This window comes from Chloroflexus sp. MS-CIW-1, from assembly GCF_030444705.1.
Classification (GTDB): Bacteria; Chloroflexota; Chloroflexia; order Chloroflexales; family Chloroflexaceae; genus Chloroflexus.
In genome coordinates this window covers 3,065,761-3,123,431 of the sequence record NZ_JAUBWR010000001.1, presented here as the reverse complement: position 1 = coordinate 3,123,431, position 57,671 = coordinate 3,065,761, and the positions used below count along the sequence as shown (strand labels likewise).

At 53.7% G+C, this 57,671-nt stretch carries 39 protein-coding genes, 2 pseudogenes and 1 CRISPR repeat array (2 of these 42 only partly in view); of the genes and pseudogenes, 23 read left to right on the top strand and 18 right to left on the bottom strand.

Features of this window, described 5'->3' with window-relative positions:
* Positions 1-1,017: the 5' portion of an FGGY family carbohydrate kinase gene (locus QTO31_RS12425; RefSeq protein WP_301429317.1), read on the bottom strand. 468 nt of this gene lie to the left of the window's left edge; the window shows 1,017 of its 1,485 coding nt (coding positions 1-1,017); it begins with the start codon at positions 1,015-1,017; its stop codon lies beyond the left edge, outside the window.
* 392 nt (positions 1,018-1,409) lie between these two features.
* Positions 1,410-1,793, bottom strand: a complete 384-nt coding sequence (locus QTO31_RS12420) for a hypothetical protein (protein ID WP_301429316.1) — start codon at positions 1,791-1,793, stop codon at positions 1,410-1,412.
* A gap of 96 nt (positions 1,794-1,889) precedes the next feature.
* Between QTO31_RS12420 and QTO31_RS12415 the strand changes: the two genes are divergently transcribed.
* Positions 1,890-2,684: a DUF4058 family protein gene (locus QTO31_RS12415; RefSeq protein WP_301429315.1), complete on the top strand. Its 795-nt coding sequence runs from the start codon at positions 1,890-1,892 to the stop codon at positions 2,682-2,684.
* A 579-nt stretch (positions 2,685-3,263) separates the two neighbouring features.
* Complete coding sequence (locus QTO31_RS12410) at positions 3,264-5,123, top strand: hypothetical protein (RefSeq protein WP_301429314.1); 1,860 nt, start codon at positions 3,264-3,266, stop codon at positions 5,121-5,123.
* Positions 5,124-5,773: 650 nt separating this feature from the next.
* Here QTO31_RS12410 and QTO31_RS12405 read toward each other — a convergent pair.
* The 4 genes from QTO31_RS12405 to QTO31_RS12390 all read right to left on the bottom strand — a co-directional run bounded on the left by QTO31_RS12405 (position 5,774) and on the right by QTO31_RS12390 (position 9,786).
* Positions 5,774-7,075, bottom strand: coding sequence for a hemolysin family protein (locus QTO31_RS12405; RefSeq protein ID WP_301429313.1), 1,302 nt, complete (start codon positions 7,073-7,075; stop codon positions 5,774-5,776).
* Between the two features lie 199 nt (positions 7,076-7,274).
* Positions 7,275-8,027 carry a triose-phosphate isomerase gene (gene tpiA / locus QTO31_RS12400; RefSeq protein ID WP_031459823.1) on the bottom strand — a complete coding sequence of 251 codons (753 nt, stop codon included), beginning with the start codon at positions 8,025-8,027 and terminating at the stop codon, positions 7,275-7,277.
* 12 nt (positions 8,028-8,039) lie between these two features.
* The gene (locus tag QTO31_RS12395) at positions 8,040-8,711 is read right to left on the bottom strand and encodes a peptidase M50 (RefSeq protein ID WP_301429312.1); all 672 of its coding nucleotides are present in this window, start codon (positions 8,709-8,711) and stop codon (positions 8,040-8,042) included.
* 283 nt (positions 8,712-8,994) lie between these two features.
* Positions 8,995-9,786 carry a hypothetical protein gene (locus tag QTO31_RS12390; RefSeq protein WP_301429311.1) on the bottom strand — a complete coding sequence of 264 codons (792 nt, stop codon included), beginning with the start codon at positions 9,784-9,786 and terminating at the stop codon, positions 8,995-8,997.
* A 671-nt stretch (positions 9,787-10,457) separates the two neighbouring features.
* On the opposite strand from QTO31_RS12390, the gene cas6 reads away from it, so the two are divergent.
* The 10 genes and pseudogenes from cas6 to cas2 all read left to right on the top strand — a co-directional run.
* The gene (gene cas6, locus QTO31_RS12385; protein WP_301429309.1) at positions 10,458-11,447 is read left to right on the top strand and encodes a CRISPR system precrRNA processing endoribonuclease RAMP protein Cas6; all 990 of its coding nucleotides are present in this window, start codon (positions 10,458-10,460) and stop codon (positions 11,445-11,447) included.
* 181 nt (positions 11,448-11,628) lie between these two features.
* Positions 11,629-12,657 (top strand): helix-turn-helix transcriptional regulator, encoded by a 1,029-nt coding sequence (locus QTO31_RS12380; RefSeq protein ID WP_301429307.1) that lies wholly within the window; start codon positions 11,629-11,631, stop codon positions 12,655-12,657.
* On the top strand, positions 12,654-13,379 hold the full coding sequence (locus tag QTO31_RS12375; RefSeq protein WP_301429305.1) for a hypothetical protein: 726 nt from the start codon (positions 12,654-12,656) through the stop codon (positions 13,377-13,379). Before QTO31_RS12380 ends, QTO31_RS12375 begins: the two co-directional genes overlap by 4 nt.
* Before the next feature lie 273 nt (positions 13,380-13,652).
* Positions 13,653-14,291: a ribonuclease HI family protein gene (locus QTO31_RS12370; protein WP_301429303.1), complete on the top strand. Its 639-nt coding sequence runs from the start codon at positions 13,653-13,655 to the stop codon at positions 14,289-14,291.
* Between the two features lie 221 nt (positions 14,292-14,512).
* Positions 14,513-15,826 carry a reverse transcriptase domain-containing protein gene (locus QTO31_RS12365; protein WP_301429302.1) on the top strand — a complete coding sequence of 438 codons (1,314 nt, stop codon included), beginning with the start codon at positions 14,513-14,515 and terminating at the stop codon, positions 15,824-15,826.
* 75 nt (positions 15,827-15,901) lie between these two features.
* Positions 15,902-16,897 carry a CRISPR-associated endonuclease Cas1 gene (gene cas1, locus QTO31_RS12360; protein WP_301429301.1) on the top strand — a complete coding sequence of 332 codons (996 nt, stop codon included), beginning with the start codon at positions 15,902-15,904 and terminating at the stop codon, positions 16,895-16,897.
* Positions 16,894-16,977, top strand: a pseudogene (locus QTO31_RS12355) (CRISPR-associated endonuclease Cas2); the annotation flags it as partial. The gene cas1 and the pseudogene QTO31_RS12355, both read left to right, overlap by 4 nt.
* A gap of 49 nt (positions 16,978-17,026) precedes the next feature.
* Complete coding sequence (locus tag QTO31_RS12350; RefSeq protein ID WP_301429300.1) at positions 17,027-17,671, top strand: IS607 family transposase; 645 nt, start codon at positions 17,027-17,029, stop codon at positions 17,669-17,671.
* Entirely contained in the window at positions 17,662-19,002 is a 1,341-nt protein-coding gene (locus tag QTO31_RS12345) for an RNA-guided endonuclease InsQ/TnpB family protein (protein WP_301429299.1), read from the top strand. Before QTO31_RS12350 ends, QTO31_RS12345 begins: the two co-directional genes overlap by 10 nt.
* Positions 19,003-19,007: 5 nt before the next feature.
* Positions 19,008-19,205: pseudogene (cas2, locus tag QTO31_RS12340) on the top strand (CRISPR-associated endonuclease Cas2); the annotation flags it as partial.
* Here cas2 and QTO31_RS12335 read toward each other — a convergent pair.
* The 8 genes from QTO31_RS12335 to QTO31_RS12300 form a co-directional block, all read right to left on the bottom strand.
* A complete protein-coding gene (locus QTO31_RS12335) occupies positions 19,206-21,239 on the bottom strand; it encodes a helix-turn-helix transcriptional regulator (protein WP_301429298.1) in 2,034 nt (677 codons plus the stop codon).
* 162 nt (positions 21,240-21,401) lie between these two features.
* Positions 21,402-23,338: a CRISPR direct-repeat array (repeat unit 37 nt; unit sequence GTAAGAAGGAATGCCCCGCTATGAAGGGGTTTGAAAC).
* A gap of 135 nt (positions 23,339-23,473) precedes the next feature.
* Positions 23,474-24,259 carry a 5'/3'-nucleotidase SurE gene (gene surE, locus QTO31_RS12330; protein WP_301429297.1) on the bottom strand — a complete coding sequence of 262 codons (786 nt, stop codon included), beginning with the start codon at positions 24,257-24,259 and terminating at the stop codon, positions 23,474-23,476.
* A gap of 497 nt (positions 24,260-24,756) precedes the next feature.
* Positions 24,757-26,238 (bottom strand): chlorophyllide a reductase subunit Z, encoded by a 1,482-nt coding sequence (gene bchZ, locus QTO31_RS12325; protein WP_301429295.1) that lies wholly within the window; start codon positions 26,236-26,238, stop codon positions 24,757-24,759.
* The gene (bchY, locus tag QTO31_RS12320; RefSeq protein ID WP_301429293.1) at positions 26,235-27,551 is read right to left on the bottom strand and encodes a chlorophyllide a reductase subunit Y; all 1,317 of its coding nucleotides are present in this window, start codon (positions 27,549-27,551) and stop codon (positions 26,235-26,237) included. Before bchY ends, bchZ begins: the two co-directional genes overlap by 4 nt.
* 133 nt (positions 27,552-27,684) lie before the next feature.
* A complete protein-coding gene (locus tag QTO31_RS12315) occupies positions 27,685-28,836 on the bottom strand; it encodes a tyrosine-type recombinase/integrase (RefSeq protein WP_301429292.1) in 1,152 nt (383 codons plus the stop codon).
* 24 nt (positions 28,837-28,860) lie between these two features.
* Positions 28,861-29,790, bottom strand: coding sequence for an undecaprenyl-diphosphate phosphatase (locus QTO31_RS12310; protein ID WP_301429291.1), 930 nt, complete (start codon positions 29,788-29,790; stop codon positions 28,861-28,863).
* A 61-nt stretch (positions 29,791-29,851) separates the two neighbouring features.
* Positions 29,852-31,180, bottom strand: coding sequence for an aspartate aminotransferase family protein (locus tag QTO31_RS12305; RefSeq protein ID WP_301429290.1), 1,329 nt, complete (start codon positions 31,178-31,180; stop codon positions 29,852-29,854).
* Positions 31,181-31,182: 2 nt separating this feature from the next.
* Positions 31,183-31,917, bottom strand: a complete 735-nt coding sequence (locus QTO31_RS12300) for a metallophosphoesterase family protein (RefSeq protein WP_301429288.1) — start codon at positions 31,915-31,917, stop codon at positions 31,183-31,185.
* 77 nt (positions 31,918-31,994) lie between these two features.
* Between QTO31_RS12300 and QTO31_RS12295 the strand changes: the two genes are divergently transcribed.
* Positions 31,995-32,858, top strand: coding sequence for a hypothetical protein (locus QTO31_RS12295; RefSeq protein ID WP_301429285.1), 864 nt, complete (start codon positions 31,995-31,997; stop codon positions 32,856-32,858).
* Between the two features lie 221 nt (positions 32,859-33,079).
* Here QTO31_RS12295 and QTO31_RS12290 read toward each other — a convergent pair whose 3' ends face one another.
* The 4 genes from QTO31_RS12290 to QTO31_RS12275 are packed head-to-tail and all read right to left on the bottom strand — an operon-like array spanning position 33,080 to position 40,426.
* Entirely contained in the window at positions 33,080-34,252 is a 1,173-nt protein-coding gene (locus QTO31_RS12290) for a response regulator (protein ID WP_301429284.1), read from the bottom strand.
* Positions 34,253-36,424, bottom strand: coding sequence for a response regulator (locus QTO31_RS12285; RefSeq protein WP_301429283.1), 2,172 nt, complete (start codon positions 36,422-36,424; stop codon positions 34,253-34,255). It abuts the gene before it with no gap.
* Positions 36,408-36,803, bottom strand: a complete 396-nt coding sequence (locus QTO31_RS12280) for a response regulator (protein WP_031460777.1) — start codon at positions 36,801-36,803, stop codon at positions 36,408-36,410. Before QTO31_RS12280 ends, QTO31_RS12285 begins: the two co-directional genes overlap by 17 nt.
* Positions 36,800-40,426 carry a PAS domain S-box protein gene (locus QTO31_RS12275; protein ID WP_301429282.1) on the bottom strand — a complete coding sequence of 1,209 codons (3,627 nt, stop codon included), beginning with the start codon at positions 40,424-40,426 and terminating at the stop codon, positions 36,800-36,802. The genes QTO31_RS12280 and QTO31_RS12275 overlap by 4 nt, the downstream gene beginning before the upstream one ends.
* Positions 40,427-41,891: 1,465 nt before the next feature.
* On the opposite strand from QTO31_RS12275, the gene QTO31_RS12270 reads away from it, so the two are divergent.
* The 10 genes from QTO31_RS12270 to QTO31_RS12225 all read left to right on the top strand — a co-directional run.
* Entirely contained in the window at positions 41,892-43,517 is a 1,626-nt protein-coding gene (locus QTO31_RS12270) for a hypothetical protein (RefSeq protein WP_031461300.1), read from the top strand.
* A gap of 9 nt (positions 43,518-43,526) precedes the next feature.
* On the top strand, positions 43,527-43,946 hold the full coding sequence (locus tag QTO31_RS12265) for a hypothetical protein (protein WP_031461299.1): 420 nt from the start codon (positions 43,527-43,529) through the stop codon (positions 43,944-43,946).
* A 76-nt stretch (positions 43,947-44,022) separates the two neighbouring features.
* Entirely contained in the window at positions 44,023-45,588 is a 1,566-nt protein-coding gene (locus QTO31_RS12260) for an ATP-dependent acyl-CoA ligase (RefSeq protein WP_411278401.1), read from the top strand.
* A 536-nt stretch (positions 45,589-46,124) separates the two neighbouring features.
* A complete protein-coding gene (locus QTO31_RS12255; RefSeq protein WP_301429280.1) occupies positions 46,125-47,726 on the top strand; it encodes an ArnT family glycosyltransferase in 1,602 nt (533 codons plus the stop codon).
* A gap of 157 nt (positions 47,727-47,883) precedes the next feature.
* On the top strand, positions 47,884-52,209 hold the full coding sequence (locus QTO31_RS12250; protein ID WP_301429279.1) for a hypothetical protein: 4,326 nt from the start codon (positions 47,884-47,886) through the stop codon (positions 52,207-52,209).
* Between the two features lie 319 nt (positions 52,210-52,528).
* Entirely contained in the window at positions 52,529-53,806 is a 1,278-nt protein-coding gene (locus tag QTO31_RS12245) for a LamG domain-containing protein (RefSeq protein WP_301429278.1), read from the top strand.
* Between the two features lie 12 nt (positions 53,807-53,818).
* Positions 53,819-54,142 carry a hypothetical protein gene (locus QTO31_RS12240; RefSeq protein ID WP_301429277.1) on the top strand — a complete coding sequence of 108 codons (324 nt, stop codon included), beginning with the start codon at positions 53,819-53,821 and terminating at the stop codon, positions 54,140-54,142.
* Positions 54,135-54,839, top strand: a complete 705-nt coding sequence (locus QTO31_RS12235) for an SDR family NAD(P)-dependent oxidoreductase (protein WP_301429276.1) — start codon at positions 54,135-54,137, stop codon at positions 54,837-54,839. Before QTO31_RS12240 ends, QTO31_RS12235 begins: the two co-directional genes overlap by 8 nt.
* A gap of 26 nt (positions 54,840-54,865) precedes the next feature.
* A complete protein-coding gene (locus tag QTO31_RS12230) occupies positions 54,866-56,212 on the top strand; it encodes an ANL family adenylate-forming protein (protein WP_301429275.1) in 1,347 nt (448 codons plus the stop codon).
* A 28-nt stretch (positions 56,213-56,240) separates the two neighbouring features.
* A protein-coding gene (locus tag QTO31_RS12225) for a polysaccharide deacetylase family protein (RefSeq protein WP_301429274.1) crosses the window boundary here: on the top strand, positions 56,241-57,671 show its 5' portion. Its footprint extends 75 nt past the window's final position; the window shows 1,431 of its 1,506 coding nt (coding positions 1-1,431); its start codon is at positions 56,241-56,243; its stop codon lies beyond the right edge, outside the window.

The following is a 57,671-nucleotide window of genomic DNA, read 5'->3' as shown; positions in this document are numbered from 1 at the left end:
AAACACGACACCACCGCTATCGGTGACAGCAGCAGCGTAGCGGTCGAGATCGGTTGCACGCCGTACCAACCCAATTTCACGCAACCAGTTCGCTGCGGCGCCGGTGGTTGTCATGTCTGCTTCAAGCGCATAAGTGGTGATTCCATCGATCTCCCAGGCAAGGTATGTTTTACAGATACCCTGCGGCGGTGGTGAAGTACCAACAACAACATTGACAAACGATGCCGTTCCGTGCGTTGCTACCGCCTGTCCCGGTGCCCGACAATCATAGCCGAATAGCGCTGCCTGCTGATCGGTCATCATTGCCAGCACCGGTACTGTAGCACCATCAATCAGCAAGTCGCCAAAATGATGAATCGTTGGTCGGGCAACCGGCAATGCCGTGCGCGGTATATTCAGTGCTGTGATCCACTCATCCCACAAAGCCTTTAGTCGTGGATCGTACACCGTCATTGCCTGTAAGAGGGAATGATCAAGTGCGTGCTCGGTTGGCCGACCAAGGGCCTGGATAATCCAGCCTGCTGCCAGCGACACCCGCAAAACACCACGTTCGGCTGCCCGGCGGAAGGCTGGATCGTGGCGCATACGCCAGGCCATGTGCATTGCACCGGCATACGCACCGGGGAATTGACCGAGACGCTCTCGTCGTTGGGATCCCAGTGGTGTATTATCCAGTTCGGCAACCAGAGGGGCGGTGCGTAAGTCTTGCCAGGTTATCGCATTGCCGATTGGTCGTCCGGTGACTGCGTGCCAGGCAAAGACAGTATCGCGCTGTGAGGTGATGCCACAGGCGAGGAGTTCATGACCTCGCACTCCGGCTCGGCTTAAGGCTTGCTGAATCGCCTCAGCAACACTGCGCGCAATCGCTGATGGCCGTTGTTCAACCCACCCCGGCTGTGGGCACACGCGCCCAACCGGTCGGTAGCCGTACCCACGCACTTGACCGTCGGGATCATAGATCACCGCTCGACTGCCACTGCCACCTTGATCGATAGCCAGAAGGTAACGCTTGATCACACGATATCCTCATTTTTTACGAACGCTGGCGTACATTATAGCAAGAAATACCCACAAGACGTTTTCCAGTAGTGGAGGCAACATATTCAGTGTCCGCGCTGCGAAGTGCGCCTCACCCTCACCTTCCCCTGGGACGTTTCAACGTTTTCGCCCTACCCGGCAATGGGTATAGAGGTGAGAGAGATTCCTACGCTGTTCGCTGTCTGTGACGGCGCGCAGCTTTTCGTCCCAAGGTGGTCAGTGGCTACTCCCGTTGATTCGCCGATGAAGCGCTTCATCGCATAGCAGGTGCGGGTTCACCCACCCCCGCAAGCGGGGGGCAAGAGGGGTGATGGGGCGCTGATCTACCACCCGATGGGTTCCGGCACAATGCGGGCCAGAGGCCCGTGCACCTAGGTCATGACGTTCGTTAATGTCACTCTGTTTGTGAACTGTTCGGTCATCAAATGCAACCCGAAACTGAGAACACTGATCTGCCATCCGATGGGTTCCGGCACAATGCGGGCCAGAGGCCCGCGTACCCAGATTGTTCTGTTTGTGAACTGTTCGGTCATCAAATGCAACCCGAAACTGAGAACACTGATCTGCCATCCGATGGGTTCCGGCACAATGCGGGCCAGAGGCCCGCGCACCCAGATTGTGCTATTTGTGAACTGTTCGGTCATCAAATGCAACCCGAAACTGAGAACACTGATCTGCCATCCGATGGGTTCCGGCACAATGCGGGTCAGAGGCCCGCGTACCCAGATTGTTCTGTTTGTGAACCGTTCGGTCATCAAATGCAACCCGAAACTGAGAACACTGAAAAGCCCTGGCTCAGTGTGGTATCATTACTTTCAACGCCACCAGTAGCAGCGCAAGGAGAAGCCGGTATGCCTAGCCCTTTCCCTGGAATGGATCCGTATCTCGAGCAGCACTCCCTCTGGCCGGACGTGCACCAGAGCCTGATTACATACAGTAGAGATGCTCTGCAAGCACACCTGCGGCCACGCTATCACGCTCGGATTGGCGAGCGGCTATACGTCATTCCGCCACAACGTCCTATCTATCCTGATGTGACTGTTACCCGCCGACAGCCGGTTAGCACCCCACCCAAGACCAGCCACCGTTCAGTTCTGACTGCTGACCGGCCGGTCATGATCGTTGCGCCGGCAGACCCGGTGCGTGAGCCATTCATTGAAATTCTTGATCTTACCCAGGGTGGGCGAGTGGTGACGGTGATCGAAGTGCTTAGCCCGGCCAACAAAACGCCTGGTGACACGCACGATATCTATCGGCGAAAGCAAGAAGAAGTGCTTGCCAGCGACGTTCATTTGGTCGAGATCGATCTGTTGCGTCAGGGGGTGCATACGGTTGCCGTTCCAGCTCTCTATCTCACCCCGTACCAGCCCTGGCACTCCATCGTGTGTGTCAGTCGGGCTACCAATCGGGAACAGTTTGAAGTGTATATGTGCACCATGCGTCAACGACTCCCACGGATCGCCATTCCGCTGCAAGCACCCGATCCGGATGTGGTGTTAGACCTACAGGCAGTCTTTGAGCGCTGCTACGAGTATGGCGCGTATGACGATCTGATAGATTATCGTGCACATCCTGAAATCAAGTTGTCGCCTGAAGATGCAGCTTGGGTGGATGAGCATCTCCGCCAGCAGGGTCTGCGCCCCTGAGCACGATCAGCGTTGATAGGTGCTCTGTCGATGCTGGAGCCCCCTCATCGTTCCCCCTTCCCCCAGCATCTCTTCCGCATCCACACGGGGATCTTAGGGCAAGTTGGGAACCCACAGCTCCCAATCAATGTGGTAACGGGTTATAGGTTGTCGGGAAACTCCATCTATCGCCCCTGAGAAGGCTTCACTTATGAGTGAGAACGACAGAGTGGCGATGATTGCACAACATATTCATGCTCAATCTAAATATCTATAATTCACTAACCGCACGTAGTAACCTCGCGACATGATAGCGATATATTCTCCACGAAAATAAAATATTCTTTACACGCAACGGTTTACTATTTTTATAGGGCGGTTTGGTTGGTTGCAAAATTTTTAACTGTTTTCTAATAATTTTATATTTTTAAAGTTTGCATAAATTTTCACAAAAATATTTCTGCAAAACGAAAGATTTATCTATTACATATCACCTTGTTTTTATAAAATTTTAATGCTATTATCAGATGGGTACAGGAACTTTGCCGATTATAATGTCGTCTACAGGGTATATAACAACACTAACACAAGGAGGCGTCTATGTGCCGGCCAAGAGTTGTTTGGAGTTTGATTGCCCTGATTGGAGCATTGCTGCTCAGTGGTACAGCACCCCTGGCTGCCGCTCCTTTCTCTGGTCGCACCAGTTTTGTCGATCCACGCTTTGCGACAGTCTGGAGCCGTACCGACAGTGAGTCAGTCCGAGGTGGACGCACCTGGTATTGGGGGCCAGGGCCGTGGTTTGACTACGGCGAATTTTACCGGGAAAGCCCTAACTCAATACGTACCGTTCAATATTTCGACAAGGCGCGGATGGAGATTAACAATCCAAGTGACGGTATCGTCACCAACGGTCTACTGGTCAAGGAGTTGATCAGTGGTCGCATGCAGATTGGCGATTCTCCCTTCGACGTTCTGAATCGTGATGGTTCTGATGTTCCGGTGGCCGGTAATCCACGGGTTGCCAATACCATCGCTCCCGGTTATCGTGACTTTGTCGGTATTGCGACCGTCGATAACGGTTACCGTGATCCATCTCGCCTCAACCAGCGTGTCAATACCACAATTGCGCGGGGTGGGAATATCGGTATCCGTGACGATCTGGCGCGTCCTGAAACAACGATTGTGCAATACAATAGCGTGACCGGTCACAACATTCCGCGTGTCTTCTGGGATTTTATGAATGCTCGTGGTCGCGTGGTCGAAAATGGGCGGGTGGTTACGGCGCCGATTGTGGATTGGCTGTTTGCCATGGGTTATCCCATCACCGATCCCTATTGGGTACGGGCAGTTGTTGGCGACACTGAGCGCGATGTCCTGGTGCAACTCTTTGAGCGACGGGTGTTGACCTACACGCCGGATAATCCGCCCGGCTATCAGGTCGAGATGGGAAACGTTGGTCAACATTACTTCCAGTGGCGGTATCCCCATTTGGGTGCGCCGTGGGTTGCACCTGATCTGGCGACCCCATTGATCTATGCCTCGAATATCGATACCGGTAGTCATTGGGAACTATACCGGGCGACGTTTAACGGTGGTGGTCAACGTTTGACGTTCAACAACGGTGAAACTGTCGCTTTCTCGTGGCGGCGAAGCTGGGAACCGACGCAGCATTTTCTGGTCGTGGATTCACGACGGAATAGTCCGCAGTACCGCCAGATTTATCTGCTCAATAACGTGGCTGTTGATGCAGGCGAGAGGGCAAGTGGCGCTACTGTGATCCGTATCAGCTACAGCAATAACGATGGGGCCTTCCCACCACCAGAGAATGACTACGCGACAATTCCGGGCAGCGAGTATAATGCGGTCGTCTCACCCGATGGCAACCTGATGGTGTTTGTCTCTGAGCGCCAGGGTATTCCGCAGCTCTATCTGCGCCGCCTGAATGTCCCGCTACGGGGCTACGCGAGTCCAATTACGAACTATGATCGACCATGCAATGTTGAAACCCCATCGTGGTCGGCAGATGGCCGGAACCTCTTCTGGGTCACCAACTGTACCGGTAACTTCCAGATTTATCGGGCTGACATACAGTTCTACCACATTGATGATCTTTTTGCCTACACTGAACTACGTAGCATTCGTAATCTGAGCAATAACACGGTCAACGACCGGTTTGCCCGCGTGTCACCCGATGGGAAGACGATTGCCTTTGCCAGTGATCGGGACGGGAATTGGGAGATTTACGTGATGAACGCCGATGGCAGCAATGTGCGTCGTCTGACCAATCATCCGGGGGTTGACGAGGCGCCAACCTGGTCGCCAGATGGTCGGCAACTCGCGTTTGCCAGTGACCGTGATGGTGACTTTGAGATATACATTCTCAATGTCGGTGATGGTGTGGTTGTCCAGCAAGTCACCCAAAACACGGCGCAGGATCGCTGGCCACTCTGGGCGCAATGAGGTGCTAGCGCCCTCACCTTTCCCCCAGCCCCCCTTCCTCTTCCACATGGGAAGAGGAAGGGGGAGAGGTTTCAGCCGCTTACGCTACCCTCCTCGCCCGCTTGCATCACCCCTAGGCCCTCGCAAGCGAGTGGGGGTAAATCCGCGCTGCGCGAGCGGGTGTTGCCTGGAAGCGTGGGCCAGCGGCCCGCATTGGGTTCCCTGGATGCGAAGGCCGCTGGCCCGCGTCGGGCAGGAATGCTGGATACGGCGGGCAGGTTTGGAACCCACTCCGACCATAGAGTTACCCTAGGTGCGCGGGCCTCTGGCCCGCGTTACACAGTGCATGTCAAGAGACTGAAGCGGAACTGCGGCAGTGGCTAGGGCGCACGGGCCTCCGGCCCGCGTCGGGCAGGAATGCTGGATACGGCGGGCAGGTTTGGAACCTACCCCGACCATTGTTGCCCTAGGTGCGCGGGCCTCCGGCCCGCGTCGGGCAGTGCATGGCCGGAACCCATCGGATGGCGCATCAGCACCCCATCACCCTACCCTCGCCCTCGCAAGCGGGGTGGGAGGTGAAATCACACCTACCATACCTTACCAGGTAGGGTGAAAACGTTGAAAAGCCCTGGAATCCATTACTGTCTTGTCGGTGATGAGAAGTGGCAACGCTACTCTGTTTTCAGCTCACGTGAAATCAATACCTTGTCGACTCGTAAGCCATCCATATCGACTACCTCAAAGCGCCATCCTCCCCAGTGAGTCACATCACCCGCTCTCGGAATCTGACCGATTAGACTGATCACCAGTCCGGCCAATGTCTCGTAGCGGTAGGTCTCTTCGTCAGGCAGTTCGTCAACTTCAAGCAGGGTACGTACCTCATCAATCGGCAAGGAGCCTTCTACCAGGTAAGAGCCATCTTCACGCCGTACAATCGGCGGAGGGGTTGCATCATCGTATTCATCATCAATTTCGCCAACAATTTCTTCCAAGACATCTTCTAATGTCACAATGCCTTCAATCCCCCCCAATTCACCCACGACGAGCGCCATGTGACGCCGACTGCGCCGAAAGGTGGTCAGCAATGCCGAGGCTCGACTATTTTCAGGAACGTATAGCGGAGGTGACACAGCTTCGCGCACCAGTGCGTGTTCACCTTTCTTCCGATAGAGCAGAAGTAAATCGCGCACGTGGAGAATGCCTACGATCTGATCGGGGGTCTCTTCGTACACCGGAAAGCGCGAGTAACCACTGGCGAGCAATTCATCGATGACTTCGCCGAGGGTACGGTTGGCGGCAACCATTTCCACTTCGTGGCGCGGTGTCATTATATGCCGCACTGCCCGATCACTGAAGCGAAAGACCCGCTCGATAAACTGCTGCTCTTGCAATTCAACTTCGCCCGTTTCTGCTCCTTCACGCACCAGCGCACGAATATCCTCTTCGGTCACTCGATCCTCAGCAACATTCGCCCGCCCTAACATCATCAATATCAAACGGGTTGAAGCGCTCAGCAACGCGATAATTGGCGTACTGATATGGGCGAGCAACAACATTGGTCGCGCCATCAAGGTGGCAATTGTTTCTGCACTTTGCAGCGCAATCCGTTTGGGAACCAATTCGCCTAACACCAGCGACAGATAGGTTACCAGTAACACAACCAGAAGTTGGGCCAGTTGCACAGCATAAGGCGCCAGCCATTCATTACGCGCAATCCAGGGCGTAATCTGAATGGCAAGCGTTGCTCCGGCAAAGACACCATTAAGTGTTCCGATCAGAGTGATCCCGATCTGCACTGCCGCCAGAAAGCGATCAGGGTCTTCTTGCAGTTGCAGGGCAATTGCCGCTCCGCGATGACCTTCTTCAGCGCGTTGTTCGAGACGACCACGTCGTGCTGAAACCATTGCCAGCTCGGTAGCGGCAAACAGACCGTTAGCCAGAGCCAGTGCGATAATGATCAAGAGTTCTTGCATAGGTTTTCTCAGGCGTGCCACCAGCCGCAGGCATTGCCCATTGTATGTTGGCATGATCGGTGGGCAATGTGATGTATGGATACCTTGAGTTGTGTAGAAGAGAGGGTAGATGAGGAGTGGCAAGGCGCAAACACAAATGACGACGGTTACGGTACCGTCGCCTGCTTACCTGTTGTGTACGACTACGTTCAGATTCCATCTATCGATAGTGAATAATACGGAGAAAACTGGCTGCCTGCAATGAAGCGCCACCAACGAGCGCGCCATCAATATCAGGCTGGGCCATCAATTCATCGATATTATCCGGTTTGACACTGCCGCCATATTGAATACGTACTGCCGACGCAATTGCTGCCCCGTATAAGTCGTGCAATGTCGCTCGAATCGCGGCATGCATCGCCTGAGCATCGGCAGGAGTAGCGGTATCGCCGGTGCCAATAGCCCAGATCGGCTCATAGGCAATCACCACGTTAAGCATTTGCTCTGGCGTCACATCAACCAGTGCTGCCCGAACCTGTGCGGTCACAATTGGCTCTGCCTGACCGGCATCACGCTGCGGCTTGCTCTCACCCACACATACGATTGGTTGCAGCCCATGAGCGAGGGCAGCGCGCAGTTTACGGTTTACGAATGCGTCACTCTCGCCGAAGTACTGGCGACGTTCGCTGTGACCAACAATGACGTAGCGACAACCAATATCAACCAGCATCGGCGGCGAGATTTCGCCGGTAAAAGCGCCCTGGGTTTCAGGGTAGAGATTCTGCGCCCCTAATCCCAGCGGGGTGTCGGCTAATAGCGGTGCTACGGCGGCCAGAGCAGTAAATGGTGGACAAACAATTGCCTCGCGATCAGTTAGCTCACCGAGGCCAGCCAGTAATTCACGAACGAGGAGGGTTGCTTCACCAACCGTTTTGTACATCTTCCAATTTCCGGCAATCAGCGGAGTACGCATTGCATCCTCTTCTTAAAATGCCCGCAGGATCGTCTGTAAAACGTTGAACAACACTGTATCACTGATCAAAAAGGTTAGCCCAACCCCAACGGCCACAGTAACGGCAAATACCCGCCAGTCCCAGGCCAGCACCTTTGCGCCATCAAATGGGCCGGCAGGTATCATATTGAACAGGCCAATCCAGGCGTTGAAGCGGAACCCGACATAACAAATGGTGATGAGAAGATTGGTGAATGGTGGACGTAACAAAAAGATAGGGATGAACAGCAAGAGAAACACTATTGCTAGCACCAAATTGGTTACCGGTCCGGCCAGAGCAATGAGACCACTCTGGCGCACTGTTAACAGGCCGCGATGCCAGACTGCACCTGGTGCAGCGATGAAGATACCGAGGAAGCTGATCAAGATCGAGAGGATGAGCCAGCGATCATTGGCAATAAAATGGGCCTGAGCACCATAACCACGGGCCACGATCCGATGGGCCAGCTCGTGGAGAACGAAACCGATCCCGGCAACCACTGCTGCAATGACCAGGTTAATCACAAACTGGCTACTAAGCAGATTCGCCGCGCCGGTCTGCATAATAGCGAAGGCAAGTGTTGTACCTGCCCATGCCTTCAACAGTTCGACATTGTCGTTACGAGGACGGCTGAAAATGTCATCAAACGCAGTAAAGTCGCGCACGGAGTTTCCTAATATCGATGTATTGAACACCTCTCGATATATTATAGCATACCGTTGTTGGTTGCTATGATTCATAGTTGAATGTTGCCCCCCTCATCTGCCCCTAGCCCTTTCTTTTCCCAGCAAGAGAGGAAGGGGAGTATCCCTCACCCTCCCTCAACCTCATTTACTCCTACCAAGGGAGGTTGAGGGGAAGGATAGAGATGACGTGGGGAATGCACTTCGCTCGTGGAGAGATGAGCATCATATTTTGGTGAGTTGAAATGTTCTCCCGCTAGCTTGCTCAACGACGGCGAATAATCTCAACCAACTCCTCGAGCGAAAGTCGCGACGCATGACGCGGCGGCGATTTTGGTGTGCCGCACAGCAGCAGGCGATGGCTGGGGTGCAGGTACCAGTCGGCCTGACTATCGCACTGGCGAAGGGTTTCATACACTGGCGCCAGATCGACGTTCGAGCGACGCTGGGCAGTGACTCCCATATAGCCGCGACGATCACGATAGGCGAAGAGCACGGCCCCATAATTGAATGCGAGTCGCGAAGAGCCACCATCGGTAGTGTGTACCGCGATCCCCAATCCCCACGGCGTTTCAAACTCAAGCCGGTTCTGGAACGCTTGCTCAAAGCGTAATTGCCGAACTTCGTGTTCATACCAGGCATCGAGATTCGCCAGCATCGCCTGGGCAACGTGATGGGGCCGATTGGGATAGAGAGCATTGTACCCGGCAATAAGGTCAGTAATATTAAAGAAGACGTGCCCCGGTCGGTACTCAGCGTGGTCGATCCGTGTGACCTGATCGACCAGACGCCGAAGCGCTTCATCGTCGGGGGCGACAACCCGTCGCACCAGCTCGGCAGCGCTGAGCGTTGGATCAGATGTATGATGGTGATCGAAACGACCACCACCCGTATCAACATGAATCACTCGCGGATCGGAATCTACCGGCTGATCCTGCCAGGTCCGCCCGGCAGGCACAAATTGTAAATCAGCATCTTTGGCCGGACCAAACCGCATTAACAGCCAGATGGCGGTCAGGCAGTCGAGATCAGGCGATAGATGGCCTACAATCGTCAACGGCGTTTCCACTTTGCAAGCGTTTCTAGAGCGTTGCTCACATCTGCTTGACGATAATACAGGTGATGATTTTGCTGTGACACTCGTTGCTTGTTCAAATACCTTCACCCTTAACCCGATGGAGCAACACTACTATTTCTCTAAATGTCAAATCTTGTGCACAATATAGCACGATCAGCGTAGCCGCTCAAGTGGTTTACGGCTCATTATCGCCTTTATAATACACCATTTGTTGCTTTCTTGAATTGTGATGATAAGTACAGATTAGGAGAGCGGGGAGGGAAGGGCCTCCCCTAGCCCCCCCCGCTTACGGGGGGTGGGGGGTAGCCCCTTGAGCACCGTCGAGCCGTCAACCCAGCCCCTCGCTTGCGGGGGGTTGGGGGGTGGCCCCTTGAGTACCGTCGAGCCGTCAAAGCTCCCCCGCTTGCGGGGGGTTGGGGGGTAGCCCCTTGAGCACCGTCGAGCCGTCAACCCAGCTCCTCGCTTGCGGGGGGGGTGAGGGCGGAGGGTTGAATAACGTTCACTTGGCGAACACGAACGAACCCTGAACATGTTAAAAATCCCTATCGCGGATAGTGTAGACACGAACAGTCAAGGCAGATATACTTGACGTGTCTAACCCTGTTTCATGTTTCTTGTCAAATCTCCTCACCGGAAGTCGGGATCATTGTATGGATGAAGAGCAGTTCAATCTTCCGAGGCTGGAAGTCTTGCGTCTAAGGGTTTCATTACGTCTGGCAAGCGAAGCTCGTCTTCCTCCATTTAAGGGAGCGCTAATCCGTGGCGCTTTGGGATACGCCTTACAACGAGTTGGATGTCCTTCGGTATGTTGGGGGCAGAGCAGCAGATGTCCATCCGCGATTCCGTCATGCGCCTACCGTGAATTGTTCGAGCTGGAACTGCCACCTGGAAGGAGGGTGTTACATGATCTGCGAGATGCTCCTCGACCATTTGTGATAGAGCCGCCACACGACCATCGGCGATATTATGCAGCCGGTGATCTCCTTGAAACTGGTATGTTACTGTTTGGGCGTAGCATCAATCTTCTGGCTTACGTGATACTGGCTTTCATCGATGCTGCCCGTGCCGGTCTCGGTCGCTATCAGGTGCCTGCATGCCTTGAACAGGTTGAAGCACTGGCCTATGGACAACCGTTTGGCATCCCAATCTATCGCGATGATAATAGCGTATTTTCAGACCATGTATTACCGATTTTCAATCTATCTGAGTTGTCCTGCCAGGCCGCCAATCTGCCATCACATATACGACTAGTTTTACGGACTCCACTGCGTATCAAGACTGACGGTCGCTTTTTGAAAACGTTTGATCTACCGACACTCGTGCAGGCTATTGCCTGGCGTCTGTATGCGCTGAACTATTGTTACGGTAGTGATCCCTGGAACGTCGACTACCAATCGGCAATTACTGCGGCCCGGCAAGCCATCGTTGCTCAAGACGCAACTTATTGGGTAGATTGGGAACGATCTAGTACACGTCCTGATAAACGGCAGTCAATGACACTCGGCGGATTAATGGGCTCAGTCGTATTGGACAATGTACCATTGGTGGTGCGGAGCCTGCTTCTAGCGGCAAGTGTTGTGCATGCAGGAAAGGCATGTGTCTTCGGGCATGGTCAACTAGAACTTCGCGATGCATCCTGAGGAAAGCGGGTGGCAACTCGCTGTAAGCTGTATCAGTAAGTCATCTGGGACGGGTCTGGATCCCGCTTCTCCTAGTACAGTAGTCATTAGAAACGCCGTCAGATCAGCGATGTAATAGAGTATCAGGCGTATAGAACGCTTACGGGTTGAGAGGAGACCGTGCGTATCGAAGGAGGAAACCTTGGCAGCAGAGAACACCAGGTCACAACAGGGCCGGCGGCGAGGTGGTGGTATACGACGAAGTTCATCAGTGACCTTTCACCGTCGCCTCTGGTTGGTTCGCAGATTAGTGCGTGGGGCAGCTACGGCGCATGAATTGGTTACCGACGCTCAACATACTTTTGGTAAAGAGATATACCCCCATAATGTTACAGCGGCGCTTCACCATGATTTTGATGCCCTACGTGAATTGTTCGATTGCACTATCAAACGGATGCACGATGGCTGTTATGCATTGGTCGATTATGGACACCTTGCGCTCCTCGATCTCAATGACGAGGAATTAGAAACATTGAGCTTCATGGTAACGCTTTTCTCTGCTAACGTTACTCCGAATGCAGTTCAAGTTCAACGGCTTCTCGAGCGGATCATCGCACTCTTGCCGACTGAACGACGAGCCATTTTCAATTCTGCTACGCGGCATCTTCGGCTCGAGGTGCCCGAAACCATCACGCAACCCGACGTAGAACTGCTGAAACGATTGCAACATCACCTTGGTCAGCAGTATATTCGCTTTCGGTATCGCTCTACCCATAGCCCTGCTCACATTGAGGAAGAACATCGTGTTGCCCCCTATCGTCTACTAGTACGTGATGATCATACATATCTCGAAGCCTTCTGTCTAGCCGCACCACACGCCGAGATCATAAACCGTTATGTTACCTATCAAGTCGACCGGATCATTCCGGAATCATTGGTCGTTGAACCTAAGCGCATGCCACCGACGGCCCCACCGCGCAAGACCTGGCAGATTCGCTATCGGCTCACCGCTCAGGTAGCACGTCAGCGTGATATTGCCCTCTGGTTTACTAACAGTTCGGTAACGTTTCTTCCTGATGGCAGTGCTGAGATAACTGCACAAACGACCGATCTCTGGCAGGCTCGCCAGATTTTGTTTTGCTATCGTGAACATTGTCAGGTACTCGAACCGCCAGAGTTGATAGATATGATCCGTACTAGTTTGCAAAAGATGCAGGAGTGTTATCAGTGAATAGGCGAGACTGGCGCGAAATATTCGAGATCATAAACGATCCTGGTACACCGATATTGTTTTTAATCGGTATCATGATCTTTGCTATTCTCGGTAATGGATTATACGACCTACTCGTTGTAACTATTCAAAGAAACTTTGATGACGAAGGTAATTTTACATATGTAATCATTATTGCTACTGCATCACTGCTGTTATTGGCGATTATATTTGTTCTTTGGCTCTGGTTCAATCTGCGATGGAAAAGGCGAAATCGTTTGCCAAACAATATAAAATTAGAACAGACCTATCCGATATTGATCATCTTTGTGAGTGCTAATCCAAAAGCAAGCGAACCAATAGCTATTCAACACCATCTGGCAGACGATAAATTGCAAAAACTATGGCTTATTGCCAGTCCAGAGTCAGAAAATAGAGCAAAGTCGCTTTTCGACTGGGTGAAGCAGCGTACCAATCAACCTATACACGTCTCAATTCTCTTACTGGAAAGCGCCTACGACATTCCACAAGCATATCGCACGATCGTCTCCATCTTCGAGTTAATTGCCGATCAAATTGATCAGGCAATTGTTGACATCACAAGCGGTACGAAGCAGATGAGTGCTGGCGCTGTACTGGCTTGCCGTGAATATGGGGTACCGATGCAATATGTCTTGGGCGAATTGAAAGGTGGCAAAGTCGATGAAAACAGTGCAGGTGAATTGATAAAAGTTCAGGTATAAGACGGGTGGTGGCACCCACCGTAGCGCTAATGATCCAGGGATTGAGTTGCTGTGCTCCGGGTGTACCCTAAGTTTTTGTGGTGATAATCTTCATCACGATACCGGGATCCCAGGTATCGTTGTCGTTTCCTCCCTTCAAAATCCCCTGCCTGTTGTTGTCACTTCGCACATTTGTGAAAACCTCTTCTGGCATACTCAGAGTACGGTGTCTGTTCTATCTTGACCATCAGCACTACGGATGGTCAACGTTTTCCAGAGGAGGAGGGATATGGTATGGTGTCTCGCTTCTTGCATGCTCTTGTGCGTCGGATTGGCCATCTTATCCTTAATCGCCAAACCAGGACGGGTCTGGCTACCCCGTCTCACCTTTCGTCGGCTTATACGGGGTTGTCTGTTTACCACGTTTTTCAGTGCCGCAGTCATCTTCGCACTTCTGTCCTACCTTCTACTCTCGTAACTGAACGGCTCGTTGTTCAGATCGATGGCACCCCTGGCTCTCCGGCTTGTGGCATAGCCGGATTGGGAATTGTAGTGCGCAGTGAGCACGGTGACGTGATCCGAATGTACTGTGAACGTGCTCCGGCACATACTAGTAATGAGGCCGAGTATCAGGCATTAATTGCTGCGCTACAGTTTATCCAGCGTGATTTTCCAGGGCGACGGATACGGTGCTTGACAGATAGCCGGCTTGTGGTCGATCAGCTTAGCGGTATTGCTGCGGTGCGCGATGAAACACTACGTGTTCTCCACCAAAGTGCTCGTGTATTGATCGATCAATGTTCATCTGCATCGTTTGAACTGATCGCTATTCCACGTGATCTCAATCGGTTAGCTGACGCACTCGCCTGGGAGGCGTTGAAAGGGCGACGGGATTTATTGAACCGATTGAGAACAATTACTCCCGAATGGTGATTGCTACCTGAATTAAGGAAAGGCTCATCGGACGTATGCAAGCCTGAAATGTGGCATGGTGCAGTTGTCAGCGTAGGAAGAAAGCCGGCAAACGGAACGGAGCTGCATCTCTCCTGTCATCACCATCGAACATTTGGGCAAGGTCTATCTACTCGGTGGAAGAGTCGGTGCTACACAGCCGACACGATTGGTTGCTGAAGGGATCATCAAGGAGAATAACTATGGCAGTCTTTCCCCGCTATCATGGACCACCGCTTATCGAACAGGTTTGTACAGTTGAAAACTTAACCAACGCATGGCGGCGTGTTCGCTCGAATGTCAAAGTAACTCGGCGTTATCGGAGCGCCGGTATTGATCGAATGACGCTAGATGATTTTGCAGCCGACTGGCCGAATCAAATGGCGCTTCTAGCTGAGGAACTGCGCAATGGAAGCTATCGTCCATTGCCACCGCGTTGGGTAACGATACCCAAAACGAATGGAGGGAAACGGGCAATTGCAATTCTGACCATTCGTGATCGGATTGCTCAGCGAGCGGTTCAACAGGTCTTGAATCCCCTCTTTGAGCCGCTGTTTCTCGACTGTTCGTATGGATGCCGATTGAGTGTTGGTGTACCAGAAGCCATTGAGCATGTTATGCGCTATGTCGAACAAGGTTTGCATTGGGTTGTTGATGGTGATATTAGCGCGTATTTTGACTCTATCGATCATGGCATCCTCTTGGGATTACTACGACAGCGAATTGATGAGCCGGCGATTCTTCAGCTCATTGGGCAATGGTTGGCCGTTGGGTTCTTTCATTCTGAGGTCCCTGATGATGAAACCCCGCCTGCTAGCCCTTTCGAGACTATGCTGCGTCGCAGTGGTGAATTAATTCACGAGATGTTGAAAACGCCACTCGATTCAGTACCGGTCGAGCGAGATGACCTCGATCTCTATAGCCCTGCACTTGTCCAACCTCGTTCTGGTTTATCGGCTGAAATGTTGGCTGCGCTCAGTCTTATGCAACCGGCATTCGCTATCGCCCGACAGTTAGTGCCGCTGGTTCAGCGAATTGGTGTACGACGACTTGCATTGGGCGGAGCACTGGCTGTGGGAACCGTTGCGCTAAGCGAGCTTATCTACCGGCTACAAGCTGTGCATTCGCGACGTGGAACGTTGCAGGGTGGACCACTCTCGCCGTTGCTAGCCAATATCTATCTGCATCCATTTGACATAGCAATGACTGCACACGGAGCACGAATGGTTCGCTTTGTTGATGACTTTGTGGTTATGTGTCCTGATCGTACCACCGCAGAGCGTACCCTCGTTTTGGTCGAACGCCAACTGGCGGCCCTGCGCCTGACTCTCAATTGGCAAAAGACCCGCATTGTCGACTACGCTGATGGAATCGAGTTTCTCGGGCAGGCGTTGGCACCACGACGCAAGCAAGGTTTTTTGGAGGGTATCGGAGATTTTCATACGGCTGAACAGCGTTTACGTGCTCACATCGAACGACTACGCAAACCCAAGTCGTCACCGCCGTCTGAGATGTAATGCACGTTTTCTGTTGTTCCATTGCCATCGTAATGTAGATCGTTGATACGTCCTTGCCACGAGGAGATGTTCACCATGGCCACACTGTACATTCAGGAACAGGGTACAATTGTACGGAAACGAGACAACCAGATTATCATCACTCGCAACAACGACATCTTGCAGGCGATCCCATTAAATAAAGTTGATCGAATCGTCCTTATGGGCCGAGGTGTCCAAATCTCAACCGCTCTCCTTGTCGAGCTGTTACAACGCGGTATTCCTGTTATGCTCACCAATCAGCATGGCAGCCGCCATTATGCAACACTGAGCGCCGGTCCCTCGCGCTTTGGCGCATTGCGTCTGCGACAAAGCCAACTAGTCGTTGATCCAGCCTGGTCGCTTGCGCTGGCAAAAGGGATCATTACCGCAAAATTGACTGCACAACGCATGGTTCTTGCCAGTACAGGTTGGGCGTCTGCTGTTGGGGTGATAACCCAGATCGATCATGCCATTCGTGGCCTGGCCGGTTCGACGACTCTCGATATGGCTCGTGGCTTTGAAGGTGCAGCAGCAGCAGCCTATTTCGGAGCTTGGCGTAGTGCCTTTCAGCAAGGCTGGGGATTTCAAGGTCGTGCCTTTTACCCACCACCCGATCCGATCAATGCCTTGCTCTCATTTGGGTATATCCTCCTACTACACGACGTACTAGCGGCGGTGCAATTTACCGGTCTGGATCCGTATCTGGGGGTTTTTCATGCTATTGAGGCCGGTCGGCCATCATTGGCACTCGACGTAATGGAGGAATTCCGTCCACTCGTTGTTGATCGGATGGTGCTCGATGTCATAACAACCGGTGCGATCACCCGGTCGCAGTTTGAACGTGCCAACACTAAACAACCCAACGCGATGTATCTGACTCCTGATGCTCGTAAACTGGTCGTGAGTCGCTATGAAGCGTTGATGAAGGCACCGGTTCGATTAGCTGATGGTACGCAAACGGCCATGAGACGGGTCGTTCTTCTCCAAACCCAAATGGTTGCCCGTATTGTTCGTGGTGAGCAGGCTTCCTATGAAGGAGTTGTTCGATGAACATGTTCACGATTATCAGCTACGATATTGTGGATGATCACCGTCGTACCAAAGTAATGAAGATGCTCAAGGGATACGGAGCCGGACTCTAGCTTGACTTCTAGTACGCGATAGTGTACAACGGTGCTCATGGAAAACACCATGCGCACAGGGAAAGCCGCACAACTCCTTGGTGTCTCGGTCAAGACGTTGCAGCGTTGGGAACGCGAAGGAAGGCTGATTCCGGTGGCCCGAACGGACAGCAACCGCCGTCTCTCCATTGAGACGCAGATCCGTGCGGTCATCGGTTTGCGGCAGGCGAACCATGCGCCAACCACGCTGGTCGCCTCCTGTCGGGTATCGCGTGCGGCACAGCAGCCGGACCTGGCGAATCAGCGCAACGTGCTGGAAGAGTTCGTGGTGGCGACGGGATTGGCGGGGGTCGAGGGTATCGAGGAAGTGGGCGGCGGGCTGAACGTCACGCGCAAGCGGTTGCTGGCCCGTATGGACGAGATCGGGCGACGGGACGTCACGATGCTGATCCTCGCGCACCGGGACCGCCTCACCCGTTTCGGCGTTGAGTGGTTCGAACATGACGCCAAAACCCATGGCTGCGCAGTGCTGGTGCTCACCCAGGAACGGCTGTCTCCCGAACCGGAAATGGTGCAAGACGTGATGACCATCGTGCACGGTTGTTCGTCTCGGCGATACGGTTTGAGGAACTATCGAAAGAAGTTGAACGAAGCGCTGAAACAGGATGCACATGGCGTCAAACAGGCCCAACCATGCAACTAACCCACAAGATCGCTCTTTGTCCGACTCCTGAGCAAGTGGACTACTTCAAGCGCGCCTGCGGCACGGCCCGGCGCGTCTGGAACTGGGCGCTCAATGAATGGAACAAACAATACGCAGCAGGCGGCAAGCCGAACGCCATGGCGCTCAAAAAGCAGTTCAACGCCATCAAATACACCGACCCACAGTGGCTCGACGAAAACGGACGGCCGTGGTTGCGAGACATTCACCGGGACGCACACGCCCAGCCGTTTGCCCATCTCGCCAAAGCCTGGGAAAGATTCTTCACCGACCTCAAGGCTGGCAAAGAGGCGCACGCACCGCGCTTCAAGAAAAAGGGCCGTTGCCGCGACAGCTTTTACGTAGCCAACGACAAGTTCCGTCTGGACGGCAAGACGATCCGCCTGCCCAAGATCGGCGACGTCACCATGACCGAGGAACTGCGATTCAAAGGAAAGATACTGGGCGCGACGGTCTCGCGCACGGCGGATCGTTGGTTTGTGGCAATACAGGTCGAAGTGCCTGATGCGCAATTCTATCGGCGTCGCACGTCCCATGAGGTCAATGGCATCGACTTGGGCGTTAAGGCTGCCGCAACGATCTCCAACGGCGAAGTCATCGAAGCGCCAAAGCCGCTCAACGCAGCGCTGCGTCGCCTCAAGATTCGCGGTCGGCGTCTCAGCCGCAAGCTGGAAGCCGCCAAAGAGATGGCGGGGTTTGGACGCCATGCCCGCCTGCCCAAAGGAGCGCGCCTGCCGGTCTCGAACAACCGGCAGAAGTCCGCTGCGACATTGGCAAGGCTCTACGCCCGCCTTGCCAATCTCCGAGCGGACTTTACTCATAAGCTCACGACTCGACTCTGCCGCGAAAACCAAGCGTTCGTGATCGAGGATGTAAACGTCAAAGGGATGCTCGCAAACGAGAGACTCTCCCGCGCCATCGCTGACGTTGGCTTTGGTGTGTTCCGCTCGCAGTTGGAATACAAGGCGAAACGCTACGGCACTCATCTCATCATCGCCGATCGCTGGTATCCAAGCAGCCGACTCTGTTCCATCTGTGGCTGGAAGAACGAGGCGCTGACATTGAGCGATCGAGAATGGGTGTGTGCGCAATGTGGCGAGCGCCATGACCGTGACCTCAATGCGGCGCGGAACCTGAAACGGCTGGCAACCGTAACTGCCCTACCCGTGGCGAGTCCGACCAGTAATGGCGGCGCTGCGGCGGGGACCGTCCCCGCCGCAGTCGGGAAAGTCACGCCTGTCAGAGACGACGGTGGTCAACAAGACACGTCGGGGCAGGAAGAGAACCGTGCGCACCTTTGCGCACTTTCTTGATAGCAGTTCGAGTACAGTACAGCGTCTTTGAAGCTGTCCTCGACGCACGTGAGTTTCGCGAGCTTAGCGATCAGCTTCGCCAGCTTATTGATCCAGCCCAGGATAGTATACGCTGTTATCGCCTTGATCGCGTAGCCGCTGAACGAACCATCATTTATGGCATCGGCAACATTACTACTGAACCAACGCACTACATCATCTAGCTACGATTCCTCCATCCAGATGCGTAGTAACTGACCATCGGCAGTTGACGGTGGTGGTGATGGCGCCAGTCGTCCGCCACCGTTGCCGGATGGTGATAATCGTCGTTGTTCTCGCACGGATGGTTGACGAGATAAACCGCTACGTAATAGCCTGGTCAGACAAAGAATGCGATCAATGCGAAAGCAGCGCTCTGCACGTCGGGTTGTGCAGTAGGCATAGAGGAACCAGCGATCACCGTGCTGTTCTATCCGCAATGGTTGAACTAGCCGTTCGCCGGCAGAACGTTGTGGTGCTTGATAATACAACACGAGCGCCTCGCGGCGACGGATAGCCTTATGCAACTGTTGCACCGTATCGGTTAATCGTACCGGAGGAGATACCGGCTCAACCGCTTCTGTGATCCACGAATCTAGGACCGTCGTGAAGAGTGCGGGAGATTGTATACGTAGGTGTAACCCTTCTGAGCAATCGTGTGGATCAAACTCCGACGGGAAAGATGTGAACTGGCATGAAGCCGCCTGATGGAACCTGGAAATCGTCGTAATACCTGCCTGCTCTAATGCGCGCACTATGTCTAGTTCACGTCCAGGTGTTACCAACGCTAGACCGGGTGCAATCTGAGTTATCGGCGAATGGCATGCGCTGGATTGGCGTGCGATGGCGGCATCTATGACTGTGTGGGGATCGTACATCAAGACTGTACGTGTCGTTATATGAACACGGGGCGCGGAATCGGCCGGTAAACAAACCGGTACATCCTGCTCGAACCGGTTTTGCCAAATTCTGACAAAACCGGTAGGACTCTCACCATTGGTCATTGCTCTGCGGATACTGCTTGCATCGATCTGCCAGCGTAGTACCGATTGATCCGCACCGACAAACTTCATCCACGGCTGAACGATGACAAGATCATTGTCGATCATAGCAATGGGGATCGTGATCTGTTGTTGTTGAGCGTCGTAATGCCACGACAGCGCAACCGGCGGGGTTTTGGTTGGAGCGAATACACCCAGCCAGGCAAGCGGACCGGCAACGGCAGCTTGCCACACACGTTGCTGGCTACGATAGGTCCAGGGCGTGCGTCTGATCGGTGCAAGACAGTGGGTTGTACCATCGACGAGCGGGCCAAAAGAGGCATACAAGGTAGCGAATGCGGTATTTGCTGCAATGCCTGACGAGGTTGCTGTCATCCCCCAGCAGAGCAGTCGACGGCGTAACGCTGGCCAATCAAGACCACGTACAGATACTCGCAGGCGAGTCAACCAGCGTTCTGTTCGTGGCTGATGCTCCCAGGCTGTCTGGAGAAGTTTCAGTTTTTGCTCCAACGTCATGCGAAAAAACGATTGAAAAACGGGGCCTGGGACGACGGTAGCATGAGTAGGTTGTAGAAGATGTACATCAATGAGGAGCGGTAGCAGCCACTGCCATAGCTCAGGGTCGTATTGTGGAGCCAGTGCACGCAGCCGTCGTAGAGCTAGACCGGCAAAAAGGCAGCTCTGACGGATCGGGAGCGGATGTTCAGCAGCAGCGATCAGGATGGTGCAGGTTGCAACCAGTGCTGGTGCAATTGCTAATGGTGATACAGGTGGTAACGAAGCAGATGCTCCTGGTGTTGGCAATGGTTTCGGCAACCAGCGTCGTAGTTCAGGCGCCAACACCCATCCGGCCGGATGGTGTGGACGTTGCGGACGTGGCAACAACCACCCTAACAAAACCAGCATTTCACCGATTGTCTGCGGTCGGCGGTCAAAACGCAACGCATGAATTGGACGGATTGGGCCGAGGATTTGTTCGGCAGCCGCAGGCGAAAGGGTGCCACGACGCGATCTCAGGATTTGAAGTGCCTGTTGCGCCTCTGCTGGAAGTAGAAAGTATTGTGATCGCACGGCAGCAGGCCGACAAATCGCCCGTCGTAATGCTGCCAGGCGACTTACCTCATCGGCGTGATGAGAGATATTGACATGATGTGTAGCAGCGATTAAACGCTGAAGCACAACAGGTGCATCTTTGAGGTATTGAGCCCAACGTAACATCGTCTTGCCTTTCAACCGGTGACCTGGTATACTGTCAATGCTGGTACCATCATACACAAAATCATTTAGAATTACCAGCGTGTCCCAGGAAGGAGGTCATTGGTTGTTCTGCATGGAGGGCACCCATCCGCGAAAAACGTTACGTTTATGGTGCGCACCAGGGTAAGAAGGAATGCCCCGCTATGAAGGGATTTGAAACGGGAAGTCATGTCTCTCGGGATTTTGGACAAAGGAGTAAGAAGGAATGCCCCGCTATGAAGGGATTTGAAACGAGGCCATGGAACCCGGAGCGAGAGATAGCGATACCGGTAAGAAGGAATGCCCCGCTATGAAGGGATTTGAAACCACGCCGTATGTCAACCTCTGCGCGCGTCGGGTGCGGGTAAGAAGGAATGCCCCGCTATGAAGGGATTTGAAACGCGGCGCCGAGGGCGATCAGCGCGACGGCGATCAGTCGTAAGAAGGAATGCCCCGCTATGAAGGGATTTGAAACAATGCACTTTATGGGATTGAATCGAAATCCATCAAGTAAGAAGGAATGCCCCGCTATGAAGGGGTTTGAAACCTTTGAAGTAAGGTTTCACAGACGTTATGGACAGCGTGTAAGAAGGAATGCCCCGCTATGAAGGGGTTTGAAACTCAAAGACCCAAGCACATTTCTCAGTTCCGAGTCTTGTAAGAAGGAATGCCCCGCTATGAAGGGGTTTGAAACACGATTGCCGAAATCTTGCCGTTTGGGGGGCAAGTAAGAAGGAATGCCCCGCTATGAAGGGGTTTGAAACAAAGATGGTCCATATCGGGAAGCAAATTGTAGTCGTTAGTAAGAAGGAATGCCCCGCTATGAAGGGGTTTGAAACAGCTATGTGCCGGTTTGGGCATTCCAAACCACTGCCGTAAGAAGGAATGCCCCGCTATGAAGGGGTTTGAAACAACGTTACGTTGTGGCAACCTGACCATTGCCACGCAGGTAAGAAGGAATGCCCCGCTATGAAGGGGTTTGAAACATGATTAGCTCGATGTTCTGCTCCTCGTTGTATGTCGGTAAGAAGGAATGCCCCGCTATGAAGGGGTTTGAAACTCGAATCCGAAGTTAACCAAGCCTCCAGTAGTACGTAGGTAAGAAGGAATGCCCCGCTATGAAGGGGTAGAAGGGCGTACAACGCGGCGAGCGGGAAGCCAATAGTAAGAAGGAATGCCCCGCTATGAAGGGGTTTGAAACATGACGATTTTTCTTCCACAGCGGCATGCGGTCGGAGTAAGAAGGAATGCCCCGCTATGAAGGGGTTTGAAACTCGTAGCCCGTGGCCTGCGGCCGACCCCGGAGAGTGGTAAGAAGGAATGCCCCGCTATGAAGGGGTTTGAAACACCATCAGCAGGAACAGGATGCCGAGGGGGATCAGGAGTAAGAAGGAATGCCCCGCTATGAAGGGGTTTGAAACCCTCTCAATGATTTCCTCTATTACCTCGTCAGAGGTTTTGTAAGAAGGAATGCCCCGCTATGAAGGGGTTTGAAACTTGTTTTCGGCATATGTGCCATATCCCTTAGGAATAGTAAGAAGGAATGCCCCGCTATGAAGGGGTTTGAAACAAAAAGGATTGGCGAGATATCAACCAACACCTGTAGTAGTAAGAAGGAATGCCCCGCTATGAAGGGGTTTGAAACATGGTTTCATATTCGGGAGCATCACCGCCGACCCAGGTAAGAAGGAATGCCCCGCTATGAAGGGGTTTGAAACAAGCAATGCCAACTGCGTAGCCTGCATTTCTAGTAAGAAGGAATGCCCCGCTATGAAGGGGTTTGAAACTTTTGTCTCGAACGATTTTACTGCTGACGGATACACGTAAGAAGGAATGCCCCGCTATGAAGGGGTTTGAAACAAATATTCGGGATTTCCGGTAATGAGAATGGGAACATGTAAGAAGGAATGCCCCGCTATGAAGGGGTTTGAAACTTGGATATAGTAACGCTTGAAGTTGAGCCAGTACGTAAGAAGGAATGCCCCGCTATGAAGGGGTTTGAAACACAGCGAAGTTTACAGCCACAAAACTAATCGCCGCCAGAGTAAGAAGGAATGCCCCGCTATGAAGGGGTTTGACTCCCCCTAGCCCCCCCGCTTGCGGGGGGGTTGGGGGGGTTAGCCCCTTGAGCACCGTCGAGCTGTCAACCTAGCCCCCCGCTTGCAGGGGGGTGGGGGGAGGAGGGTAAGGCGTGGCTTACAGCCGGTCAACAAACCCTACCGATGTAAATCAGGCAAATTGAGCGTCAGTGGACTGTGATCGATCAACGGCCGGAGTGGAGTAACCGAGACATAACCGGCTCGCACAGCGCCGTCGTCGGTGTCGATAGCGAAATCGGGGATTCGTTCACGGACAAACCGAAATGTGATTTGTGCTCGCTCAGCCGGGCCGGTGGGGTTGAGTTCAAGATCAAGATAGTGACCGAAGAAAAACTCCGAGAGTCGGGTTTGGCGAAATCCGCGCAACTCGGTTGGGGAAGCGACATGGGGAACATTGACGTTAAGAACCAGTGGTCCCTGCCCGCGAATCTGTTCGAGCAACGGAAAGAGCCGTTCCGCTGCATAAGCTGCGGTTGCCCACGGCATTGGCGCCGGCCCCAGGTATTGTAAAGAGACAGCCATTGCCGGTAAACCCCATAAGGCGCCAATCATCGCTGCCCCGACGGTACCGCTTAACATCACGTTACTGCCACCGTTCAGCCCTCGATTGATACCGGAAACCACTGCATCAATTGGCGGTAACAGGCCGCTCAACATTGCAATCGTCACGCACCCGACTGGTGATCCGTTATGGGCAAAGGCTAGAATTCCTTCAAGTTCGGCAGGTGGAATGATAGCCCGCAATTCACGGTTGATCTGTGGTGGGAGTGCCATACTCATTGCGCTCTGTTCTTCCGCCGGAGCAACAACGCTCACCTGAGCGCCAGCCGCACGCATGGCTTTCGCGAGCGTCCATAGTCCCGGACTATCAATCCCATCATCGTTGGTAACTAACACGTGCATAACGTTTGACTCCAATAATTGTGTTTTTCTAGCTTGCTGTACGCACTGTGTTGCGCAGAGCGGTTTATAGCTGCACGGCCAACTGCCAGTGTAGGTGGAAACTTGTCCCTGCCTGACGTACAGAGGTAGCGCGGGCAGGGCGGGCCGTGCTCCGCCGTTTCTACAGTTCAGCATATCATGCTGCGCTATGCTGAGCAATTGCTACTATGACCACGTTCCTGGCTGATTTCAGTATCTTGAGGGATTTTCAGCGGTGTTCGTGTCATCGATGCGGATGCTGGCGGCACTACATAAAGGGGTAAGGCGCCGCCTTACCCCTACGACTTACGATTGCTGAATGACCTGGATGATACGCATTGTTGCCCGCACACGATCTCACACAAGGGGAACCGTCTCATTCGTAACATCTGTCGGGGAGGCAGGATGCCTGATTATTGCCTCCCCTGGCCATTTTTTTTCGGACACGTCTCTGCTACCTACCCCGACAATGCAGTATCTCAGGTTGCGCTATGCTGAGCAATCGCGGCTTCGACAATTTCGCGGGTAACTTCGTTGAGGCCACGGGCCTTTGCGACCTGCTCGGCTGCTGCACGCAGAGTACGGCTGGCGCTGATACGGGCAAGGTAAGGTACCGCATCTAGGGCTGCGTTTAAGCGGTCGGTTGCTTCTTTCGTCCAGGGCATCGTCTCGGCAGTGGTTGGTTTTGGCGGGGTACCGCCTCCGGCGTTAACCGGCTCCACCGGCAGAAAGTTAATGACCGTCTCGTAAAAGCGATTTACCAGCTCTTGCATAATGTTAGCGGCACCGGCATAACCCATAAATGGCGTACCGGTTGTGCGTCGTACAACCGGTCCAGGGAAGGTTGCCGGAATGAAGTGTGTTCCGCGCGCATTTGCCTCTGCCAGATAAATCTTCTCGTTGATACTGCCGAACACGAAGGCCGGTGCTCTGGCGTGCAGGCGTTTTCGGATCTCGATATTATCTGGTTCATCTTCGAGTCGTGGTCGACCTGATACCCAGGCAATCTTCATGCCCAGTTCATCGCCGAGAAAGCTACGCAAACCGTCGGCATAACTGCGGGCTGCGACAATGGCACAGTCAACCGTCGCAAACCAGTCGCTCTGGGGGCCGCGCCACAGATCCCAGACCGGTTGCAGAGTCGTGCGCTTTTCACGCTCGATAAAGGCTTCTACCTGAGCCGGATCAATAGCGAGCAGTTGGCCCAGTTCGCGTAAGAACGCCGTTGTGCCGAATACACCGAACGGCGCAAAAAGGTATGGACGACCCAGGTCTTCGGCCAGACCACGACCAAATTCGCGATACATCACGACATTGACGGCTGCTTCCGCCAGTTTGGGCGTCGTCGCGATGCTGGCTTCGTAGGGATAAACGAGATTAATCTCGGCGCCAATGCCGGTTATCAACCGTTTAAGTTCGTAGAGATCACTGGGAGCATTGAAGCAGCCAAGCGTCGGCCCGATAATGTTCACGGTGCGCGGTCGTGGTTGAGTGTGCGGATCGACATGGGGCTTGCCGTATTGTTCCCAGGCAAAGCGTAATGCTCGCTCACGACCGATCCATTCATCCTGTTCGAGCGATTGGCTCCAGAAAAAGCGGGCATTGGGGTCGATCTGAGCAACGAGTTGGGCGTGATCGGCGCTAATCATCTCGCTTTCGGCGGTCGAGATGACCAGTAAATGTTTGCCTTCTAACATGCCCATCGTGCGCAAATCGTCGATAGTACGGATCAGGGCCTTTGCCGTGCCGTTGATCACATCCTCTTCACGGATGGAGGTCGGCGTCAGGTTGGCCATGTGCGGTAGCGCATCGGTGTAATCGGTCACCGCCATTCCCAGCAGATTGTAGCAGCCGATTGGAGCATCACAAACGATATGGACATCGGGGAAGCAGCCAAAGACCCATGAAGCACCCCAATAGCTGCTGGTGTCAGAAATATCACGGATCAGCGTAATGCTCATTGAAGGCCCTCCTGACGATTCTCACCTGCAAAGAACGCCAGCATACGGTCGTAGATCGGCTTGCGGTTGAGGAGATCGCGCACAAAATTGAGTGAAGCGATCATACCGCCAGCCAGAAAGAGAGGACGTACACTGAGAATGTTGGTGTAATACACGGCAGGAATACCCTTCTCTTTGGCGTAGGCAGCCAGCGTGGTCGTACCGATCACGAGATCGAACGTCCAGTGCTCCATGGCTGCTTTATCGTCTTCCAGGGTTTTACGGTAGATCACAGCCTGCGTGCCGTGGGCTTTTAACCAGGCTTCATCGGCAGCGGTAAGCGCACTTGGCCCGATGCTCGTGCTGACATACGGGACGTGAGCGCCACCCTCGATCAAGAGGCGGGCGTAGAGCATTTCGTTGCCTTCGTATCCCGACACCAGGATGGTTGCGCCCTGTAACGGTTTACTGGCCAGAAAGCCACGGGCTGTCGCTTCTTCTTCAGCCGCGACCCGCTCGACCACATCCTCATCGAGGTCGAGCGCTGCGCCGATGGCACGTAGCCAGGCCGCACTCCCCTCCGCACCAATCGGCGCACCACTGATCACAGCGACCCCGCGTTCGCGCAGCACCCCAATCGTTTCCCGGTAGAACGGGTGCAACGCCGCGACTGCGGCGGCTCTACCGGCCTGGCGAATTTCGTCAACGTGCCGACCGGGCAATGTGGTCACGACTCGGCCACCCATCTTACGCACGACGCCATCGATCAGCAACGGATCGGCAGGGAATACTTCTCCGATCAAAGCTAGCGTACCCGGTTCGTGATCGCCGCCGGTATCGATAAATCGCCTCATCACGGCGGCCAGCGCGACATCTTTCGCTTCAGGATGCGAGTGGATGGCATACGCCGGTACACGCACCAAAATAACCGGTTTGCCATCGATCTCTTTTGGCAGTAGCTCTTCAGCCAGACCAGCAGTTTCGGCCACGCAAAGCGAAATAACCGGTATGAAGGTCGTATTTGCTGCCGTGGCGGCCTCGGCAATCGCGGCATTTGCCGCTTCCTGGACTTTCCCACTTGACAATTCTGCGGTGCCCAGTGCAGGCGCAACGATACTCTTCCGCGCCGCGTAAAAATGGGTCACGAAGGTGAGACCGTACAGACAGCCGGTATCGGTGACCATTGCCGGTTGTGCACCCTCGATCCGCGTTAACACACGCAATGCGCCGAAGGCCGGACACATTGTTTGCGGATGCAGTTTGCAGGCGCCACCACGGAATGGTTCGCTAACAGAATCGGTGCCGGCCGGTGTCAGGGGAATGATCTCGGCCATAAAAACTCCTCTGCCTGGACACAGCCACTCTGCTGTACCCCAGGATGATTAAAAATGACACGGACATCTGGTATTATACAACAAAATTCTTTCGTAATAGGTAACAGATTGGGGGTATGGCAGCGCTGCGCATCTATTCATCCGGCCACGGATCGGCGCTGAACTGGTCGTGAACTTCTTGCAGTTGCACGTCGGTGTAGCTGGCGTAGAAACTGCGCGTGACTTCCACGCTGCGGTGGCGCAAGATTTGTGAGACTTCGGCCAGGGAAACTCCCTCGTTCAACAGGTGGTAACCGACAAAGTGGCGAAAGGTGTGTGGCGTAACTTGACGTAATAACTCGGCTTCGTCTGTTTTACCTTCCCAGATCAGACGGTCGGCGAGCGCATTGGCGGCGCTGGTAACGATCCGCCAGCCGCTGATGCGCGAGAGGCGACTGCCAGCAGTCCGTGGATCGAAGGCGATGAAGAGCGGTTCGGTTGCCGATGGCCAGTGGCGGGCGGCGAGATAACGATGGAGGGCCTGTTCAGCGTGACGACGGATGAAGAGCGTTCCTTCCCGCCGTCCTTTCCCGCGAACAATCACACGTGGCAGGATGCGCCGATCACGGACGACATCACCAACATCGAGACTCAAGGCTTCAGAAATCCGTGCGCCGGTTGAGAAGAGGACATGCAGGAGCGCAGCGTTGCGCAGCCGGGTCAGCATCTGACGTTCGTGCTCTTCGCCGTGTGGTTTGTCGTAGAAGCGTACCAGTCGGCGCAGGTCGGGTGGGGTTGGCGCGACTGGGTCGGGTAGGCGAGGTAAAACCCGACTGACTTCCGGTCGGGCTGCGGCAATCCGAAACGAGATGGCTCCTTGCGAGTCGGCCAAGGCCAGAAATCCGAACAACGGACGGACATATGCGTGAATGGTGCGTTCAGAGAGGCGTTCGCGTCGGTCGGGGTGTTGGGTAGCTGCCCGCTGCGAGAGATCATAGCTGCGTTTACGCAGGGTACGGGCATAGGTTACCAGATCGGTGATTTGGAGATCACCCAAGCGGGTGCGTCCGTTTCGTTCGGCCCAGCGTACAAAAATCCGAAGGGCTGTTTCATAGCTGGTAATGGTTGGGCGGGCATGGTGTCGTTGCTGCTCGCGGGTGCGCTCATCAAGATCGTCGTCATCGTCGTCGCTATCAATTCCGGCACTCGCCAGGCGTGCCAGCCAGATCGCGCCAGCTTCGGCGATTGGTGTCTCTGGGGTTAATGGCTGTTCACTCAACTGAACACGTATCTCTTCTGGTTTCATCTGTCTGATCCTGTATTCAGTGTGTCATAAGATACCCAATGCGACAGCGCCGATGATCAGGATGCCGGCGATGATCCGATAGTAGCCAAACAGAGTAAAGTTGTTGGTTGCGACATAGCGTAAAAGCCAGCCAATACAGCCATAACCGACGATCATCGCCACGGTTGCACCGAGTAAGAGGCGTCCCCAATCGTTACTCTGAATCTGGTCAAGACTGCTGATCAGATCGACCAGTGTCGCTGCGCCAAGGGTTGGAATAGCGAGATAAAATGAAAAGGCTGTGGCTGTTGGCCGGTCAAATCCGGCCAGTAAGCCCCCGACAATTGAGGCGCCTGATCGTGAGACCCCTGGCACGAGCGCAAATGTTTGGGCAATGCCGACGATGAGCGCACGGCGATTCGAGACGATGGAAAAATCAGCGGTAGTTTTGCCGGTTGGCCGATGAGGATCGCGCCGTTCGATCCAGAGGAAAATAATGCCACCGATGATCAGGGTCGTTGCCATCGTCAATGGCGACTCGAACAGGACCCCCTTGATGAAATCGCGGGCCAGCAAGCCGATGGCTGCTGCCGGGATGAAGGCCAGCATGACCCCTAACCAGAGTTTCCGTGTCGTTGCTACCATCGCCGGTTCACCACGCCCGATTAGTGCCCCAGTCTGGGCCAAGAGATCGCGTCTGTAGAAGAACAAGACTGAGCAGACGGTTCCGAACTGGATCGCGATTTCAAAAGTACCGCCGATGCTGCCTTGATAGTTGAGCAGCTCACTGACCAGTAAGAGATGTGCAGTCGACGAAATCGGCAGCCATTCGGTAATCCCCTGCACAATACCTAACAGAACGATTTGCCACCAGTCAGGGTTATCGGGGACGGTTATCAACAGGGTGAACGCCAACAGAACACTGAACCCGATCAATAGCCCTGAACGAGGAAAAGTTAGCGATTGTGCTTGCATTGTAAGTGGTTTCTCCTTGATTTGTAAAGACGATTATTGGCTATCGCAGCGCTGCGATCAGCTATATTTCACGCATCACCAGCTCGATTGCTGCGGCCATGGCGGCAATTGTGGTATGGATGTCCTCTTCGCTATGCACCGCCGAGACAAAGCCGCTCCGGCCACGCATCAAATCAACACCGTTCAGGTGAAGGGCCATACGAAACAGGCGCAACAATCGTGGATCACCTCCCCGTTTGAGGGTAGCGAGTGGCATATTGCGTGGAATCTCACCAGGCGTCAGATCGGTGATCGGATCAACGAAAAGGTGAAAGATGGAACCATCACCAAAGGCTGTCCAACCTCGCAGCCGATACGATCTGAAGAGTTCGTTTAGCATCTGAACGAGCATCGTCCCGCGTTGAGCGGCAACTGCACCGGGTTCACCGGTTGCGACTGCCCGTAGCATTGCAATACCTGCGGCTGCCGAGAGGGGATTGGCATTAAACGTGCCTTGCTGACGGATGCGACCACGTGGCCCGTGCTCGTCATGGGCCAGGAGGTCGAGCAGTTCTGCCCGACCGGCAAGCGCACCGCCAGGCAATCCACCGGCCACGATCTTCGCCAGACAAACCAGATCGGGTGTCACCCCGGCCCGTGCACAGGCGCCACCTGGTGTCACCCGAAAGCCGGTGACCACCTCATCGGCAATCATGATCACACCGTAACGGTGCGTAAGTTCACGCAAACCGACCAGAAAGTCGTCTGGTAATGGAATGGAACCGTATGAGGCGCCGGTAGGTTCGAGGATCACAGCCGCGACGTCATCACGGGAGGCCAGCGTTGCCGCAACCTGATCGAGATCGGCGGGCAATATGATCAGGCTATCCAGCGTTGATGGTAACACACCACGATTGGGGTCATCGGGATCAGCACCTGGGGCGAGCGCATCGTGCCAGCCATGGAAATGACCGGCAAACCGAATGAGCGTGTTCTTTCCGGTTGCTGCACGGGCAATGCGGAGTGCGAGTGTGGTTGCCTCGCTTCCCGATGCGGTAAAGCGCACACGTTCAGCAGCGGGAATCAGCTCGACAATCAGATCGGCCCACTCCAGTTCAAGCCGATGGCTAGCGCCGAGATGGGTTGAAACGGGGGCCTGTTGGGTAATGGCGGCCACGATAGCAGGATGACCATGTCCGAGTAAGAGTGCCCCGTGGCCGCACCAGTAATCGATCATCCGATTGTCATCAACATCCCACTTATACGGCCCATACGCACGTTCCATGAAGAGGGGAAATGGATCGGCGTAACGGCCATCGTGAGTCGCGCCACCTGGGAAACGCTGATACGCACGCTCGGCCAGCACCGCCGAACCGGCAAAGCGCTGACGGTATTGCTGTTCGAGTGACATCGTTACATCCCTATACTCAGACGGTATATCAGGGCTGATGGCAAGCCATAATCGCGCATCTGTTCTTGTGTCTGTTTGATATCGTAGGCTACCCGTTTGAACGTAAGAGTTTGCCGTTCGGTATCGAAGATTGCGTATGCCGCTCGTGGGTCGTGATCTCGCGGTTGACCGACACTCCCCGGATTCACAAAATAGCGTGCGTTGTCGGTAAAGTTCAATTGGCTGCCTGCTTCTGGGACAATCCGTTCACATCGCCGATCATCGCGTGAGCAGCGAAAAGCGAATTGAACGTGGGAATGACCGATAAAGCAAATCGGTTCAGTGAACCATTCGAGGTTCGCTAATGCTTGCGAGGGCATTAACAGATATTCCCAGACTGGTTCGCGGGGGCTGCCATGAGCCAGGTAGTATTGATGATCGACGCTAAGGGCAGGTGGGAGCGGCAGCAACCACTCGCGATTGGTTGGCTTGAGTTGTAACCCGTTCCAGAGATTTGCCCGCCGTGCATCCGGGTTGAAGTCGTCGAGACTAATCTTACCAAGACAGGCCAGATCGTGATTGCCGGTGAGTGTAATGGTTGCATGTTGTCGGATCAGCTCGACACATTCATTCGGTGCAGGACCATACCCTATGGTGTCACCTAAACACCATAGCGCATCGAATGATCCGGCATCGGCCAATACGGTTTCGAGGGCAACAATATTTGAGTGGACATCGGAAAGAACGACAATTCGCATAGTTCACAATATTTTGACGATGCTCGCGGCCAGATCGTATAATTGGCAGCGACCCGGTTGTGAGGAGCGTCACCGTTATGGTTGAACCGTCAGGACACTGCCCATATCTAGGCTTGAAACAAAATCAAGCGATTCGATTTGCCTCGCCAACGCTGGAACATCGTTGTTATGCAGCCGGACAGGCGCAAGAGATTCCGCTGTTTGAACCAGATTATCAGGTTCGCTATTGTTTATCGACCAATCATGTTCGTTGCCCATTATACACGGGGATGCCATTACCTACAACATCACCAACAGCTCTTCAACCGGCAGGGATGTCGCCGACGGTCGTAAGTTCTCCTCTTCCTTCATCTTCACCGAGTGGTTTACGACTCTGGTTAGCCGGGTTGACACCACGTGATCGGCTGATCTATACCATGCTGCTATCGGTAGCAGTGCTGGCTCTGATCGGGTATGCGTTGGGAGGTATCGCGTATGTCAGCACAATGCTCAACTCAGCCGGTGCACCCACCGCCGCGATACCGGTTGATGTGACCATTTCATCGTTATCACCGACCAGGGCTGAACCTGAGTCGTTTGCTACAGCGTCACCGACGATGATCGCCTCACCAACGCCAACGATGACCCTATCGCCGACGGCGACACCATACGAGTTAATTCCGGTCACCAATACGCCAACCGTACCGATCTTTGTTCCACCGCCACCGCCGCCACAGTCATTGCCAACGCCAACAGCTACGGTCTTTGTCGAGCTACCAACAGAGCTACCGACCGAGCTGCCAACTGAGCTGCCGACCGAGCTACCGACCGAGCTACCGACCGAACTACCGACCGAACTACCGACCGAACTACCGACCGAACTACCGACCGAACTACCGACAGAAGAGATTGTGCTTGATGCTTCACCAACTCCAGAGCCGCAGCGTACTATTGTGCCGTGATTGCTTGATGTTCGTCGGTGTTGCTCCGTCTAAAGCTGAGCACTCTAAAAATTCCGGCGAAGACAGCGGCTGAAGCATCATAAATAAGCGGGCGCAGCACTGCTGCGCCCGTACTCTTATGCTCCATCCATCATGAGTTTCATCCATTACACTGTGACGACGAGTATTCGGCTAGGCTCTTGTCTAGCTCTCTTCCCGCGCCATCCTCCGTTCTCAAACCTTTACCCTGTCGGTGGTGTCGGCTGCGTCACCTGCGCTGTCTCAAGCTGCTTGATCAGTTGATCGGCAATATACAAAATCTGTTGGACGAACGGATGTTTTGGTTGTTCAAGGATCAGCGGCGTACCACGATTAACCGCAGTTACCACTGGTTGCCCACCGCTCATTACGTGAAAGTTAACCTTGCGCCGTAATACCCGCTCGATCTCGTTTATTCCAATCCCTACCCCTGAATTGGACCGATTCAGGACGATGCTAATTGCACGTTGATTAATTCCCAGTTGACCGGCTAAACTGAGAAACATACTAGTGTTTTTCAGTGGACCTATTTCCGGGGTAATCACCAACAGGACATGATCGGCACGGTCAAAGACTGATAGGGTGCGATCATCGTAGCTTGTCTGACAATCCACTACCACATAATCAGCGCTAACCGCCAATAAATCGAGAATACGGGTCATGTGATCGGCGTTGACCAGTTCGGACTCTTCAGGGCGTGGCGGTGCCAGCAGCGCCTGTAATCCTGATGGATGGGCGAGCAATACCTGATTAATCATCTCGCGCTCGATTTCGTCGCTGGTGCGTACAACATCGACGATGCTGCGCGTCGGCGCAATATTGAGATGGACGGCCACATCGCCGAAGGTGAGATCGGCATCGACAATAATAACCCGACGACGGGTACGCAGACGTAGTGCCAGTGCCAGCGACACAGCAATGGTCGTCTTGCCGACACCACCTTTGGCGCCAAAAACGGTAATAATCTTCCCGCGCGGTAATGGCGTAGCCGGAGCATCGCTGGTGATCCGTGTCAGCAGATTTTTTACCCGGTAAACCAGCTCTTGTGGTTCAAATGGTTTGGCCAGATAATCGTTCGCACCCGCCTCGAATCCGGCAATCTTGGCGCTAATATCACCCTGAGCGGTCAGCATCAAAATAGGTAATGTCTTGGTGAGCGGATGCTGCCTCACCCGCTTGCACAGCGTATAACCATCGATACCGGGTAAAAGCACATCACAAATCAGCGCGTCGGGAGGAGTCTTGTAAATCTGCTGTAACGCCTCTTCCCCACTGGTTGCACGCCGTACTTCATAGCCGGCACCACGCAGCATTAATTCCAGCATCTCGGCCAGGGTATCGTCATCATCAACGATCAGGAGAGTTGGCGGTTTCATTTAATTGCTCCTCTCAGATGCAGCCAGTCTATTGAGCAATGCCTGTAACGTGCCGGCAGCTAATGGAACAAGCAGGTAGTCGTCGGCGCCAAACGTCACAGTCGTAGCAGCGCGTGGTTCTGCGGTAGCCGGTGCAATGGTTACAATGCGCGCATTGGTAAAATATTCGCGCAACTGTACCAGCTTCGCCGTGTGTGTCCCTTCAATCTGGGTCATATCAACCAGAATGAGGTTAGGGGGAGTCGGTGACTTGTATTTCAGTGCATGTTCAACATCGTTGATCATATCGTACATGAAGCCCCGTTCGCTGAGTGACTGGCGTAACAGACGACGTTGAATTCCGTTTGAACTGATGATCAGTGCGCGCCAGACTGTTTCGGTTTTGGTCGTTGCGGTATCTTTTGCAGTAGCAAGAACGAATGGTGGCGCATCGTCACGATGAGCGTCAACGATCACGCGATTGCGCCCGGCACGTTTGGCCTGGTACAGGGCAGCATCGGCGGCCTGCATCACCCCGACTTGACTCCGATGGTGGGGGTATCCGGCAATGCCGGCACTGAAGGTCACGTTAAACATCCCGTTTGGCCCGTAGTGGCGTAATGCGGCAAAGCTGCTACGTAGACTGTCGATCAGGGTGCGGGCTTCGGTCAGCGAGGTATTGGGTAGAGCAACCAGAAACTCTTCACCGCCGTGGCGCCCGATCAAATCGCTCTGGCGCAGACGTTGTTGCAACAGACGGGCGAAGCTGCGTAACACCTGATCCCCTATCAGATGCCCATACGAGTCGTTGACCCGTTTGAAATGATCAATGTCGATGATCGCAATCGAGAGTGGCTGTTGCAGGCGTTCGGCGCGGGCGAATTCACGCGCTAGCTCTTCTTCAACTGCCTGATGGTTAAGCAAGCCGGTCAGACTATCGCGTAGCAGGAAGCGTTGGAGATAGCGGGCGCGCACCGCACGCGCTGAGATAGCTGCAACCAGGTCTGTCGGAGTGATTGGCTTAGCGAGAAAATCGTCGGCACCGAGCGATAACGCTGCTTGTTGTTGGGTTCGATTCGTTTCGGCTGAAAGAAAGACTATGGGCATTCCAACATAGCGATCTTGTTGACGAATGATGCTGGCTAGTTCTTTACCGCTACAGATCGGCATATACATGTCGAGAATAAGGAGATCAGGCCGAAATACCTGTAAATGATCGAGCGTTTCACGGGGATCGGTGATAGCCCGGGCATGGATGCCCGCTACTTCGAGTTCGCGGACACAGCGGTTTCCAAAATCGGGGTCATCATCAACAATGAGCACGCGCAAGGGTATCGGTTCTTCGTTGCCGGTCAGTCGATCCAGCGCATTAATGAGCTGCCCGGCATCAACCGGTTTGGCAAAGTAGGCGTGACCACCACTGCGCACAGCAGCCAGCCGGGCATTAAAATCGTCGCGTTGTGAAATATAGATGACGGGTACAGGCGCAGTGCGCTCGCGCTGAAGCGCAGCAATTGCTTCGATACCGGACAGATCACCTGATGGGAATACAATATCCATGATAATTGCTGCCGGGTTAATTGCCCGCACCAGCGTTGGCAGACCCTCAAGATCGGTCACCAGATGGATGTCGTAGTTAAAAAGACGTAATTGTTCGGCAAGAGTATGCGCGTACTCCCGATCATCTTCAACCAGAATGATGGTGCGGGGAAGTTTGTTGGTCTCACGTGGAATAGACAGCTCTTGCTCTGGCATGACGGCGGTGGTGGTCGGTGCAGCTTCTGCTGGTGCTGCTGTTGATACTGAGGATGTGGTTGCCGATAACTGAGAAGGTTCGGCAGGTGGCGCCTCGGCGGTGTGCGATTGATCCTGAGGCACCATACGTTGCAACAGCGTGATCTGGTGGGCCAGACGCTGACGGGTAACTATATCCGGCAGGTGATCGTGTTCCAGCCATGCTTGTAAGCCAAGATCAATCTCACGGGCAACCGAACCGAGATCGGCAAAGCCAAACATGGCAGCCGACCCGGCCAGTTTGTGAGCAAGTTGGCGGACTTCCAGCCCAACCGACTTTTCCCACCGGCTCTGTTCGAGGTGTTGCCAGGCGCTAAGAATTGCCGCCACACGCTCGGCAAGCTGTGCTGCGTAGCGTTGACGCAGCGCGGCAAACTGTTCGTTAGGATCGGGTTTCATGGGCTTTAACCCAAATGTCTGCAACCTGTGCCGATAAAGTCATGGGATCAAAAGGTTTTGAGATAACGTCAGCCGCTCCCATTGCCAGGTACTGTTCGATCTCGTGACGCTGAACACGAGCGGTCATAAAAACAACCGGCGTCTGGGTCAGTGACGGCTTCTTCCGTAGTTCGATCAACGTGGTTGGTCCATCCATACCTGGCATCATCACATCGAGCAAGATCAGGTCAGGGGCAAATTGTTCAGCAACGGCCAACGCTTCTTTACCCGAACTGCACATCTGAACAGTATAGCCACCGACCGCTTCCAGGGCCAGTTGGGCAACCATCTGAATATCGGGATCATCCTCGACAAAGAGTATCTTCTGTAGGGACGTCACAACGATTCCTCCTTTATCGTTTTTGGTGTCTGATCGAGCAAACGGCTGACAGCGGTGATCAGTTCAGTATTGGTGGTTCGTGATTTGACCATGGTTACGGCAACGCGACTGGCGATCTCTGGTTCTAGATCACGGACTGAGAAGAGAATGATCGGCAGCGGTGGTTGCTGTTGCTCAATCAGTGGTAAGAGTTCGATCCCGTTGCCATCGGGTAAAATCTGATCGAGAATCACCAGATCAAATGACTGTTCTTTCAACAATGTTTGTGCCTCGCTGATCGTCGAGGCCGTCGTTACATCAGCGATCTCATCGAGCAAGAGACCAATAATTGCCGCTACATCGCCATCATCTTCGACATGCAGAATATGTGGTCGGGTAGCTCTGGTGCGTTGTACTGCCCGCCGTAAGGCGGTTAGTAGTCGTTGTTGATCGATTGGTTTTGATAACCAGTCTACCACATCTCCATCAGCGTTGTTCAGCATTTGTTCTTCACCGGCGCGTGCCGATACCACAACAATTGGCAGATGGCGGGTATGTGATTGTTGACGAATCTCACGGATGAATGCTCTGCTATCTTCGTTGGGCCAGATCAGGTCGAGCGTAAGTGCACGGTACTCGTGCTGATTGAGGAGATTACGCGCTTCAGCAAGCGAATAGGCGACATCGGTTGCATAGCCAGCCTGTTGTAAGATCAGCGCGAGCAGGGCGGCAATATCGGGATCATCCTCGCAGATCAGGATGCGGGGTGCATGCGATTGGGCTGGTGGAAGTGATATGGTAGCTGTATGCGGACGATATTCGGCGAGATCGACATAAAATGTTGTTCCCACACCGGTTGCGGTCACGAAGCCGATCTGTCCGCCGTGACGCTCAACAATTGCGCGGCTGATGCTCAATCCCAGCCCGGTACCACCCTGCTGGCGGGTATTTGACGAGTCGGCCTGGGCGAACTTCTGGAAGATACGACTGCGGAATTCAACGGGTATGCCTGGCCCGTAGTCGGTGACGGTAACGCGCAGTCGGCCATGCGGTTCTCGGCCAATGGCAATTTCTACCTTGCCGCCAGGAGGCGAGAATTTGATTGCGTTGGAGATAAGGTTGGTAAAGACCTGCGTGATACGGTCGGGATCGGCATAGACCTGCACACCGGGCAGGGTCGCAGTGAGTTCGAGCGTTACATCATACTGCTGGGCAAAACCACGGTTGGCTTCAATGGTTTGTCTGAGCAACTCGTCGAGCACAATGGGTTGAAACTTAAAGACCATCTTGCCCGATTCGATCTTCTCAATATCAAGAATATCGTTGATCAGACGTATCAGCCGCTCACTGTTTTTCAGGGCAATATCGATCATCGATGCTGCCCGTGGTGGTAATTCACCGACCACACCACCAGCTAGTAAGCCAAGTGAACCTCGGATCGAGGTGAGCGGCGTGCGCAGTTCATGTGAAACCACAGCGACAAACTCATTCTTCATTCGTTCGATAGCCCGCCGTTCGGTGACATCGCGGAAGAACCAGACGCGGCCGTAATACTCGCCTTCGGCGCTGATGACCGGTGCACTGTAGCGTTCGAAGGTACGACCGTCTTTCAATTCAATTTCAGCTTTGCCAGTCAGTTGGGGATTCGCATAGAGTTCTTCAATCTCATTCCGTACTCGTTCTGGTTCGCAAACCTGGGCCAGCATTTTCTCCATACTGACTGCACACGTTGTTGCATGCACCGGCAGCTCAGTAAGATGCCACATTTCCAGAAAACGCCGATTGGCGTACAGCCAGCGCCGATCAGGTGAAACAACCAGGACGCCATCGGGTGAGGCTTCAGTCTGACATTCGAGCAGGGTCTTCTGGAAACGGAGCTCACGCTCGGCATTGCGACGGGCGGTAATGTCGTGGAAGCTGGCTACTGCAGCGTATACCTGACCGTGATCATCGCAGAGTGGCTGTGAATTGATCGATATCCAGGTCAGTTCTCCATTCGGCTTGTGAATGCCCATAATGACATCTTGTTGCGGCTGTCCGGTGGTCAGTGACACCATAATCGGATGTTCTTCACCGGGGAAGGGGCTACCATCTTCACGGATTGCCTGCCACCTCGGATCGAAGCTGGTACGACCGATCAACTGATCATAGCTCAGACCAAGAATGTGTTCAGCACTGGCATTGCAGGTCTCGATGATGCCAGATTTATTCATCACCACGATACCCTCGCTCATCGCAGTGATCACTGAACGGTAGCGCGTTTCACTGGCCCGTAACTGTTCTTCACTCTTCTTACGGGCGGTAATGTCGAAGCGCACAGCCAGATAGCGTTCGGGCTGGCCATCCTCGCCGATGACCGGGACAATTGTTGTATCAACCCAGAAGAGATGACCATCTTTGGCCCGGTTGCAGATTTCATTTCGCCAAATCCGACCGGCTTTGATCGTCTGCCAGAGATCGGCAAAAAACTCTGGTGGGTGAACCCCCGACTTGAAAATGCGATGATCCTTGCCGATCAACTCATCGGCCCTGTAACCGGTGATCGTACAAAAGCGTTCATTCACTTCCAAAATACGCCCTTCTGGATCGGCGATAGAAAGGATTGCCGACTGATCGAGAGCATTCATAACATCGCGGCTCTCTTTGAGGGCGGCGCGGAGCATTCGCTCCATCTCTTTCTGATGCGTGATGTCGGATTCAATAGCGATAAAGCGAATCAGGTTATGCTGATGATCGTACACTGGTGAGATGTTAATCGCCAGCCAGTACGGGCGGCCATCTTTGGTATAGTTAACAATTTCGGTCTGGATCGACTCGCCGTTGTGAATAGCCTGGCTCATCAGTTTGACCGTCTCTGGATCGGTCTCAGGGCCTTGTAAAAAGTGACCGGGCTTACGACCAACGACTTCATCTAAGGTGTAGCCAGAGATACGGGTAAAGCCTTCATTGACCCACTCGATATGCCCTTCTCGATCAGTAATAATGACTGCGTTATCGGTAAAACGGGCGACCAGCGAAAGCATCTGCAACTGTTCGGTTTCACGGCGAGCACGGCGGGTAAAAGGTCGCAAAACGAACACGCCACTGCCAATCACTAACAGCATAATGATGGCTAAGATACTCGATTGAATCAGCGCAATTTGATCGCGCAGGCGCTGGCTTTCGGTCAGCAGCAGGTTACTTATAGCGTTCAGACTACTCTGTAGGGCGGCCAGATTCGTTTGCATCGCCCGCAGATTGGGATTATCGCGGTTGAGCTGCTGAGGCGGTGTTTCGATGAATTGGGTGACATACTGCAAAAATCGCTCGAGGGTAGGGGTGATCTGCTTGATTGAGGGGGATGATGAAGTTGCAAGCATCTGCCGGTGGGTGCGCTGGATGTCACTACGCAGCGTGCGTAACTCGGCGCGTAACGCGGTGGCCCGTTGTGCATCGGCAAAGAGCACCAATTCATTTGCGATCAGCACCACTTGCTGTGCCCGAATTTGTTGTTGATGAGTCACTTCGAGGAGTGCGTCATTTTGGGCTAGGCGGGATGAAAACGTGACCAGTAACCAATACCCACTGATCACTAAGCCTAAAATCAGCACAAAACTGACAATGTAGGTAAGCGTCAAGCGCTGAATTGGTGAAGTCATCTGCATAATGGTACCTTTTCATTGAGGAGCAGCGGGCAAGGCCAATCAGAATGTTGCAGGCTGGCCGAGGCCTCATGCGCTATGAAGCAATGGTCTCTCTGTAAATCTCTGGTGCACAAGGATTTTGGCAATCGCAATGGGTTGATTGATCTCGTCGGGTGGTAGCTGTAGGTTGGTTGTCATAGCCCGTCTCCTCGTTTGATAGTGATGTTCATTATACGCCGCCGGTATTTCCATAGCATTTCGGTTGATGAATGAAACTGGTCTAATGGTCTAGAAGCGTCATATATCGAGTGGAGAAGATGTAGAGGCGGCTTTCCCAGCCGCCCGCGGGAAGTGTATAGAACGTAGAGGCGGCGTTTCCAGCCGCCCGCGGGAAGTGTATAGAACGTAGAGGCGGGTTTCCAAGCCGCCTGCGGGAAGTGTGGAGAACGTAGAGGCGGCTTTTCAAGCTGCCCGCGGGAAGTGTATAGAACGTAGAGGCAGCTTTTCAAGCTGCCTGCGGGAAGTGTGTAGCACGTAGAGGCGGCTTTCCAAGCCGCCTGCGGGAAGTGTGTAGAACGTAGAGGCAGCTTTTCAAGCTGCCTGCGGGAAGTGTGTAGAACGTAGAGGCGGCGTTCCAAGCCGCCCGCGGGAAGTGTATAGAACGTAGAGGCAGCTTTTCAAGCCGCCCGCGGGAAGTGTATAGAACGTAGAGGCGGCGTTCCAAGCCACCTGCGGGAAGTGTGGAGAACGACGAGGCGGCTTTCCCAGCCGCCTGCAGGAAGTGTATAGAACGTAGAGGCGGCTTTTCAAGCCGCCTGCGGGAAGTGTGTAGAACGTAGAGGCGGGTTTCCAAGCCGCCTGCGGGAAGTGGGGAGAACGACGGGGCGGCTTTTCAAGCTGCCTGCGGGAAGTGTGTAGAACGTAGAGGCGGCTTTTCAAGCTGCCTGCGGGAAGTGGGGAGAACGTAGAGGCAGCTTTTCAAGCTGCCTGCGGGAAGTGGGGAGAACGTAGAGGCAGCTTTTCAAGCTGCCTGCGGGAAGTGTATAGAACGTAGAGGCGGCGTTCCCAGCCGCCCGCGGGAAGTGTGGAGAACGTAAAGGCGGCTTTCCCAGCCGCCCGCGGGAAGTGTGTAGAACGTAGAGGCGGGTTTCCAGGCCGCCTGCGGGAAGTGTATAGAACGTAGAGGCAGCTTTTCAAGCTGCCTGCGGGAAGTGTATAGAACGTAGAGGCGGGTTTCCAAGCCGCCTGCGGGAAGTGGGGAGAACGACGGGGCGGCGTTCCCCACCTGTCCGCTGGTATGTACTGTTTGCTTGCAATGTCTGGTATGATAAGGGTAAGTTCCTCTCGCGTTACTGTGCCTGGGTCGAACGCAGGGTCGCATGTCTGGTGACTGCCCATGGAATCTACAGCAAAACGTATCATAACGAATACCGAATGAAGACGCAGACAGCACTTGCTTTGACTTCGTACTCCAAGGAACAAATCCATGCTTGACCGTTGTATTACCGATGTGAAGTTGAGAAAAGCCGATTACGACCAATTAGCTCCAGAGTTACAGGCCCGCCTCTTTGACCTCGAACAGATGCTGCTAGAGGCGCGTATTCCGACGATTTTCGTGTTTGAAGGGTGGGCCGGAACCGCAAAAGCTCGCACGATTGCGACCTTAACCCGTCGGCTCGATCCGCGTGGGTTTCGTGTGCATTCAATTACGCCGCCACGAACGTATGAGCAGCAGTATCCATGGTTGTACCGTTTCTGGTTGAAAATTCCTAGTTATGGGCAGATGAGTTTCTTTGACCGCTCGTGGTATCGCGAGTTGCTGGCTTCCTACATCAGTGGTGGTGATCGCGATCAGTGGCGTACCCGTTGTGAAGACGCGGTCATCTTTGAGCGTCAACTGGCCGATGATGGCGCATTTATCATTAAGTTTTGGTTGCATATCACGAAAAAACAACAGGCACGCCGTTTCGCAAAGTTGCTGGCCGATCCACTCAATGCCTGGCGGGTAACGGATGAAGATCGGTGGCAGCATCGCCACTATAAACAGGTCTATCTGGCCGTCGAAGAGATGCTCTCGCGCACTGATACCGCCTTTGCGCCCTGGCATGTTGTTCCTGCTGCCGATAAACGGTACGCTCGCCTTACCGTATTGCAGATCATTGTTGGTGCGCTGGAGAGCCGCTTGGGGATAACGGCTCTTGATCGGGGAGCCAGTCTTGATGACAGCGGATCGGCCTTGCGGCGCTCTTACATCGAACTTCGGATGCCGGTACAGCCGGTGGCAGTAGAAACGAGTGTTGAGCGCACAATGTTCCTTCCCCAACCAGGTAAACCAACCCCAACACCGATTGTAACGGCGTCGGTTGCCCCGCTATTGCGTGCAGCCAGTCCATTACAGCGGGTTGATCTCAGTTTACGGCTGGACGACGAAACCTATCACCACGAATTGAAGCGGTTGCAGGCCAAACTTTATCTGCTCGGTTTACAGGTATACCATCAAAAGCGACCGGTTATATTCGTGTTTGAAGGATGGGATGCTGCCGGGAAAGGTGGCGCCATTCAGCGCTTGACCGCCGAACTCGATCCACGTGCGTATACCGTGCATGCCATTGCTGCTCCTTCTGGTGACGACAAGGCGCGCCACTATCTCTACCGCTTTTGGCGTCGTCTACCTCCCCGTGGTCAGTTTGCCATTTTTGACCGTTCGTGGTATGGGCGGGTTCTGGTTGAGCGGGTTGAGGGTTTCGCCCGGCCTGACGAGTGGCGGCGGGCGTATGCCGAAATTAATCAGTTCGAGCGCCAATTAGTTGATTTCGGTTCGATTATGGCCAAGTTCTGGTTGCATATCAGCCCTGAAGAGCAGTTACGGCGTTTTGAAGCGCGGCAACACGTACCCTACAAAGCCTGGAAATTGACCGACGAAGATTGGCGTAACCGCGAGAAGTGGCCTGCCTATCTTGAAGCAGCCGATGAGATGCTGTTGCGCACCAGTACACCATATGCGCCGTGGACTATTGTTGAGGCGGAAGATAAGAAGTATGCGCGGATCAAGGTACTGCGTACCGCCGTTGAGGTGCTCGAAGCTGAATTGGGGCCGGTAAAGCTAACGTAGGAGTTGTGTATGAGGCGTCGGTGGTTGTTCTGGCCTGGAGTTGTGATCATCGGCTTGTTCGTTGCCGTCGGGTTAGAGATAGTGCTTGGGAGTGGCGGCGCAGCGATGGGGATGGCGCTGAGTGTTGTCGTTGGAGGGGTGATTCGACACTGGCAGGAGCGGGTAGCCTTTTCGTGCCGGGTGAACGGGCCACGATTGCATCCATTGCAGGTAAGTGCGTTCGGTGTGATGGCGCTTGGGGTGCAATGGTATTATGGGCTGGGAGGTGGTGCCGTTGCCACGTTGAGCATGTACTGGCCGGTGTTGGGTAGCTCGTGGTTACCTTTACTGTTGGTCGGCGCCGGTGTAGGCTGGCTGGGTGTGCTCAGCGTGAAGAGCAGTTGTCGTGATGAACAGTTGTTGGCAATGATGGGTGAACACTATCGGTAGTAATACGAAATGAACCTGGGAAGGCCGGTACGTGTCGGCTGGGTAAACGGTTGTATAACGTTTGAGGCTCGTCATGATGAACACGATCTGGCATGCGCTTGCAGAGCAGGCAGAACTGCAACCTGATCGGATTTTGCTCAGGTTTGCCGACCAGCAGTGGCGTTATGCAGAAGCGGCAATGTTAGCACGTCGGGCAGCGGGTGTGTTGGGTGATCTTGGTGTACGACCAGGTGATCGAGTGGGGCTGATGCTCGGCAACACGCCAGACTATCTCTGGGCGTGGTTTGGGTGTGCCTGTCTTGGCGCAGTTGTTGTGCCGATCAATATCCACTTGAAGGGTGATGTACTTCACTATATCCTTGACCATGCCGGTGCAACGGTGCTCATTATTGAGCCGCATTTGTATGAACGGATTACTACGTTGCGCAACCGGTTGCCAACATTGCAACATGTGATCGTGCGGGGTGATGGTGAAGCGCTGCCCGAAGCAATCGCCTGGAATCAGGCACTCACTTCTGCGCAGCCCGTCGATCCCTCACCTGGTAACGCTACCGATTTGCATAGTATTCTCTATACTTCTGGTACTACCGGTCCACCTAAAGGTGTGATGCTCAATCATCATGCGTATCTCCATTCGGCAGCACTGTTTGCCGATGTTATGATTGGCGCGACCGCCGATGATGTGTTTGGTACCAGTTTGCCGCTGTTTCACATTAATGCGCAGGCGCATACGGTGTTACCCGCCATCTATCGCGGTACGACCATCGCCCTGATCGAGCAGTTCAGCGCCTCGCGTTACTGGCGACAACTGGCCGATCTGGGAGCGACCGTGTGCAATCTGTTGGCGGCAATGATTCCGATCTTAATGAAGCAACCACCTTCGCCCGATGATCGGTCGCACCGGGTGCGGATCGCTGCCTGTGCGGCTACCCCACCTGATCTGTGGCGAGCATTTGAAGAGCGGTTTGGCCTGACGATTATTGAAGGGTATGGGTTAACTGAGACTACCGGTTTTTGTGTGGCTAATCCACGGGATGCAGTACGAGTCGGTACGTTTGGCAAGCCGATGCCAGGCTTTGAGTTGGCCATTTTCGGCGCCGACGATACCCCGCTACCGGCAGGTGTTCCCGGCGAGATCGTTATTCGTCCGCAACGAGAACATCTCATAATGATGGGTTACTATCGTCAGCCTGAGCAAACGGCAACGGCACTGCGGGGGGGATGGTTTCATACCGGTGATCTTGGTCAGCTTGACGAGGCTGGATACGCGATCTTCATTGATCGGCTCAAGCAGTCGATTCGTCGTCGCGGCGAGAACATCTCCTCGTGGGAGGTTGAGCGGGCAGTAAATGCACATCCAGCCGTGCTCGAAAGTGCTGCAATAGGCGTGCCCAGTGAATTAGGCGAGGAAGAGGTCAAGGTTGTGGTGGTGCTGCGTCCCGGGGCAACGCTTGATCCGCTTGATCTGGTGCGCTGGTGTGAAGAGCGGTTGGCCTACTACGCGGTACCGCGCTACATTGAATTCCGCGAGAGCCTGCCCAAGACGGCGACTGAACGGGTTGAGAAGTACAAACTCAAAGCCGAAGGGATCGGCCAGGCATGGGATCGTGAGGCTGCTGGTTATCGGGTGAAGCGTTCGTGACATAAGGTAGTCTTCATCTTTCGTTGCCCCCTCTTGTTCTCACCAGATGAGAGCAAGAGGGGGTTAGCTTTTCAGAAAGGAACGGGTCTCGTACCTCCAACCTCTTCCCTTCCTCTTCTCATTGGGGGAGGCAGGGGAGAGAGTCAAACGTGATCCATAGCAAGCACATTGAACTGCTGAAGCACAGCTTCGGGATTCTACAAAATAAAGCGCGCTAACAGCATAGGTGTTGGGGGCGAGGCGACGTTTGCGAGTGGTAAGGTTTCCGTCACAATCAGAGCTGACAAAAGATAACAAAGCTATCATCGTTCTCCTCTTCTTTTTATAAAGCGTCGTCATACCTGTTTGGTAGGGTATGACTGTCTGACAAACGCTGGAATGGTGAAAAGATCGCATGAGTGTTCTGCACGATACCACAATGGAAGCCCCGGCAGAAGTAGGGTATTTGCGTAGACGGTGAGGCTATTGTTTACGCAGATCAAACCGCCAAACATCAGCACCAGATGGTTGGCATGAACTGAAGAAGGAGCAAGTCAGTGCACAATCAGAAGACGGTCGCCAATCAGCCATTTGCCGAGACAGGTGTTATGGTAAAGTGGAATACTTACGGGTGGCGCATTTATTTATTGTTAGTACTGTTCATAGCTGCTGTACTCAGACTTAGTTCACTCTCAATGATGGAGTTTCGCCATGACTCGGCATACTGGGCACTTGATGGGTATCGCATCTTGCAGGGAGATTATTATCCGTTAGTCGGTCAACAGGTTGGAAGTGTTCGTTCACCGCTATATAACGGTCCCGCTCTATCCTACATAACAGCAATTGTATTTGCAGTATTCGGTTACAAGCCATTCTTTGTTTCGGCACTTATTGCGACGCTAAATGTATTTGGTGTCTATTTAGTTTATCTTGTAGGGTGTCGTCTGTATTCGCGCAATGTTGGCCTGATAATGGCAACGCTTGCCAGCGTGTCACCATGGATTGTGTTGTACAGTCGCATGTTCTGGCCGCAGTCGCTGTTCCCCTTTCTCATTCCGCTGGTGTTATTGTGCTTGATCAATGCGCTCGAAAAAGATAGGGTTATTGATTACACTTTGACCGGTATTTTACTTGGTCTAGGCCTCCAGTTGCACCTTTCAGTGCTGGCAATTGTAGGGACAAGTATGTTGATTTTGCTTATCTATAGTAAAACAAAATGGCAAGTATCATTTTACACTTTCGGTGTTGCTATAGGGTATGCACCCAATATTATCTACGACCTGACTTCAGATTTTGTTCATATCAAGAGTATCATGTCGCTTCCTTCTCTCCATGCCGTCGATGAGCCGAGAATCTTTCACTTCGCCAAAACGATATGGAATTTTTCCAATGTCCTATCAGGGCAAGGATTGTGGGTAAGTAAATTATCGAAGTCTCAGCACCTGCCGTCATTTATCGATTGGGGTCAAGGTGTTTTGTATTCGCTAGTATTTATGATTTGTCTCGCTGCTATATTTTACTACATCGCCGGTGATTCACAGGTTGATCGGTTGCGTTTTAGAATTTCATATAAAGATGCAATAGTGCTGCTAATTTTACTTTTACCTCTGGCTTATCTCTTTTTTTCAAGAAGTTTGATTCAGCGGCACTACTTCCTCTTTATCTATCCGTTGCCGCTGCTGGTGATAGCAAGAGGGTTTGAGATATTGAGTTCAAGGATTTTTCTCAAGAAAGATACTGTACAAGTAAGATTGATCTTTTTGGTAGTTCTGACAATCATGTGTTTACTTAATTTAATAACAATAGGGTACGCAGCGCGTTTTCTAGAACAGACAGGTGGTCAAGGAGAATATGGGACGGTTTTTGTTAACAAGGATCGGGTGGCGAGTTATATTGTCGAACATTCTAGTGGTGAATACATCGTCGATCTCAGTCATGTACAGGAGTCGTTACCGTATGTATTTCTCTTTCAGTCTCGTGGAAAGATTATTATTGATGGTGATCATATGATTGCCGATACAATTCAATCTTATCCACCATCTCATCGATCACTGAAGTATCGTATCGTCGAGACTTATTACCATCCAGTCGTTGTCGAACCGGGAGAACAAATCGTATTCCAGGTACAAGGTATTGTTGTTCTAGTGCGTGGGAACTAGTGGCGAGCGGCACAGACACGACTTTCATCTCTCTCAACAAGATCCTTCGGCGAGACTTGTCGGTTATGACATAATTCTCACCTTCACCCCTGTCACGTTCAAAGGTTGTTCAGGTTTTCTCTTTAGACTGTCGGTACCAGATATTCAGGGGGGGACTGTGCAACCTACGCAGAATGCTCGGTACTGGATACGGCTAACCGGTTCGTGCGCGATTACATTACTACTGCTCCTGCTCGTTGCTAATCTATTTCCACCCACACCGGTTTCGGCAACGATCCCTAATCGTCAGACGTGGTCTCACCAGCCAGGAAGCTGTCCACCAGCTCTGGAAGGAGCTGTATTTGGTCTTGCTGGCGATGCTTGCGGTGGTAGTGGTACCGGTTTCGATACCACCCAGATTTACGGTCATTCAATTATCCGTGATAACTCATCGCCTGTTGCACCCTGCGAAGGTGGACGAACAACTGGAGTCTGTTACCGAATGTGGTACACCGGTTTCGATGCCTTTGGCGTCCGCCGTATCGGTCTTGCACTCTCTCCTGATGGCATTACCTGGACCCGTGTCGTGGGTCCTGGACCAAGTGGCAGTGTTCTCGGTCCTGGCCCATCTGGAAACTTTGACAGTACCAATGTTTCCTTCCCTAGTGTCATTCGCACTGCGGCAGGATACCTGATGTGGTATACCGGTGGTGATGGCAGTACTTTTTCTATTGGACTAGCTACCTCTTCTGATGGCGTGACCTGGAGTCGTGTTCCCGGCCCACTCAGCGGTGGGGCCGTACTGCGACCGTCTGGTGTAGCCGGTACGTTCGATCAGAGTATCGTTGCGGCCTCGCGTGTGATCCGCGACCTTGCTACCACTACCGCACCCTGCGAAGCTGGTCGCACATCTGGTTTATGCTACCGCATGTGGTACCAGGGTATCGATAGTAGCAATCGCTTCTTCATTGGCTACGCCGTTTCACCAGATGGCTTGAACTGGACTCGTATCCCTGGGCCGGGAACCAATGGGAGTGTGATTGGTGAAGGTCCAACCGGAACTTTTGATGCCCGCAACGCTGCTGTTGCTGCTGTTGTGAAGGATGGGCTGCGTTATCGAATGTGGTACAGCGCCCAGGATGCTAGTGGCGCTCATCGGATTGGGCACGTCGTTTCCCTCGATGGGGTAAACTGGGTGCGCCCACAACCAAACGATCCGGTGTGGAGTGGTAGCGACGATCCCGGTACACTAAGCCCAGACAATGTCTGGAGTCCGTTTGTGATCAAAGAGGGGCTAAGCTACCGCATGTGGTACAACCATACCACTCGTGAAAATTCGCGCCGAGTGGGATTGGCCCAGATGACACCAGGCACACCACTGAGCGCCGTTGGCTTGAGCGGGATAGGAACCAACTACACCGTAACGTTTACCACTGCTTCTTCAATACCGGCAACGGGATATGTGCTTATCAGCTTTCCAGCGAGTGTTGCGACTTCGACGATTACACCGGTTGGCTTGAGTGGCTTTGGCGGCGGCGCAACACTAACGCTAGAGGAGGGGATTCTCACCGATGCCGAATCAGGAGGAGATGCACGCGGAGCGCTATTGGTACGCCTAAGTGCTGATGCAGCTCCTGGTCCTAAGAGTATTACCTTTTCAATAAGCCCTCCGCCTGCTGATGACACCACTGTTCTCGTGCAAACCTTCGACAGTCGTGAAGTACTCGAATATGCCAGTGTGACGATTGGGGCCGGTGGTGTAGCGCCGACACCAACCAACACGCCGATGCCGACGGCGACCAACACGCCGACGAACACACCGACAGCAACCAACACGCCGACCAATACACCGACGGCGACCAACACGCCGACGAACACACCGACCGCGACCAACACACCGACGAACACACCAGGACCGTCACCAACGCCTACACCACCACCCGATCCAGCCCCAAACAGTCAACCATGGACGCAGGTAAATGGGCCATGCGCCGATGGCGCAATCTTCGGTGATGTGGACAGTGGCTGCGGTGGCGGCGGCACCAATTTCGATACTGAAGAAATCTTTCCACCAAGCGTCATACGAGACGAGGCATCAACCCTCCGTCCGTGTGAAGGTGGTCGTACTAGTGGTATCTGTTATCGAATGTGGTACGTTGGAGTCGATAATCCTACCGATGCCAATCGTCGGATCGGTTATGCGGTTTCACCCGATGGGATTACCTGGACTCGTGTGCCTGGCCCACTAACCGATGGAGCCGTCTTTGCAGGTTCTGGTATCTCTGGTCGCTTCGACGAATTTGGTGTCTCTACGATGTACGTCATTCGATATGGTAGTGTCTTTCGCATGTACTATTCTGGATTTTCGGCTCGTGGGGTAATTGATAGCATCGGTCTTGCGGAATCAACGGATGGTATCAATTGGACACGAGTGAATGGCCCTTTCTCTAACGGTGCAGTTGTAGCACCATCCAGGATTGTTGGACAATTTGACACAAGTTATGTAGTCGCGCCGGTAGTGCTGGTCGATAACGCCTCACCGATTGCTCCGTGTGAAGGTGGACGAACCAGCGGGGTATGCCATCGGATGTGGTTTGAAGGGGTCACAACTTCCCCCAGTTACACCTTCCGCATCGGCTACGCTGTCTCGCCTGATGGCATTAATTGGACCCGTATGCCGCTTTACAGCGACGGATCGGTCGTTCAACCTGGCCCTTTCGGTGACTTTGATGACAATAACGTTGGTGTGCCGATGGTCATCAAAGACGGAGCCATCTACCGAATGTGGTTTGAAGCGAATGGCTATACCACTGGCTACACCACTGGCTACCTTGTTTCCACCGATGGACGCAACTGGATTCGGGCTACACCCAACACCGCGGTCTGGACTGGGGCAATGGATAGCATTAACGTTGGGACACCTGATGAGGTCTGGGCAGTGCGCGTACTGAAAGAAGGTGCATCCTACCGAATGTATTACACGACCAGTACTCGCCCTAATGCCCGTCGTTTTGCCCTGGCAACAATGACACCAGGCAATCCGCTCGGAGTCAATGTTGAGCAAACGGGAACAACTTACACGCTATCGTTTACGACAGCGGCTATTCCGGCTGGTGGAAGTGTATTAATCACCTTACCGCCAGACATCCCTCTCAGTGCAGTTAGTGTTGGGGCAGTCAGTGGGTTTGGTAGTGGTGCAGCATTCGTTGCTGATCCAGCGGCAGTGACTGATGATGTTGCGGCAGGTGTAGCCCGTGGCGCGTTACTGCTTCGTCTTCCGGTCGGTGCGTCTGCTGGGGATAAGAGCATTACTTTTACCCTGAGTGGATTAAGCTCCGATACCTCAGCTCTGGTACAGGTCTTTAATGCCCGTGAAGTAATCGGGTATGAAGCAGTAGAGTTACCACTCATACCGCCAAGCCCGACCCCGACCAGCACGCCAACGAACACGCCGACGGCGACGAACACGCCAACGAACACACCAACGCCGACTGAGACGCCGACCAACACGCCGACGGCGACGAACACGCCAACGAACACACCAACGCCGACCGAGACCCCAACCAACACGCCGACGGCGACCAGCACGCCAACGAACACGCCGACGGCGACCAGCACGCCGACGAACACGCCGACGGCAACCAACACGCCAACGAACACGCCGACGGCGACCAACACGCCGACCAACACGCCGACGGCGACCAACACGCCGACCAGTACACCGACGGCGACCAACACGCCGACCAACACGCCGACGGCGACCAACACGCCGACCAGTACACCGACGGCGACCAATACGCCGACCAGCACACCGACGGCGACCAATACGCCGACCAGCACACCGACGGCGACCGAGACCCCGACCAACACGCCGACGGCGACCAATACGCCGACCAACACCCCGACGGCGACCAGTACGCCCACGCCGACCGAGACCCCGACCAACACGCCGACGGCGACCAACACGCCGACGAACACACCGACGGCAACCAACACGGCGACGAACACGCCAACGCCGACCGAGACGCCGACCAACACGCCGATGGCGACCGAGACGCCGACCAACACGCCGACGGCGACCAACACGCCGACGGCGACCGAGACGCCGACCAACACGCCGACGGCGACCAGCACGCCGACGAACACGCCGACGGCGACCAGCACGCCGACGAACACGCCGACGGCGACCAACACGCCGACGAACACGCCGATGGCGACCAGCACGCCGACGAACACGCCGACGGCGACCAACACGCCGACGGCGACCAGCACGCCGACGAACACGCCGACGGCGACCAACACGCCGACGAACACACCGACGGCAACCAACACGCCGACGGCGACCCGCACACCAGTTCCAACAGCTATTTCTGCACCGACTGTTTATCGATACTACATACCGCTTATGTTCAATAGCTACAGTCGCTATCTGGTCATTGATGAACGTTCGCACCTGACAACTATCCCAAAGAGTATTTGTCCAGAGCCTGTTTGCCCGAATTAGCAGCAGAGGGTCGAAAACCGTATTCGCCCCTCTGTCACCACGGAAACGACATGGCAATTGGTAGACGATGACATTTTGTTCACTATCGACAGATACTTGATTTAGTTGTTATTCAATCGATCTTGCTAGGCTACAGGCGTCACGAATCTCGATATCGCGATGACTAGGGTGACAACACTCGCTCAATGAGGCCACAACACATGGGCCATATAAAGAATGTAGACGGTACCGCCTATTCAAGGGTATACATCCCAGTTCAGCCGATGGAGAAGGGTTTTGGACAAGCGTCGTGATGTTCACCTCAGAATGGAGCGGGCAAATGGGGTGTTATGAGGCGTACCCATGGTATTACAGAACGTTCAGTTCCACGCTATCGGGCCTGCTGGTTACAGCGTTTCTGTTCGGAACATTACAGCCTGCACACGTAACCCAGTCCCAAAATGGGTATTCGGTGCGCTTTTACGGCAGCGATACCAATGACGGTGATCGGGTCAAAATACCATTGGGATTGATTGACAGCAATGGACGAATGACCACTTCGTACCCGATCAATCTGGTTAACGTATTCACCATTGAGTTCTGGATGAAAGCAACTGCCTCCAACAACAATGCTCCCGCATGTTCCAATGGATGGTATACCGGGAATATCATCCTTGATCGCGATGTCTTTGGAGCAGGTGATTATGGCGATTACGGGGTTGCCATCTGTGATCAACGCCTGGTTGTTGGAGTTAGTGTTGGCACCGACGATAGATTATTAATTGGTAACACGGTAGTTACTGACGGTGTCTGGCACCATATTGCGATTACCCGTGCAGAGAGCGGTCAGATCCGACTATTTGTAGATGGGCAACTCGATGGGGAATTGAACGGTGCAGTAGGTCGGATTGATTACCGAACAAACCGACCAACCGGTTATCCAAATAGTGACCCGTATCTGGTGCTGGGTGCGGAAAAGCATGACTATTCCGGTAGTCGCTATTACAACGGTTTGCTCGATGACCTGCGTTTCTCACGGGTGGTGCGTTATACAACACCCTTTGCCCGCCCAACTGCACCACACACTATCGATGCAGATACTGTTGCCCTTTATCGTTTTGATGAAGGATCAGGAGTTCGTATCGGCGATAGTGCACCTGGTGGGGTGAATACTGGCGAGTTAAAGCCCCGACCAGGTGGTGCAGCACAACACTGGTCGACCGACACACCCTTTAGTAATACGGCTCCAACGAGTACGATTGCGCCAACGGCAACCAGCACAAACACGCTGACCGCAATCGCCACCACATCGCCAACAGCAACCGGCACGAACACGCCGACTGCGATTGCCACCACTTCGCCAACGGCAACCGGTACGAACACGCCGACTGCGATCGCCACCACATCGCCAACAGCAACCAGTACGAACACGCCGACTGCGATCGCCACCACATTGCCAACGGCAACCAGCACCACGTCACCAACGGCGACCTACACCATCGTTCCAACCGCATCTCAGACACCATCAGCTACGTCGTCGATTGGTAACGCACCGATAGTACCTACACCACACATCCGGGTCTATATTCCACTGATTACATATGTAATTGGCAATTAGGAGTAACGAAATATGACGAGTCTACCCATTTCGCGAGCTGAACTGAGCAACTTGGTCATCGACGGTCTGCGTGACATCCTTGAGCAAAGTGACCGCCCCATACCCGCAACGCTTGATGAACAAACGCTTCTGTTTGGCAAAGGGGCACTGCTCGACTCGTTGGCTCTGGTCACGCTGGTAGTCGACCTTGAACAGCGTCTTGAAGAGCAGTTTGGCTTGACCCTTACGCTGGCCGATGATCGGGCAATGTCGCAGCGTCATAGCCCGTTCCGGAGTGTTGGTGCGCTAGTTGATTATCTTGAGCAGCTCATTGGCGAGGAGTCAGGCAGTGACTGAACGTGAAGTTGTGCTTATTACGGGGAGTAGTCGCGGGATCGGGCGTTTCCTGGTCGAACACTTTCTTCAACGAGGAGCGCTTGTTGAAGGGTGTGCCCGCAATCCAATCGACTGGGAGCTTCCCGGCTATACTCATCATCACGTTGATGTGACTAACGAGAGTCAGGTCAAGGCGATGCTGAGTTCCATTCAGCGTCGGCATGGACGGCTCGATATTGCCATTAACAATGCCGGGATTGCCGCAATGAACCACGCGCTATTGATGCCGGGTGAAACTGCCGGTCGGATTCTAAATATCAATGTTTTGGGTAGTTTTCTGGTCTGTCGCGAAGCAGCCAAACTCATGCGCCGACGGAACTACGGTCGAATTGTCAACTTCAGTACGATTGCGGTGCCGTTGCGGCTTGAAGGTGAAGCGCTGTACGTCGCAGCCAAGAGTGCCGTTGAGATGTTGACCCGCGTGCTGGCACGGGAGTTTGCGCCGTTCGGGATTACCGTGAACGCCATTGGTCCAACGCCCATCGAGACCGATTTGATCCGGGGTGTGCCGCGTGAAAAACTGCAACAGATCATCGACAGCCTGGCAATTCGTCGCTTCGGCACATTTCGCGATGTTGCCCACGTGATTGATTTCTTCGTTAACCCGGCCAGTGACAACATTACCGGTCAGGTACTCTATCTTGGCGGTGGTGGGTGATCGGGAGCACCACATGGAGGTTTGTGATGAGCATTGTATGGCTGTATGAACGAATGGCCCAACGGGCGTTGCATCCGGCAATTGTCTGGCACGACCATCTATACACCTATCACGATCTGCTCTCGCGTATCCAGTCCTGGCACGACGTGCTCGATCAATACGACATTGGCCCCGGGCAGGTCGTCACGATAGAGGGTGATTATTCACCAAACGCGGTAAGTTTGCTGTTGGCGTTGATTGAACGCAACGCCATTGTTGTTCCACTCACCCAGAGTGTTGCCGCGCAACGGGAAGAATTTCTGGCGATTGCCGAAGTGCAGGTCGTGGTACGCTTCACCGATGATGATCACTGGCAGATCGAGCGACGCCCGGTAAATGTTACCAATCCGTTGATGTTGCAATTGATTGAACGCCAGCATCCGGGATTGGTGCTCTTCTCATCTGGCTCGACCGGCAAGAGCAAGGCTGCCCTCCACGATTTTATCCCGCTGCTCGAAAAATTCAAGGTTCCCCGTCATCGCCGGGTCACGCTGACCTTCTTACTCCTTGACCACATTGGCGGGATCAACACGCTCTTCTACACACTGGCGAATGGAGGGACTGCGGTGGCAGTGTCGTCGCGCGATCCCGATGTTGTCTGTCAGGCAATTGAGCGGCATCGCGTGCAAACCCTCCCTACCTCGCCAACGTTCCTCAACCTGCTATTGATTTCCGAGGCCTACCGACGCTACGACCTCTCGTCGCTGGAGCTGATCACGTATGGGACGGAAGTGATGCCGGAAAGTACGCTGCAACGAATTCATGAACTATTCCCGCACGTCCAACTCTTGCAGACGTATGGCCTTTCCGAGCTGGGCATTCTGCGCTCGAAATCGCGTGATTCCAATTCACTATGGGTCAAGATCGGCGGCGAGGGTTTTGAGACCAAAGTCGTCGATGGGGTCTTGTGGATACGGGCCAGATCGGCGATGCTTGGCTATTTGAATGCACCTAGTCCCTTCGATGAGGAAGGATGGATGAATACTCAGGATGTGGTCGAAGTTGATGGGGAATACATCCGCATCTTAGGCCGACGGAGCGAGATCATCAACGTAGGCGGACAAAAGGTATACCCGGCGGAAGTGGAGAGTGTTTTGTTACAGCTACCGAATATCAAAGATGTCGCAGTGGTTGGTGAACGGCATCCGATCACCGGCCAGATTGTGACAGCGCGCATTAATCTGTTTGAGCCGGAAGACCTAACCGAGTTGAAGCGACGAGTCCGCGCATTCTGTCGCGAACGACTGGCACCGTACAAGATTCCGGTCAAGATTGTGATTACCGACCAAGAACAGCACAGTGCTCGCTTTAAGAAGATGCGGAAACCGTCGTAGCCGTTGTGTGGATGAACCTGGAATGTCTATGATACCGATTGTTCATCTGGCAATCGATCCGGCGCTAGCACCACAACGCCCTGAAATCACCTATACCTGGCGCACGTTGCTTACCGGTATGGGGTATGGCTGGCAGGAACTACCGTGGAATGCCTCAGCGGTAACGATTGCCTACGTTACCGATCCAGCGCTGGCACCATCAGCTCAGATAGTGATCCACGCTCAGCCTGAACGTTGGGCCAACCCTCAGCAGGTTCGTTTGATCGGCCATACGCAATGTCACGGCTACACCTTACCGCGTCTGGAAGGCGATACCTCGCAGGCATACCCGCAGGTAGTTAATGGCAGCCTGCATATTGCCGATGACCCGATTTTTGCTGCGTTTTGGCTGCTCAGTGGCTACGAAGAAGATCAATATCCGACGCTCAAACACGGCTATCGCGATTTGAGCGGTTCGCCAATGCTCACCGCAGGCTTGCTACGCCGCGGATTAGCCTCGGCAATTGGCTGCTGGCTGGCCGACCTTTTACAGCGATGTGGGTTGCCGCCAGGTATGCCACGCTGGCCCAACAATGCTGTACTAGCAGCTTCCTGCGGTCACGATGTCGATTATCCGGAGGTAGTACGCTGGCTAGAACCACTGCGTATTCTGTATCGACAGGGGATAAAGGGGCTACGGGCTGCAATCGATGTGATACGTGGTCGGCGTAATCATTGGCACTTTCACTCCTGGATGGCTCTTGAAGAGCAACTTGGTACCCGCTCGGCATTCTACTTCGTTGCCCGGCAAGGTTCGTTGCTCGAATATGCCACCGGTCGGCCTGATCCCTTCTACGATGTGCAGGAGCCTCACTTTCGCCAACTCTTCCGTGAATTGAGTGCTGCGGGCTGGGAAATTGGTCTCCATGCCAGTTATCTAGCCTACACCAACTACAACATCTTGGCGGCTGAACGTGAGCGGCTGGCTACAGCTAGTGGTCAACCGATTGAAGGGAATCGCCATCACTACTGGCATCTTGATCCTTACCAACCAGAACAGACACTCCTAATGCACGAACAGGTTGGCTTTCAATACGATGCTTCGCTGACCCATAACCATTATATGGGCTGGCGACGGAGCAGTACTTGGCCCTTCTTTCCGTGGCATCGGAAACTCCGGCGGGCAATTCGGACACTGCAACTGCCTACAGGCTGGATGGACGATCATCTGTTTGGGCAGAAACAATTTAATCCCGGCGAACGCCACATCCTTCTTAATGAGCTACGCGAAACGGTTATCCAGCAGGGAGGTCTGCTTCTAGTCGATGTTCATGATTATGTCTATGATAACACCCTCTTCCCCAACTGGGCTGCAACGTATCGTGGCCTGTGGGAAGAGCTCGCCACACGCGGTCGCGTTTGGTTTGCCACCCCGGCAGCGATTGCCAGACACTGGATAACACGAGCAAATCAGCTTGCA

Bases quoted from the DNA above. Each gene is read 5' to 3' on its own strand.
- QTO31_RS12370 (WP_301429303.1), top strand. From the start codon at position 13,653: ATGGTGTCTCGCTTCTTGCATGCTCTTGTGCGTCGGATTGGCCATCTT.
- QTO31_RS12245 (WP_301429278.1), top strand. From the start codon at position 52,529: ATGGGGTGTTATGAGGCGTACCCATGGTATTACAGAACGTTCAGTTCC.
- cas1 (WP_301429301.1), top strand. From the start codon at position 15,902: ATGGCCACACTGTACATTCAGGAACAGGGTACAATTGTACGGAAACGA.
- surE (WP_301429297.1), bottom strand. From the start codon at position 24,259: ATGCACGTGTTAGTTACCAACGATGATGGGATTGATAGTCCGGGACTA.
- QTO31_RS12285 (WP_301429283.1), bottom strand. From the start codon at position 36,424: ATGAAACCCGATCCTAACGAACAGTTTGCCGCGCTGCGTCAACGCTAC.
- bchZ (WP_301429295.1), bottom strand. From the start codon at position 26,238: ATGAGCATTACGCTGATCCGTGATATTTCTGACACCAGCAGCTATTGG.
- QTO31_RS12415 (WP_301429315.1), top strand. From the start codon at position 1,890: ATGCCTAGCCCTTTCCCTGGAATGGATCCGTATCTCGAGCAGCACTCC.
- QTO31_RS12300 (WP_301429288.1), bottom strand. From the start codon at position 31,917: ATGCGAATTGTCGTTCTTTCCGATGTCCACTCAAATATTGTTGCCCTC.
- QTO31_RS12275 (WP_301429282.1), bottom strand. From the start codon at position 40,426: ATGCAGATGACTTCACCAATTCAGCGCTTGACGCTTACCTACATTGTC.
- QTO31_RS12305 (WP_301429290.1), bottom strand. From the start codon at position 31,180: ATGTCACTCGAACAGCAATACCGTCAGCGCTTTGCCGGTTCGGCGGTG.
- QTO31_RS12315 (WP_301429292.1), bottom strand. From the start codon at position 28,836: ATGAAACCAGAAGAGATACGTGTTCAGTTGAGTGAACAGCCATTAACC.
- QTO31_RS12405 (WP_301429313.1), bottom strand. From the start codon at position 7,075: ATGCAAGAACTCTTGATCATTATCGCACTGGCTCTGGCTAACGGTCTG.
- bchY (WP_301429293.1), bottom strand. From the start codon at position 27,551: ATGGCCGAGATCATTCCCCTGACACCGGCCGGCACCGATTCTGTTAGC.
- QTO31_RS12265 (WP_031461299.1), top strand. From the start codon at position 43,527: ATGAGGCGTCGGTGGTTGTTCTGGCCTGGAGTTGTGATCATCGGCTTG.
- QTO31_RS12295 (WP_301429285.1), top strand. From the start codon at position 31,995: ATGGTTGAACCGTCAGGACACTGCCCATATCTAGGCTTGAAACAAAAT.
- QTO31_RS12290 (WP_301429284.1), bottom strand. From the start codon at position 34,252: ATGAAACCGCCAACTCTCCTGATCGTTGATGATGACGATACCCTGGCC.
- QTO31_RS12270 (WP_031461300.1), top strand. From the start codon at position 41,892: ATGCTTGACCGTTGTATTACCGATGTGAAGTTGAGAAAAGCCGATTAC.
- QTO31_RS12420 (WP_301429316.1), bottom strand. From the start codon at position 1,793: ATGACCGAACGGTTCACAAACAGAACAATCTGGGTACGCGGGCCTCTG.
- cas6 (WP_301429309.1), top strand. From the start codon at position 10,458: ATGGATGAAGAGCAGTTCAATCTTCCGAGGCTGGAAGTCTTGCGTCTA.
- QTO31_RS12365 (WP_301429302.1), top strand. From the start codon at position 14,513: ATGGCAGTCTTTCCCCGCTATCATGGACCACCGCTTATCGAACAGGTT.
- QTO31_RS12310 (WP_301429291.1), bottom strand. From the start codon at position 29,790: ATGCAAGCACAATCGCTAACTTTTCCTCGTTCAGGGCTATTGATCGGG.
- QTO31_RS12260 (WP_411278401.1), top strand. From the start codon at position 44,023: ATGAACACGATCTGGCATGCGCTTGCAGAGCAGGCAGAACTGCAACCT.
- QTO31_RS12350 (WP_301429300.1), top strand. From the start codon at position 17,027: ATGGAAAACACCATGCGCACAGGGAAAGCCGCACAACTCCTTGGTGTC.
- QTO31_RS12345 (WP_301429299.1), top strand. From the start codon at position 17,662: ATGCAACTAACCCACAAGATCGCTCTTTGTCCGACTCCTGAGCAAGTG.
- QTO31_RS12335 (WP_301429298.1), bottom strand. From the start codon at position 21,239: ATGTTACGTTGGGCTCAATACCTCAAAGATGCACCTGTTGTGCTTCAG.
- tpiA (WP_031459823.1), bottom strand. From the start codon at position 8,027: ATGCGTACTCCGCTGATTGCCGGAAATTGGAAGATGTACAAAACGGTT.
- QTO31_RS12240 (WP_301429277.1), top strand. From the start codon at position 53,819: ATGACGAGTCTACCCATTTCGCGAGCTGAACTGAGCAACTTGGTCATC.
- QTO31_RS12410 (WP_301429314.1), top strand. From the start codon at position 3,264: ATGTGCCGGCCAAGAGTTGTTTGGAGTTTGATTGCCCTGATTGGAGCA.
- QTO31_RS12230 (WP_301429275.1), top strand. From the start codon at position 54,866: ATGAGCATTGTATGGCTGTATGAACGAATGGCCCAACGGGCGTTGCAT.